The sequence below is a fragment of the Streptomyces sp. DSM 120436 genome (assembly GCF_055778765.1).
Map to the genome: position 1 here is coordinate 2,087,913 of NZ_JBSKBS010000001.1, position 56,880 is coordinate 2,144,792.

The window sequence follows — 56,880 nt, forward strand, 5'->3', positions numbered from 1 at the left end:
TGATCGACCCGTACCACCGGCTGTACGGGCACCCCGGCATCACGGTCGTCGACGGGTCGGCGGTCTCCGCCAACCTCGGCGTGAACCCCTCGCTGACCATCACCGCGCAGGCGGAACGGGCGATGTCGTTCTGGCCCAACAAGGGCGAGGAGGACCCGCGTCCGGCGCAGGGGGAGGCGTACCGGCGGCTGGCGCCGGTGGAACCGAAGTCACCGGCCGTGCCGGCGAACGCGTTCGGCGCGCTGAAGCTGCCGTTCCTGGGGATCCCGGCGGTGCCGCCGAAGAAGTAGCGCACGCGCGCGGGAGAAGGACGCGAGAGGAACAAGAGGAGCAGGGGGAGCAGGGAGGGCGGAGGAAAAGGGGGAAAGGGGAAGGGACCTGTGCCCCCCTCCGAGCTCAGGTCCCTTCCCTTGTTCCGGGGGCCGCCGCGCGGGCGGCCGGTGTCACGCCTCGGTGCCGGCCTTACGGCGGCGGACGACGAACAGCGCACCCGCGCCGGCCACCACGGCCACGCCGCCGACCAGGCCGATCATGGGCAGGGCGGAGCTGGAGCCGGTCTCGGCGAGGCTGCCGGTGACCGTCACCTCGCTGACCTTCTCGAGCTCCTTGACGCCGCCGGTCTGCGGCTTGGCGTCGTCCGGCTCACCGGCGTCGGAGCCGGCCGCCAGGATGTCGAAGAAGTAGATCCAGCCGTTCGGGTCGTCGGCGATCCAGCAGCCCTCGGTGTCCGAGTACTCGGCGAAACCGCCGGTGAGGCCGAGCGCGTCCGGCACCGTGCCGCTGACGGAGAGCCGCAGCTGGTACGAGACGGACTGGCCGGCGCCCAGCGAGAACGCGGCGAACGCGGCACCCTCGCCCGCGGCGTTCGCGAGCGTGCTCCACCTGCCGGTCGCCTTGTCGTACACCTGGACCGTGATCCGGCCGGAGTAGTCGCGGACGTCCTTCCAGCCGACCGCGGCGACGCCGATCAGCGGCTTGATGTTCTCGATGTCCTCGTCGCCGCGGTTGGAGACGTCGAAGGAGAACGTGGTCCAGCCGCTGCCCGCGACGATCGTCTCGGGCAGGCCGGAGAGACCGCTGCGCAGGTCCTCGCTGAGTCCGGCCGTGTTCTCGCCGTTCTCGTCGAGGCAGAGCTGCGGGTCCTCCTCGGCCGGGGCGCTCGCGCTGGGGCTCGGAGCGGGGGCGGTGGGCGACGCCGGGGTGGTGGCGGACGGGGAGGACGAGACGGCGCCGTCGGCGCCGTCGCCGTTCTCGTCGTCCTCGGTCCCGTTCCCGTTCCCGTTCCCGGTCTCGTTCCCGTTCCCGGTCTCGTCGGTGTTCCGCTCCGGCTGTCCGTCCTGCTCGCCGGTGCCGGGCTCCGTGGACTCCGTCTCGGCGGGGTCGGCCGCCGGGGCGGACGGAGTGGTCGTCTCCGTCTCCGTGGACCGGGTCGCGGAGGCGGAGGAGGCGGGGTCGGTCGCGTGGGCGGCCGGGGCCGTGAGGAGGGCGGCCGGGACTATCGCTGCCGTCGCGGCCGCTGCGGCCAGGGCGCGGCGAAGCTTCATGAAGACCTCGGTGAGCTCGGCGTGCCGCGCGGTGGCGGCACGAGTCGAAAGGCGCCTTCGTCCGGGGCGCACGGGGGCTGATCCGTGAGATGTCAGTGAGTTGGATCACCGACGCTCACGGACGGTTGTCCTGGAACTCACAGAATCTTTACGTGATGTGGATCACGTGCGGACGGGGTGATCACCGGCGTAGGCTCGCCACCCACCAAGATCACGCCGGGCGGCATCACGCCGGGCGGCATCACGCCGAGCACCACACCGAGAGAGACCGCCGTCCCGTGGCCGAGAAGCCGTCCGAAGAGTCCCTGCCGCAGCCCGCCGTCCCTCCGGACGACGTGTGGGAGAAGTTCCTCCAGGACAGTCAGGCCGGCATCCCCGCCTCCGCGCCCAAGGAGCCCTCCGCCCGGGCCCGCATGGTGACCGAACGGCTGCGCGCCATGGACGAGGCGCGGGCCGCCGCGGTGAGCGGCCGTCGCGGCCGGTTCGGCAGGAGGAGGCCCGCCGCGCCCGCCCGGCCCGAGGGGTGGCGCACGGGGCCCGCCTGGCAGGAGATCGACGGCCGGGCCGCACGCCGCCGCACGGTGTGGAGCGTCGTCGGCGTGCTGACCGCCGCCGCCCTGGCCGTCGTCGCCGTCAACCCGTCGGCCGCGCTGTCCTGGCTGCCCGGCGGACTCGGCGGCGGGGGCACGGAGGCGTCCGGCGCCGGGCCGTCGCCGCTCGCCCCCGAGACCGCCCGTCCCACCGGCGCGCCGGGCGAGGCTCCCGAAGACGTCCCCACCCGGGAGCGGCCGTTCGCCGGGTCCCCGGCCGCCCGCTGGGAGTCGGGGGCGGACGCCGTCCGGCTGCCGGAGGCGAAGGCCGTGAACGGGGTGCCGGCCGAGCGGATCGAGGACGCGCTGCGCGGCGCCAAGGAGTTCCTGGTCTCCGCCAACCTCGACCCCGCCGTGCTGAAGGGCGCCGAGCCCGAGGAGGCGCTGGCCCTCGTGGACCCGCTGCAGACCGACTACCTCGTGGAGCTGCGGGCCGCGCTGCGGAAACCCAGCGAGGGCAACGACCCGGTGTCGACGATCACGCGCTTCGACCCCGGGAAGACCGACCTGGTGGGCGAGGTGCGGGTGCGCGGCCGGATGACGGTGGCGCCCGACGAGGAGGCCGAGGGGCGGGCGGTGATCACGGCCGACTACACCTTCGTGTACGGGGTGGCCCGCGCCGGCGGGGACGAGACGACCCGGGTGATCGTCCGCCGGGTGCTCCAGGTGGACGCGGCGGACCCCGCCCGCTACCAGGGCACCGAGGGACGCCTGTGGATCCGGGACGTCCGCGGTGAGATAGGCAACGACGACTGCCAGGACGGCGACGGGCTGATCAACCCGTACTTCTCCAGCGACCTGCGGACCGCGCCGCCCTCGCCGACCGGCGAGGCCCGCGACCCGTACGACCGCAGCCGGAGCCTCTCCCGCAGCGGCGACCCGGACGAGTGCGGGGTCGTCACCCGCACCTGAGCGGCACCGGTGCCGCGGACGCGTCGGCCGGCCCCGGGCGTCCCCGGGACCGGCCGATCTCTCGCGTGACCGGGACGGCTGTCCCCTGCCCCCCGGTCACCAGTACCGGAACGAGGTCCCACGACGTACGGCACGATCCGTACGTCTCATCGCTCCGGCGAGCCACGCGTGGTGCTGCTCCGGTCCGCCCCTGGCTGGCGCGGACACCGGTACCAACGACCGGCCCGGCCCGCCGGTCACGCGCCGGACGGGTGAGGGGCGATCCGTACGTCAGTACCGGGAACGCGGATTCACATCGTGCCCCGGCACGGCTCCGGCGGGGTTCAGGCCTTCCCCGGCACGGCTCCGGCGGGGTTCAGGCCTTCCCCGGCACGGCTCCGGCGGGGTTCAGGCCTTCCCCGGCACGGCTCCGGCGGGGTTCAGGCCTTCCCCGGCACGGCTCCGGCGGGGTTCAGATCTTCCCCCGGCACAGCTCCAGCAGGGTCATCGCGAGTGCGGTGCCCGGCCTGCCCAGGGCCTCCCGGTAGGTGGCGAGGATCTCCATCTCGCGGGAGAGGTTCACGCGCCGGCCGCCGGAGGCGATCCGCTCCTGCTGGATCACGGCGGACACCGCCATCCGCTCCTGCACCAGCCCGATGATCCGGTCGTCGAGCGCGTCGATCCGTTCACGGGCGTCGCCGATCAGCGCGGCGGCCTCGGCGGTGCGGGCGCCGGTCTTCTCGGTGGGCTCGGTGGTGGTGGCGGTCATGTCAGGGCTCCTCGGTGAGTGGTGGTGCGGGGCCCGGGGCGACACGGTCGGTGAAACGCCAGGCGCCCCGGACCATGTCGGCCCGGGGCGCCTGGGAAGTCGCTTGTCAGTTGCTCAAGCAGCACGACCATGGCAGCCGGCGGGCCGGGTGCCATAGGTAAAGAGGAAGGTCGGGTGCGTGAGCATGCGGCCAGTATGCCGGGCCGGGCCGGTCCGTCCAACGTCCGGCCCGCATGCTGAGACGGGGCGCGGGACGCCGTGCGGTGCGCGGCCCGGGACGGACCCCGCCGCCGTCTCGGTAGAATCGGGAGGCACAAGACCCCTCCCCACCGCCGGAAGGCACCTCGTGTCATCAGCGACTCCCGCTGCCAACGCGCCCGACACCGTCCTGGTCGTCGACTTCGGCGCGCAGTACGCCCAGCTCATCGCCCGTCGCGTCCGCGAGGCGCGGGTCTACAGCGAGATCGTGCCGAGCACCATGCCGGTCGCGGACATCCTCGCCAAGAACCCCGCGGCGATCATCCTCTCCGGCGGCCCCTCGTCCGTGTACGAGGAAGGCGCCCCCCGCCTCGACCGCGAGCTCTTCGAGGCCGGCGTCCCCGTCTTCGGCATGTGCTACGGCTTCCAGCTCATGGCGCAGACCCTGGGCGGCCAGGTGGACAACACCGGCGCCCGTGAGTACGGCCGCACCGGCCTGCACGTCGCCAAGAACTCCTCCACCCTCTTCGAGGGCACCCCCGAGGAGCAGGCGGTCTGGATGTCGCACGGCGACGCCTGCTCCGCCGCCCCCGAGGGCTTCACCGTCACCGCGTCCACGGACGTCGTGCCGGTCGCCGCCTTCGAGAACGACGAGAAGAAGCTCTACGGCGTCCAGTACCACCCCGAGGTGATGCACTCCACGTACGGGCAGCAGGTGCTGGAGCACTTCCTGTACCGCGGCGCCGGCCTCAAGCCGGACTGGACCACCGGCAACGTCATCGACGAGCAGGTGGCCGCCATCCGTGAGCTGGTCGGCGACAAGCGCGCCATCTGCGGCCTGTCCGGCGGCGTGGACTCCGCCGTCGCCGCCGCCCTGGTGCAGAAGGCCATCGGCTCCCAGCTGACCTGCGTCTACGTCGACCACGGCCTGATGCGCAAGGGCGAGACCGAGCAGGTCGAGAAGGACTTCGTCGCCGCGACCGGCGTCCAGCTGAAGGTCGTCGACGCCGAGGAGCGGTTCCTGAAGGCGCTGGCCGGGGTCTCCGACCCCGAGCAGAAGCGGAAGATCATCGGTCGCGAGTTCATCCGGGTCTTCGAGCAGGCCCAGGCCGAGATCATCGCCGACGAGGGTCCCGCGGTGGAGTTCCTGGTGCAGGGCACCCTCTACCCGGACGTCGTCGAGTCCGGCGGCGGCACCGGCACCGCCAACATCAAGTCCCACCACAACGTGGGCGGGCTGCCCGAGGACCTCGAGTTCAAGCTCATCGAGCCGCTGCGCCAGCTGTTCAAGGACGAGGTCCGGATGGTCGGCCAGGAGCTCGGCCTGCCCGAGGAGATCGTCCACCGCCAGCCCTTCCCCGGTCCCGGCCTCGGCATCCGCATCGTCGGCGAGGTCACCAAGGAGCGGCTCGACCTGCTCCGCGAGGCCGACGCCATCGCCCGCGAGGAACTGACCGCGGCCGGCCTCGACCGGGACATCTGGCAGTGCCCCGTGGTGCTGCTCGCCGACGTCCGGTCGGTCGGCGTCCAGGGCGACGGCCGCACCTACGGTCACCCGATCGTGCTGCGCCCGGTCTCCAGCGAGGACGCCATGACCGCCGACTGGTCGCGGCTGCCGTACGACGTCCTCGCGAAGATCTCCACCCGCATCACCAACGAGGTCCGCGACGTCAACCGGGTCGTGCTGGACGTGACGTCCAAGCCGCCGGGGACCATCGAGTGGGAGTAGTCCCCGAGTACTCCCGCGGTCAGGTCCGCTTGCGCGTGCGCACCGGCGCTCCGGGCCTCCAGACCTGCACGACGAGATACGTCTCGTCCTCCACGTAGGTCCGCACGACCTCCGTGACCTCGGTGCGGAAGAGGTGGAACGGCTCCGGCGGTTCCACCTCTTCGGCGTACCGGGCCCGGGTCTCCGTGTCCTCCTCCGGCACCTCGACCGCCCGCCCGGCGATCCGTACGTCACCGCCGCCCATGGTCGTGCCCTCGCCCGGGTTGGCCTGGAGCGCGAAGCGGGGGTCGCGGCGCAGGTCCAGCGCCTTCATCGACCCCGGCATCATGCCGAACCACAGCTCGCCGTTCAGGAAGCGCACCTCCAGACCCGTGGTGCGCGGCGAGCCGTCCCTGCGCAGGGTCGCGAGGACGTGGTGCGTGTGGGCGGCGAAGCGCTCCTCGACGGTCCGCGCCAGGTCCGGCTCGGCCGCGGCGAAGTCCCCCCAACCGACGGCTTCTTTCTCCGTGCGCCTGTCGTCCGTGGCGTTCACACTGTCCTTGATCGTGCTCATGGAGCGAGTGTGACGTGGATACCCGACATCCTCTGTCGGGTATTCGGGTGTTCCACCGGGTATCCGGCGGGTGTCCGGCGTTACGGAACAGAGCTGTCGTACGGCGCGGCCCACCGGTACCTTCCGCCCCGTACGCGAACCCCCCGCGGGAGGACTCATGCACGGGCCCACTCCGCCCCTGCCGGTGCCCACCGACAAACTGCAGTTCGCCATGCCGCCCATGCACGAGTCCGTCGAGGACGAGCGCAGGCACCGCAAGGAGCGGCTGGCGGGCGCGCTGCGGCTGTTCGGGCGGCTCGGCTACGAGGACGGTGTCTCCGGGCACATCACCGCACGCGACCCCGAGTTCAGCGACTGCTTCTGGGTCAACCCGTTCGGCATGCCGTTCCGGCACGTCACGGTCAGCGACCTGGTGCTCGCCAACCAGGACGGCCAGGTCGTCGAGGGCGGACACCACGTCAACCAGGCCGCCTTCACCGTGCACGCCCAGGTGCACGCGGCCCGGCCCGACGTCGTCGCCGTCGCCCACTGTCACTCGGTGCACGGCCGCGCCCTCGCCGCCCTCGGCGAGCTGCTCGACCCGATCACCCAGGAGAGCTGCGCCTTCTACGAGGACCACGCCCTCTACGACGCCTACACCTCCGTCACCGTCGACCCCGAGGAGGGCCGCCGGATCGCCGCCACCCTCGGCTCCCGCAAGGCGCTGGTGCTGCGCAACCACGGGCTGCTGACCGTGGGCGACTCGGTGGACGCGGCGGCCTGGTGGTTCGTGACCATGGAGCGCTCCTGTCAGGTGCAGCTCACCGCGCGGGCGGCCGGCCGTCCCGTGCTGATCGGCCACCGGCAGGCGGTGGCCACGCGGGAGCAGCTCGGTGGGGACCTGGTGGCGTGGATCAACTACCAGCCGATGTGGCGGGAGATCACGCGGAGCGAGCCGGATCTGCTGGACTGAGCGCGGGTCGTTCGTGCCACTCGTTCGTGCCACTCGGGCGTGTCAGCCGTGCGTGTCGGTCGTGCGTGCCGGTCATGCGTGCCGCCGGGGGCGCGTGCGTCAATCCGGCGCCTCGAAGTTCACCCACAACGACCGGGCCCGGAGGTCGGGGCGGGCGTGGCGTAGGGCACAATTCGCTCTCGATGCGGGGGAGTTGTCCGATGGCCGCCGACGGCGGTCGTGGTGTGCCGGGATGGGTCAGCAGTGGGGAAGGCGGCTTCGGGCGTGGCGGTGCAGGAGGCGAGACGGGGCGGAGCGGGCCCGGCTGCCCACGAGGGCGGTTGCACCTGCGGGGACTGTCCGCACGGGGCGCGTGAGGGGCATCGGCGCGCGGTCGCCGCGTTCCTGGTGAAGCGGGACGAGTACGCCGCCGGCCAGGGACTCCCGGCCGCGGTGGCCCACTCCGCCTCCGCCTCCCGGCAGTGGGTCTCCGAGGAACTCGCCCAGGCCGCCGAGGCGGTGGCCGAACGCGGCCGGGCCGAGGGCGCCGCCTGGCTGGCCCGCCTGTGGCAGCGGACCGCGGCCGTGGTCTGGGCCGGGGTCCTCGCGCTGCTGCTCGTGCAGGCGCTCACCGCGATCGGCGCGGGCTGGACCTCCGCACGCACCGCCGGGCTGCTGTCCGCGGTGCTGGTGGCGGGGGCGCTCACCGCGGCGTCCTGGTTCCACCGGGCGCGCGGCGGCGCGCTGGCCCCGGTCATCGGCGAGGACAACCGGCTCTCCACGTCGCGCGCGGTGGCCGGCGCCTGGGTGCTGTTCCTCGCCTTCGCGGTGCTCGTGCTGGTGGGACGGCTGGCGGCCGCCTCCGGGCCCCGGGAGCGGGACGCGCTGATCGACGGACTGGAACTCGCCCGCGGCGCCGGCGTGGTGACCGTCCTGGCCGTGGTCTGCGGGATCGCGGTGCTGGTGCGCCGGGTGGTCGGGCTCCGGGTGCAGGGGCAGCGGCTGCAGAAGGTGCGCGCCCACCGGCCCCGGGCGGCCGATCTGCTCACCGACGACTCGGGCCGGGGCAGCTTCGCCGACATCCAGTACGTCGTGATCAACGGCGTCGCCCTCGCCTTCGCGGCCGTGCGGCTCGCCCGCCGCCCGGACCAGCTCCCGGACCTGCCGTGGGGGCTGGCCGTGGTGGTGCTGGTGTCGGCGGGCACCTACCTCGCCGGAAAGTACGCCGAGGGCGGGCGCCCGGTGATCCTGTCCGTGGTACGGGCCCGGGAGGCCGGTGACCTGGACGCGCCGATCCGGACCGGCGACGACATCGAGATCCGCGGCACCGGGTTCGTGCCGGCCGGGGCGCAGGGCGCGGACCGGCTGGCGCGCATGGTGGTACGCGTCGGCGCGGTGAACGTCCACGTCCCGCTGGTGCCGGTGGTGGGCGGCTTCGACAACCCGACCGACGACCTGCTGACCGTGCCCGTGCCGGCGGAGGTGGAGCCCGGCCGGGTCGACGTGCAGGTGGTCACCGCGGCCGGCGTGGAGACCAACCGCTACACCATCGACGTCACGGAGTGACGGGGTGCCGGGGCGCCGGGGCGCCGGGGCGCGGAGTCAGGGGCGGCGCGTACGGGGTGCGGTCGGCCCGCACCCCGCACGCGGTGTCGTAGCTGGTGAGTCGCTGTCGCTTCCCTGAGAAAACGCTGTCGGCCGGGTCCAACCGGCGCCGAGTGCCGTACGTTCGATCTGTCCAGGTGGGACCGGAGTCGAGAGGCAGCGGACGAATGACGCACGGCATGCGCGCAGACACCTACACCCCCCGTCCCGACGGTGACGGAGGGCTGTGGGACACCGCCGCCCGCTACGCCCTGCTGCCGCTGCGGATCTTCCTCGGCGTCACCTTCGTCTACGCCGGCCTCGACAAGCTCACCGACAGTGCCTTCCTCAAGGACTCCGGGGCCGGATCGATCGGCGACATGATGCGCGCCGTCCGCGACTCCTCCGCCCTCCCCGGACTGGTCGACGTGGCGCTGGAGAGCCCCGTCGGCTTCGGCTACGCCATGGCCTTCGGCGAGCTGGCCGTCGGCATCGGCACCCTGCTCGGGCTGCTCACCCGGATCGCCGCCCTCGGCGGAGCGCTGATCTCGCTCAGCCTGTGGCTGACCGTGAGCTGGGCCGCCGAGCCCTACTACTACGGCAACGACCTGCCGTACATGTTTTGCTGGGTACCCCTCGTACTGGCTGGCGCGCCCTTCTGGTCACTGGATGCCCTGATCAGGAACCGGCGTGGCCGAGGGCGCCACTAGGGGTGTGACCAGCGGAAACGGGCATGAAGAAGGCCCCTGGCCAACGGGTCAGGAGCCTGTCTGGGGGAGCTGTCAGCTAGGAGAGGTGACGGTAGAGCGTCGCCCTGGAGACTCCCAGGGCCTTGGCTATGACCGTAACGCTCTCCCCCTTGACCTGCCGACCGTGGCCGTGTGGTCATTACTATCTCATAATTGATCGTTTGTGAGACGGCGCTCAGAGGGACACTGGAGGGCTCAGGGCCTATTGATGAGAAACTCATGGGGTTCTCGTCCAGGGTGTAACGGACGTGTGGGCTGCCGAAGTAGCCGCGGACGATGTGCGGCTGGCGTTGGCGTATGCGGAAGAGCTGGCGCGTTCCGACGGTGAGTTCGGCCTGCTTCCGGGCCCGGTGCTGTCTGGGCAGGCTGTGCTTGAGGTCGGGGTTGACCAGTTCGTCGGGGTTGAGCTCGGGCGGGGACGGCGGCAGAAAGTGCAGCTCGACATCCTCGGCGCGGGCGGTCGGTCTCCGGTTGGTCCCGTGGCTTGCTGCGGTTCTGTGCGGCTTGGCCCCAGCCGTTCTGGAAGGGTCTCTCGCCGGATGAGGGGTGTGAGGCTTTCTCGCGGGTGCGCAGAAGGGCCCAGGCGAGGGTAATGGCGCAGGTGGTGTACCAGGGCAGAGGCCACACTGCGTCCCACCACGGTGACCGAGGTGCGAGAAGCAGGTCGGTGGCGGCGGTGGTCATGCCGGCGGCGAGGCTCCAGCACAGCAGGCGTCCAGCCCGTTGCGCGGAGCGCGTGAGCCGAGGCGCGGAGACGCGGTGGTGACGGGTGGGGTGGGGGCAGGGCGTGCGTCCGCCCGGTGTGCTCATCGGAGGGATGTCCTTCACGACGGGGGTGGTTGCCGCGAGCTGGGGGACCACGCATGCAGGACGGGCCCAGTGTGCATTTGGTGGAGCGGGGCCGCAGATGCCTTCCGTGGGCACCGCGTCCTCTGAGCCAACTTCTCCGCCCGGTGCTTTCACGCCGTGACCGGCAGGGACACTCGATGAGTGCTGCTCGGCAGCGAAGCGGACAGGTTTGAACATGGCCGAAAGAATGCGGTCGCTGACCTCGACTTCCATGAGGAAACCGCGGGTCAGCAGGTCTCGGTCAAGACGGCCCCCGGAGCCAGTAACGGAATTATCAATTCCACCCTTCCCTCATGGTGGTTGAGGTATTGAAGTCCCGTTTTGTTCCGCCGAAGCGGTGGGGCTGGTTCCGGCCCGCATACAGAGGACCTCCGAGGGCACGGTGCGTCGCTTTGTGTGTGCCTTGTGACAGCTTGTGAGGCGCCGGTGACCGTGTCGGGTCACCGGGTTTGACCGTCTGTCTGGCGCACTTCTGACTTCCTGTGGGGGGAAGCCGATGCATCCGCGCGTTGCGCACACGCCGTTCCGGCGTGCCCGGAGAACACACCGAACCGCTCTCGTCTCCGCGATCACCACGGCCGCCGTGGTGATCGCCGCCGCTCCCGGTCTGGCGGCGACTGCGAAGCCGCAACTACCCGAGCCGGAGAGCCCGTGGACGAAGCCGACGAAGGTCGAGGCTCCCGCCACGCCGGCCGGACCGACCCGGGCCCCCGGCTCACAGGCGGAAGCCGAGCCGTCGGCCGAGGTCGCAGCCTGGCGAGAAGACCAGAAGGCCCGCACCACCGGTGCGGAACCCGCCAAGGGTTCGACGTCCCGTTCTGCGGCTGCCGCGGGCGTCGCTGCGTCCGGCCATCTGCCCGAGGGGCAGGGCGAGGTGCCCTGGCACCAGATCGTCGACACCCGCCTGAACGACGCCCTGGTGGCGCGGGTGAACGTCTCCAACGGCAACCTGATGCTGGCGGCCACGGACTTCGACATCGCCGGCGTCGGCCAGAAACTCCAGCTCACCCGCACCTACAACTCCCTGGAAGCCCCGTGGGGGAAGGTCTCCCAGCGCTGGTGGCAGGGATACGAGCGCTACCTGCAGATCAACGACGGAGAAGTCGACGTCTTCGACGCCACCGGCGAGCTGCTGCGCTTCACCGCCAACGCGGACGGCACGTACACCACGCCGGCCGGCTACTCGAAGGACCTGAAGAAGAACGCGGACGGCACCTACACCCTCACCGACCGCAAGTCCGGCACCAAGGACACCTACAACGAGCACGGCACCCTCACGAGGGTGACGGACAGGAACGACGGCACGATCACCGTCGACCAGCACGACGAGGGCGCCGAGCACAAGGGCTTCAAGCTCACCGAGGCCCGCTCCGGCCGCTGGATCGACCTGGTCAAGACCTACCCGAACCAGTGGCAGGCCAAGGACCACACCGGCCGCACCGCCGTCCTCGACCTCGACGGATCCGGCAACCTGACCAAGGTGGCAGACACGGCGGGCAGGGCCACCACCTACGCGTACGATGCCTCCCGCCGCCTGACGAAGGTGACCACCCCCGAGGGCACCGTCACCCTCTTCACCTACGACAGCCACAACCGCGTCACCTCCATGCAGCGCGCCACCCAGTCGTCGTCGAGCGGGCACACGGGCCCGACCTGGCGCTACGACTACACCGCCCCCACCCCGCAGGACGCGGGCACCACCACGGTCACCGACCCCGACGGCGACGCCACGAAGTACGTCCACAACGCCGACGGCGAGGTCACCAAGGTCACCGACCCACTCGGCCACTCCCGCCACGCCACGTACAAGAACCACCTGACCCAGACCGCGACCGACGCGATGGGCACGGGTGCGGACGGCACGGGCGGCAACACGACCACGTACGGCTGGGACGGCCGCAACAACCCCGTCTCCCAGAAGCTTCCGATGGGCGCCACCGCCCAGGTCTCCCAGTACCAGACGATCGCCGGCACCGACCTGCCCAGCGACATGACCGGCGCCGACGGCCGCAAGGACACCTTCACGTACGACACCAACGGCAACACGCTGTCGGTCACCACCACGGGCACCGCCGGCGCCACCCGCGAGTACACCTACAACAAGGACACCCCCACCTGCGGCGGGTTCGAGGGCCAGCGCTGCACCGCCAAGGACGGCAACGGCAAGGTCACCTCCTTCACCTACGACGGCAAGGGCAACCTGATCAAGGTCAAGCCCCCGGCGCCGCTGGGCGAGACGACCTACACCCATGACGCGCTGGGCCGGGTGGAGACGGTCACCGACGGCCGCGGCATCACCACCGTCTACGCCTACGACACCCGCGACCGCGTCACCAAGGTGTCCTCCACCAACGCCACCGTCACCTTCTCCTACGACGGCGACGGCAACGTCAAGTCCCGCACGGACGCCTCGGGCACCACCGAGTGGGACTACGACGAGCTCAACCGCGAGAGCGTGCGCACCCTGCAGAACGGCGCGCAGACGGCGCTGGCCTACACCCCGGGCGGTGACGTCGACTTCTACACCGACCCGACCGGGAAGACGGACTACACCTGGGACAAGGCCGGCCGCCTGGACCACCTGACCGCGCCGGACGGCAAGAGGACCGACTTCGACTACGACAACAACGGCAAGCGCACCAAGACCGTCTACCCCGGCGGCACCACCCAGACCGTCACCCTCGACGACAACGGCCGCCCCCAGCGGATCAAGACCACCTCCGGCACGCAGACCTTCGTCGACCTGACCTACAGCTACGCCAGCGCGGGCAAGGACACCACCAAGATCCGCACCCGCACCGACCACCTCACCAACTACAAGACCACCTACACCTACGACTCCCAGGACCGCCTCACCTACGCCCTGGAAGCCGACGCGGCGGGTGCGCGGAAGGCGTCGTGGCTGTACTGCTGGGACAAGGCGGGCAACCTCACCAGCCAGGACGGCAGCAAGAACGCCTGCCCTGGCGGCACGACCTACACCTACAACGACCCCAGCGAACTGACCGGCAAGAACGGCTCCACCACCGGCTGGTCCTACGACAAGCTCGGCCATGAGACCGCCGCGGCCAGCGGCACCGCCCGCACGAACGGGACCTGGACCGACTACAGCCAGCTCTCCGGCATCACCGCGGGTGGCACGACCTACGACCTGGTCCACGCCGGCACCAGCAACTACGAGCGCACCAAGCTCGGCTCGACCTGGTTCCACCACACGGCCCTCGGTCTCGCGTCCACGAGCACGAACGGCGTCGACACCGGATTCATCCGCGAACCGGCGGGCACGCTGAACTCCATGACGACTGGGGGGAAGTCCTACTACTACCTCACCGACGCCACCGGCAACGTCCTCGGCCTCGCCGACGACACCGGCAAGCGCACCCACACCTACGCCTACGGTCCCACCGGCCTGCCCCGCGGCACCACAACCGAGGCCGTCCCCCAGCCCTACCGCTACGCGGGCGCCTACCTGGACCCGACCGGCCTGTACAAGATGGGCCACCGCTACTACGACCCGTCACTCGGCCGCTTCACCCAGCCCGACCCCTCCGGCCAGGAAACCAACCCCTACCTGTACGCCGCCGGCGACCCCGTCAACAACGCCGATCCCACCGGATTGTTGAGCTTCTCTGATGTCCTCGACGCGGGAGAAACGATCTTCAGCGCCGCCACTGGCTGCCTGGCTGGGATCGGCGCTGCAGCCGAGACCGGCGTCATTCAGGCAGCGACCGGCTTCTTCGGAACGGCGGGCACCGTGGCATCGGGCGCTCTGGCCTGTGGAGTCGGAGCAGGAGCAGGCCTGATGAACGCAGACATCATTTCCTACGGATGACCCGGGGGACGCCACCCCCGTATCAGCGAAGCCAATGAAGCCCCTGGTGACGACTGCTCCAGTCGTCACCAGGGGACAACCCCGAGGTGAAACCATGGCCAGCAATCCCGCGACAAAGCTCACGCTCTTCGTAGTACTGGGAACCGCTTTCGGAGTGCTCTGCATCATCCTGGGCGTCAGCAACGAAAACTACGCCCTCCTGGGGGCTGGGGTGCTCGCGGCCGTGGGCGGTCTGACCTTGACCGGGCTGGCGATCGCTCGCCAAAGGTCAGGAAGGTGACCTGGACGCACATGTCGTCCCTCAGCGGCCCCGCCGCTGAGGGATTTCGCGCGCTGGCGCCCGCTATTGATCCGAAACGGTTCGGGTTCCGGGTCGTTGGTGGGGTGTGAGCGATCTGGTGGGGGACGCACGGCATTTGTCGCCGTCGGTGCAGGAGGCCCTGCGGCTGCGGGCGGTGGCCGCGTTGGTGGCGGGGCGGGAGCGTGAGGACGTGGCGGCGGTCTTCGGGGTGTCGCTGAAGGCGGTCGACAAGTGGTGGGCGAAGTGGCAGGCGGGCGGCCGTGGTGCGCTGGTCATGGGGCCGCGGGGCAAGCCGGTCGGCGTGCACCAGGTGCTCGGGGAGGCCGAGCAGGCCGCCGTGCGGCAGGCGATCCTCGACCACCGGCCCTGTGACGTGGGGTTGAGTGGACAATGGTGGACGCGTCGGCTGGTCGGCGAGCTGGTCGCGAAGCTGTACCGGGTGTGGCTGGCCGAGCCCGGAGTGGGCACGTACCAGGCGATGGGGGCTGTCCTTCCAGCGTCCGGACAAGCGGGCTGTGGAACAGGACCCGGAGGCCGTGCGCCGCTGGCACGAGGAGACATGGCCGGCGATCCGGGCGAAGGCGAAGAGGGGCGGCGGCGAGATTCTGTTCGCCGACCAGGTCGGCATCCGCTCCGACCAGCTCACCGGCCGCACCTGGGGCGAGAAAGGCAGGACACCCGTGGTGCGGCGGAGCGGGAACCGGTTCTCGGTGAACGCGATGTCTGCGATCAGCACCAAGGCCCGGATGCACTTCATGGTCTTCACCGAGCACTTCACCGCCGAGGTGATGTGCCGCTTCCTGGACCGGCTCGCCGGCCACTTCGACCACAAGATTCACCTTGTGGTCGACGGGCACTCCGCGCACCGCTCGAAAAAGGTTCGGGACTGGCTCGCCACCCACCCCGACGACGTCGAGCTGTACTTCCTGCCCCCGTATTCGCCCGAGCTCAACCCTGACGAGTTGGTCAACGCCGACCTCAAGCACAGCCTGCCCAAGCAGCACCGGGCCCGGGACCAGGCCGAACTCGCCGCAGAGAGCCGCCGCTTCTTCCGCAGACGCCAGCGACAACCGCACATCGTCCGCGGCTACTTCGGCAGCCCACACGTCCGTTACACCCTGGACGAGAACCCCATGAGTTTCTCATCAATAGCCGCGAATAGATCGATGATGACGTGCCGAAAAGGGCCGAGCGTATCGAGTACCGATTCCTTGACGGAAACCAGAGACTTGCCGCCATGTGCAGTCGCCCATTTGATCATGTCCTGCATGTCAACGAATTTGCGGACGAACCTGTCCATCTTCCAGAAAAGCAGGAGATCAAATTCAGGTGCTCTGTTGTTCAGCCACTCTCCGAGTTCCGGTCTCTCGAACGGATGAGATTTGGTAGCGGAGATGTGGGCGTCCTTGGCCACTCCTACGACCTGCCACTCAAGGTGTCGCCTCTCGTGGACGTAGGCCATGCAGTCCCGCAACTGCCGTTCCAGAGAGGTGGACGAGTCGGTCTCATTGCTGATCCGGAGGGCGATCAGTACCCGCACTGTCTTCATGAGGGGACCCTGTAACAGCAGTAGGCCAGTAACCTGCCGTACCTCATGGCCTGGACCCCGCTGATCCTGGCCGGGGCCCCGCTGCTGTCCCTGGACGCCGCCCTCCGCGGCTGCTGTCCCTGGACGCCGCCCCCGCGCGCGCCGCCGACGCGAGACCTCCTAGCCTCCCGTCAGCCGTCAGCCGTCAGTCGCCTCCGCTCCTCTCGGGTGCAGGCGGGCGCGGCGGTGGCGCACCCGCCCGGTCACGAAGCCCACCGTCCCGGCCAGGCACAGGCCGCCCACGACGAGCGGGATCACCACGAACCAGGGTGTCTCCCAGGCCCCTCCCGCGTCCCCGCCGTAGACCACCGCGGTCGCGACGAGGGCGGTGCCGGCGATCAGCCGGCCGGGCCGGAACTCATGACGCAGCACGGCTCACCTCCGCCTGTCCGGCGCCGACCCTGAGGTCCAGCCGCAGCGTGCCCGCCTTTCCGGCGCCTGCGGGCGGCTTCAGGGTTGCTTCCTTGTACTTGCCCGGTGCCACGTCCACGTCCTTCCGTCCGTCGCCCGGCAGCTGGATGTCACCGAGCCCCACCTCGACGCGCAGCCGCACGGTCACGTCCCGGGGGACGATCACATGGATCCGGCCCAGTCCCACCTCGACCTCGGTGGAGACCGTGTCGCCCTCGGGAACGCGGACCGTCGACAGGTCCAACCGGCCCTCGCCGGCGCCCAGGTCGTACACCGGGTGTATCTGGGCGACCGAGGCGGGCTGCCAGCCGGTGCGGTGCCAGTCGGTGCCGATGTCGTCGGGCATCGCGGTCGATCCGGCGAGCAGGCCCGCCGTGAGGATCGCGAGGACGATGGACCCGGCTCCCGTGCGGCCCAGGAAGGCGCTGACGGCGATGCCGAGGCCGGTGACGCCGAGGGCGCACGCCAGGCCCGTCTGGAGGCTGGTGCCGAGGGACTGCGTCTCCCAGGTGAGGCCTGTGCCCAGACCGGCCGCGAGCAGGGCCAACAGGAACACCCAGCCGCCGATCCCGCGCGGCCCCCTGGGTTTCGGCGGGCGGGCCTGTGGCGGGCGCCACGTGTCCTTGGCTCCGCCGCCGGTCCCGGAGCGGACGCCGACACCGACCGCGGTGGCGATGTCCAGGTCCCGGGAGTCCTCGGGGCCCCACAGATAGCCCGTGCCCCCGACGTAGGTGCCGTCCTTGACGATGGGCTCGCGCCACCACGACGGGTACGCGGCCGGGGCGGGCGGGGCCTGCGGCTCCGGCGGGGCGTCCGCGGCGGCCTGCGCGGCTATCGGGTCCGGGCTCGGCGTACCACGTTGCTTCGACCAGTAGGCGGCGCCCGCGAGCAGCAGGGACAGTATGACGGCGAAGCTCAGCACCCCGTCGTTGCTCAGCATGGAGAGGAAGACACCGCAGCCGACCAGCGCGAACAGCACCGCCGCCAGGGTGTGGCCGTCGACCCGGCCGGTGAGCAGCCGGCGGACCTGGTTCTCCTCCTCGTCGTCGTACGGGACGAACAGCCAGGCGAAGCCGTAGAAGATCAGGCCGATGCCGCCGGTCGCGGACAGCACCGCCAGCGTGATCCGGAAGATCACCGGGTCCATGTCGTACTGCCGGGCGAGACCGGAGCAGACCCCGCCGAACATCTGGTGCCGCCGGTCGCGGCGGAAGTGCCGGCCGGGGCCCGCCGGCTCCGCTCCGGCCGTGGTCCCGGCCGGTGCTCCGGCCGTCCCCTCCTTCCCCGCGTCCGTGCGCCCGCCCGCGCCCGCGGAGTCCGCGGCGGGCGCGCCGGGACCGGATCCGGGACGCGGGCCCGAGCCCGGTCCCGGATCCCCCGCGGCATGCTGGTGATCCGTCATGGGTCCATGGTGACGGGCGAGCCGCCCCGGCGGCAGTCGGAACGACCCTGGCCGGACCCTGATATCCGTCCCTGAGCCGGGCCCGGGACGTCCGGGACGCGGGCAGCGGGCAGCGGGCAGCGGGACGCTCGGCCCGGAGCCGGGGGTCCCGCGAACGGGGCTGGCCGTCTCTCGGTCCGGTGCCGGGGGTCCGTGGCCGAAGTTGGTCGCCTCTCGGTCCGGTGTCGGAGCACTGCGGCCGGAGCCGGTCGCCTCTCGGCCTGGCTCCGGTCGCCCTCGGCCCGAGGCCGACTGCTCCTCGGCCCGAGTCGGCCGCCCACGGGCCGAGATCAGGGGCGTCTCCGGGGCGGACCCTGATGTCCCGGCTTGCGCGGCGTGTGACCATCGTTGCCATGTCGGAAGCCGCAGCAGCGTCCCCCACCGAACCGCGGCCGCCGCGCAAGCTCTACCGCAGCAGTGACGGACGCTGGCTCGGTGGGGTGGCGCGGGGGCTCGCCGGGCATCTCGGCCTGCCCGTGATCTGGGTGCGCCTCGCGTTCGTCGCCCTGTTCATGGCCGACGGTCTCGGGGCCCTGCTGTACGCCGCGTTCTGGTTCTTCGTGCCGCTCGGGGTGGGCGGCGTCGACGCCCAGAGGCCGCCCTCGCCCGTCACCACCGAGACGGCCCCGGACGGCCGCCGCAGACTCGTCACGCGGAAACCGGACAAGGGGCAGATCGTCGCCCTGCTTCTCATGGTCGTGGTGGCCATGATCTTCGTGGGCAGCGTGGACCTGACCAACGGCGCGCGGGCCTACCTCTGGCCGACCGTCCTGGTCGGGGCGGGCGTGGCCCTGGTGTGGCGACAGGCGGACAACGCGCGCCGGGCCCGCTGGATGGAGGTCGGCCGCCGCCGGCGCACGGTCACGCTGCTGCGGGCGGTGGCCGGTGTGCTGCTGGTGACGGCGGGAGCCTCCGGCATCTTCGTCCTGCGCGGCTCCGGCAGCCACCTCGGCGCGGTGCTGCAGGCCGCCCTCGCGGTCCTCGTCGGCATCACGCTCCTCGCCGGCCCCTACCTCGTGCGCATGACCCAGGACCTCTCCGAGGAGCGCCTGATGCGCATCCGCGCCCAGGAGCGGGCCGAGGTCGCCGCCCACGTCCACGACTCCGTGCTGCACACGCTCACGCTGATCCAGCGCAACGCGGACAACCCGGGCGAGGTGCGCCGCCTGGCCCGCGCCCAGGAGCGCGACCTGCGCGCCTGGCTCTACAAGCCGGAGGGGAACGGCAAGGACGAGGACGAGGAGCCCACCACCCTCGCCGAGGCGGTGAAGCGCAACGCCGCCGAGGTCGAGGACAAGCACGGCGTCCCCCTCGAGGTCGTCGTCGTGGGCGACTGCCCCCTCGACGAGAGGATCGGCGCGCAGATGCAGGCCGCGAGGGAAGCGATGGTCAACGCCGCCAAGTACGGTGGCGAGGGAGGCGCGGTCCAGGTCTACGCGGAGGTCGAGGGGAGGACGGTGTTCGTGTCCGTCCGGGACCGAGGTCCCGGGTTCGACCTCGACTCGATACCCGCCGACCGCATGGGCGTCAGAGAATCGATCATCGGCCGCATGGAACGCAACGGCGGCACGGCGCGGCTGCGCGCGGTGCCCGACGGCGGCACGGAGGTCGAGCTGGAGATGGAGAGGGCGGAGAAGACGTCATGAGCGAGCCGACCGAGGCGAACGCAGCGGCGGAAGCGGCACCGGGGGACGGGCCCGCGGAGCCGGCCGGCGGCACCGGGGGGCGTCGTGTGCGCGTGGTCCTCGTCGACGACCACCGCATGTTCCGCACGGGGGTCCAGGCGGAGATCGGACAGACCGAGCAGACGGGTGTGGAGGTGGTCGGCGAGGCCGCCGACGTCGACCAGGCGGTCACGGTCATCACCGCGACCCGGCCCGAGGTGGTGCTGCTCGACGTGCACCTGCCCGGAGGCGGCGGCGTCGAAGTGCTGCGGCGCTGCGCCTCGTTGATGGGGGACGCGGAGCGGCCGGTGCGTTTCCTCGCGCTGTCCGTGTCGGACGCGGCGGAGGACGTCATCGGTGTCATCCGGGGCGGCGCGCGCGGTTACGTCACCAAGACGATCACCGGCGCCGATCTGATCGACTCGGTCTTCCGGGTGCAGGAGGGGGACGCGGTCTTCTCGCCGCGGCTGGCCGGGTTCGTCCTGGACGCCTTCGCGTCGACCGACGCCCCGCCGGTGGACGAGGACCTCGACCGTCTCACCCAGCGCGAGCGGGAGGTGCTGCGGCTGATCGCCCGCGGCTACGCGTACAAGGAGATCGCCAAGCAGCTGTTCATCTCGGTGAAGACGGTGGAGTCGCACGTCTCCGCGGTGCTCCGCAAGCTGCAGCTGTCCAACCGCCACGAGCTGACCCGCTGGGCGACGGCGCGGCGCCTGGTGTGACCGTCCGGTAGGCGTATCCGCCTGGAGGACGGAGTCCGCTGGCCGTCCGGTTTCGAGCTGGGCGACCGGCGGGTCGAGACGGAGCGGCTCCATGTCTGCCCGAAGGGGCGCCCACAGGTCCGGGAGGCTGGCTGAGGTGAAGGCCGGGCTGGTTGACGACTTATTGCAGGGTGCGTGTCGCATCGGCTACAAGTCGGCTGGCTCAAGGGCCACCTCGAACCACACTTCCTTACCGATGCCGCACCCCCTCCTCTGTGCGCCCCAGTCAGCCGCCAGGGCTGCCACCAGTGCGAGACCTCGGCCCGACTCGTCGTCCGGGCAAGCCGCACTCGGCGTCGGGAGCGTGTCGTCGGCGTCCGTGACCGTGATGCGGAGGCGGTCGTCGGTGAGGGCGCAGCGGGCCCGGATCTCGCGGCCGGCCGGGGTCTTCGCGTGGCGGTGGGCGTTGGCCACCAGCTCGCTCAGAAGGAGTTCCGCCGTGTCCGTCACGTCCTGAGGGATGCTCCAGGACGCCGCCTGCTCGCGGAACAGGGCGCGTGCGCGGCCGGCGCTGCGGGCGTGACGGGGGAGACGCCACTCGATGTCCTTCGGGGCGGTCGTGGGCAGCGGAAGCCGCGGGGTCTGCATGTGCCTGTTCATCCCTTGCGCTGATGTTTCGCGGTTGGCGAGAACACCGTCCCGGCTCGCACGTAGCGTCGCGAGTGACGGAGTGGGTACGGTGCGTGTCCGTACCCTGCGTGGACCTGCGGGGGTGTGTATGGCGACCGACGTGAACTCCCAGCCGCCGATCGCGTGGCGGTACTGCGGCAGCCAGATCAAGATGTGGCGGGCGGAGGCCGGTGTCAGCCGGGACGCGCTGGCCAAAGAGGCCGGGTACGACTACGAGTACGTCAAGTCGATGGAGAACGGCCGCCGTCGGCCCACGTTGCGGTTCCTGCAGATCGCGGACCAGCTGTGTGGGGCGGGCGGGAAGCTCGTTGCGGCACAGGAGTACCTGAAGCCGGAGCCGTTTCCTGCTTTCTCGCAGGATTTCATTCGGTATGAGTCAGAGGCCATCTCGCTCAGCACCTATGAGCCGCTGCTCATCCCTGGGCTTCTGCAAACCGAGGAGACGGCTCGGTCGTTGCTCAAGGCCCACTGGCCGCCGCTCGATGACGAGACCGTTGAAGAGCGCGTGGCGGCGCGACTCAAGCGGCAGGAGCTACTGACGAAGCAGACCAGGTCCTTCAGCTTCGTGATCGGCGAGTCTGCGCTGCGCAACAAGGTCGGAGGAGCCGAAGTGCACTGTCGCCAGCTTCTCCACCTGTTGACGGTGGCAGAACAGCGGAACGTCACAGTGCAAGTGCTCCCCATCGTCGGTGCGCATCCCGGTCTCAACGGGCCGCTCGTCTTGCTTGAGACCCCGGAGCACGAGCATGTTGGGTATGAGGAGGGACAAACGGCCGGCGTCCTGTACTCGGATCCCGATCGCGTCAGTATCGCCACGCAGCGCCATGCGATGATCCTTCGGCTGGCGTTGAGTCTTTCGGAGTCCGCGCGATTCATCGGCAAGGTGGCGGAGGAGCAATGAACACGGACCTGCGGTGGTTCAAGTCCACGTACAGCGGCACCGAGGGCGGCAACTGTCTCGAAGTAGCCCTGGACTGGCGCAAGTCCAGCCACAGCGACAGCCAAGGCGGGGCATGCCTCGAAGTAGCCCCCTGCCCCCATACCGTCCACGTCCGGGACTCGAAGCTCGGGTCCCGGAGCCCTCGGTTCGCCGTCGCCGGGGGCGCCTGGACGGCATTCGTCGCGTACGCCCGTACCGGCGCTTGAGCTTCGAGGGGCGAGCCTCGGGATCCGAGCGGCGTTTGTGAGGAATGGGTGGTGGGGTTTGATCCCACCACCCACCCTCCCGGCGGCAACCGGCCGCTCTGCCAGCCGGGATGACTATTCGTGATCAGGTTGCGACGCGCCGTCGCCGCCCTCTAGCGTGCGCAGCAACAAACAACCCCGGTCGAGTGTTCGCAGCACTCGCCGGGGTCTGACCCCAAGATCGCAAACCCTAGGAACGATCTCGTGGCTTACGAAGACTCTAACGCCGCCCTGCCCGCACCCGCAGCTCATCCCATGGCCAATCCCGGTTACGGGAAACGCACCGTCCCCGCCGAACCCGGCGCAGCCTCCGCGCCCCTCGACTTCTCGCACCTCCCCGCCCGCGAGGCCTACATCGCCGCCTACGTGCACCGGCTCCCCGAGGGTGCCGCGATGGACGTCAAGAGCCTCGCCAAGGCGCTCCCCCTCTACGGCCAGCAAGCCGTCCGCAGCGCGCTCAACCTCCTCTCCCGCGCCGGGCATCTCCACCGCGTCCGGGGTCTCGCCACGACCGGTGACGGCGGCACGCGCTGGGTGTTCCGCACGTTCTGGTCCGGCACCGCGCGGGACAGCTCCTGGTGGGCCCGCTTTCTGGGCGGCGACCCCACCGTGGAGGCCACGACGCCAGCCGGTGACACACCCGAGGTCACCCCACCGAGTGAGCCCGCGCCCGCGCCCGTGCCCACCACCCCCGACACGCACCGCGTCACCGCCTACCGCGCCCTCGCCCGTCTCGGCCGTGTCGAGCCCCGCCTCGCCCTCTCCGACGCCGACTGCCACGCCCTCACCGACCTGGCCGTGCCCTGGTTCGAACGAGGGGCCGATCCCGTCTCCCTGATGAAGGCCCTCACGGCCGGCCTGCCCGACGACGTTCACTCCCCGCGTGGGTTCGTCGCCCGCCGCCTGCGGGACAAACTGCCCCCCGTGCCCCTGCCGTCCGCGCGGCCCGACGCCCCCGAACCCCGTCTCCTCGGCCGTCTCATGCCGGAGTGCACCGAGTGCGGCGTCCCGGGCCGCCCGGCCGCCTTCGTCGGCGGCCTGTGCCAGGGCTGTCGTACCGCCGCGCCGGGCCACGGCACGCAGGGCGCCGTGCGCCACGCCGTACGCCAGGTACCGGTCCCCGCTGCCGCCCTCGCCCGCGAAGCCGTACGCGCCGCCCGCGACCACCGGAATCCGGCCAACTACCACCGGGATACAGCCCTGCATCCGTAGCCGCTCAGCCGAGGACGACGGTGGCGCCCGCCGGGGCCGGGCGTCTGCCTGGCGGTGGTGTCCGGCCGCTGCTCCTGCCCCGACCGGCAGATGACCGTAAGTGACTGTCGTGCCGCGCACGACGCTTCGTCTTCACGCAGGGTGATGGCCGATGGGGTGAAGGCGGGGAGGGCGAGGGCGGCGGAATGCCGGAGGACGCCCGTGGCTAGGCTCCGGCCTCATGGACGTACTCATCCACCTCTTCGTCGGTCTGCACATCATCGGCATCGCGGCGCTGCTCGGCGGCTTCCTCACCCAGATGAAGGCGATGGGCGCGGGCACCGCCCGCTTCGTCCCCGCGATGCTGCACGGCGCGCTGACGATGCTGGTCACCGGTATCGCGCTGGTGGGTCTCAACGAGGCCCAGGACTACTCCGTCGACCACATCAAGATCGGCGTGAAGCTCGCCGTGCTGATCGTGATCCTCGGCCTCGTCTACGTGAAGCGGGACGAGGAGAAGGTGGACAAGGGGGTCTTCGGCCTGGTCGGCCTGCTGACCGTGGCGAACATCTTCATCGCGGTCCTCTGGACCTGAGCGCTCCGCCCCGGCCGGCCCTCCGCCCCGGCCCGCCGGGCCCCGCCGTCGACCGCCGGCCGAGCCGTCACCGGCCCGGTCGGCGGTTTTCGTGCCGGCGCTCCGCAGGGCGCCCGTCAGGCCGGGCGGACGACGCTGTGGATCGAGGACTCGCCGTCGTAGTAGACGGACTCCTCGCGGACGTACGTGCCCGGCTTGGGGGCGTGGATCATCATGCCGTTGCCGATGTAGATGCCCACGTGGGTGACGTCGTCGTAGAAGAAGACCAGGTCGCCGGGGAGGGCCTGGGAGACCGGGACGGTGGTGCCGGCGTCCACCTGGTCGTAGGTGGTGCGCGGGAGGGAGACTCCGGCGGCCTTCCAGGCGGCCTGGGTGAGCCCGGAGCAGTCGTAGGAGCCGGGACCGGTGGCGCCCCAGACGTACGGCTTGCCGATCTGCGCGCGGGCGAAGGCGAGGGCCTTCTCGGCCTTGGTGGTGTACGAGGAGCCGGCCGGCGGGGCATCGGTCGAGCCGGTCGAGCCGGTGGACCCGGAGCCCTCCGAGGCGCCGCCGCCCTGCCGCACGGCCTCCTCACGGGCCCTCTCCTGCTCCGCCTGCTGCCGGGCCAGTTCCGCCGCCTTGCGGGCGGCCTCGTCCTGCTTGCGCTTCTCGATCGCGGCGAGCCGCGCCTTCTCCTCGGCGGTCAGTTGTGACAGCAGTTCGCGCGCGTCGGCGAGCTTCTTCTGGACGGTCGCCTTCGCCGTCTTCAGGTCGCCCTGCGTCTCGGTGAGCGTCCGGAGGCTCTCGGCGGCCTCCTGGCGCTTCTTCATCGTCGCGGACTGCTGGGTGACGTAGTCGTCGACCGCCGCCTTCTGGCGGCCGGTCATCCGGTCCAGCACCTGACGCTGGTCGAAGACGTCCTGCGGGGTCTTCGCGAGCAGGAACATCGCCGTGTCGGGCATGCCGGCGCCGGTGCGGTACTGGGCGGCGGCGTAGGAGCCCAGCTCCGCGCGCGCCTCGTTCAGCTTCTGTGCGCGCTTCGCCACGTCGTCGAGGAGGGTGTCGACGCGCGTGCGCTGCTCGGTGGTCTTCTCCTTGGCCGCGTTGTACTTCTCGGTCGCCGCCTCGGCCTGCCGGTAGAGGTCGTCGACCTTCTTCTGGACCTCCTCCAGGCTCGGCCGGTCGTCATCCGTGGGAGCGGCGTGGGCGGTCTGGGAGAGCAGGGCCACGGAGGTGAGCGCGGCCGTGGCCAGGGCCGGGGTGCGTATGCCTGCCACGAGCGTGCCAGGGGTGCGCGACTTGCGGTGCGACGCCAAGGGAGGCGACTCCTTCCAGTGCTCCGCCTACCGGGGTGGCGGTGGGGGCGCCCCCAGGCCGTTCGGGCGCGGGGGGAGGGTCCGGGCGGGTGGGTCGGAAGGGTTGCCCTGCGGCCGCTCCGGGCGGAGTGGGCCGATTCACCCCATGTCTCGGTGGGTCCCCGGCTCCGGCTGTCACGGCGGACAGTGACGGACTCGGCGGGGCCGCGCGGCCCGGCGAGGTTCGCCGGCGGGGGACGAGCGGCCCGGACCGCACCGTAGCCAACGGGTGTGGCGCTTGTGAAGGTTGACGGGTGATATGCCCGATACATTTTCGTGACCTTGTCCGCGGTGTCACGCAGGGTGAGGCGGTGACCGTGGAGGGTGCCCGCCGCGACTTCCCCGGGGGGACCGCGGATGTTTCCGGGGCGGCCCCGGGTTGTCGGCGGAGCGGCCTAGACTCGGAGAGCGATGAGCAGCCTCTTTGACGACAGCTTCCTGGCGGACCTCCAGGCCCAGCGCGGCCCGGAGGACGAGCCCCCGCCGCCACCCGAGGACGAGCACGCGCCGGAACCCCTTCCGGACGACCTGTTCGGCGGGAAGTTCGACGTGCCCCCGGAGCGATGGGGGGCCTCCGGTTCGAGCGGGGACGAGAGCGTGGGAGGTTACTACCGCGACGGCGCCCCCCGCCCGGTGCTCGACCCCGCCGCACTGCTGGAAGGGCTGAACGACAACCAGCGCGCCGCGGTCGTGCACTCCGGCTCCCCCCTGCTCATCGTGGCCGGAGCCGGGTCCGGCAAGACCCGTGTGCTCACCCACCGCATCGCCCACCTGCTCGCCGAGCGGAACGTCCACCCGGGCCAGATCCTCGCGATCACCTTCACCAACAAGGCCGCGGGCGAGATGAAGGAGCGCGTCGAGCAGCTCGTCGGCCCCCGGGCGAACGCCATGTGGGTCATGACCTTCCACAGCGCGTGCGTCCGCATCCTGCGCCGCGAGTCCAAGAAGCTCGGCTTCACGTCGTCCTTCTCGATCTACGACGCCGCCGACTCCAAGCGCCTGATGGCCCTGGTCTGCCGGGACCTGGACCTCGATCCCAAGCGCTTCCCGCCGAAGTCCTTCAGCGCGAAGATCAGCAACCTGAAGAACGAGCTGATCGACGAGGAGGACTTCGCCGCCCGGGCGAGCGACGGATTCGAGAAGACCCTCGCCCAGGCCTACGCGCTCTACCAGTCCCGCCTGCGCGAGGCGAACGCGCTGGACTTCGACGACCTGATCATGACCACGGTCAACCTGCTCCGCGCCTTCCCCGACGTCGCCGAGCACTACCGCCGCCGCTTCCGGCACGTCATGGTCGACGAGTACCAGGACACCAACCACGCCCAGTACGCCCTGGTGCGCGAACTGGTCGGAGGCGCCGACGGACGTCCCGCCGACGCGCGGCCGGAGGCCGAGGTGCCGCCCGCCGAGCTGTGCGTGGTGGGCGACGCCGACCAGTCCATCTACGCCTTCCGCGGCGCGACGATCCGCAACATCCTCCAGTTCGAGGAGGACTACCCGGACGCGACGACGATCCTGCTGGAGCAGAACTACCGTTCCACGCAGACGATCCTGTCCGCCGCCAACGCCGTCATCGAGCGCAACGAGTCCCGCCGTCCGAAGAACCTGTGGACCAACGCCGGCGCCGGCGCGCTCATCACCGGCTACGTCGCCGACACCGAGCACGACGAGGCCCAGTTCGTCGCCGACGAGATAGACCGCCTCACGGACACGGGCGAGGCCAGGGCGGGCGACGTCGCCGTCTTCTACCGCACCAACGCCCAGTCCCGTGTCTTCGAGGAGATCTTCATCCGCGTCGGCCTGCCCTACAAGGTCGTCGGCGGCGTGCGCTTCTACGAGCGCAAGGAGGTCCGGGACGTCCTGGCCTACCTGCGGGTGCTGGCCAACCCCGAGGACTCGGTGCCGCTGCGCCGCATCCTCAACGTCCCCAAGCGGGGCATCGGCGACCGTGCCGAGGCCATGATCGACGCGCTCGCCCAGCGGGAGAGGATCAGCTTCCCGCAGGCGCTGCGCCGCGTCGACGAGGCGTACGGCATGGCCGCCCGGTCGGTGAACGCGGTCAAGCGGTTCAACACGCTGATGGAGGACCTGCGCACGGTCGTCGAGTCGGGAGCCGGACCGGCGACGGTCCTGGAGGCCATCCTGGAGCGCACCGGCTACCTCGCCGAGCTGCAGGCCTCCACCGACCCGCAGGACGAGACCCGCATCGAGAACCTCCAGGAACTCGCGGCCGTCGCCCTGGAGTTCGAGCAGGAGCGCGGTGAGGGCGAGACCGGCACGCTGGCCGACTTCCTCGAGCAGGTCGCCCTGGTCGCCGACTCCGACCAGATCCCCGACGAGGAGGACGGCGACGGCGTCATCACGCTGATGACCCTGCACACCGCCAAGGGCCTGGAGTTCCCGGTCGTCTTCCTCACCGGCATGGAGGACGGCGTCTTCCCGCACATGCGCGCCCTCGGCCAGACCAAGGAGCTGGAGGAGGAGCGCCGCCTGGCGTACGTCGGCATCACGCGCGCCCGGGAGCGGCTCTACCTCACCCGGTCGACGATGCGCAGCGCCTGGGGCCAGCCGTCGTACAACCCGCCCTCGCGGTTCCTGGAGGAGATCCCTTCCACGCATGTGAAGTGGAAGCGGACCGGGGCGAGCGCGCCGGTGTCCTCCGGACCCGCGTCCGGGGTGGCGGCGTCGCTGTCGTCCTCCCGTTCCCGCTCGTCCGCGTCGGGCGCGTCCGGCTTCGCCACCCGGCGCACGTCGGAGAAGCCCGTGGTGGCGCTGGCGGCCGGGGACCGGGTCACGCACGACCAGTTCGGCCTGGGCACGGTCGTCGCGGTGAAGGGCACGGGGGCGAACGCGGAGGCGACGATCGACTTCGGGGGCGGCAAGCCCAAGCGCCTGCTGCTGCGGTACGCGCCGGTGGAGAAGCTCTAGCCGTCGAGGCGGGACCCGTCGTGGGGCCGGAGCACGCTCCGGGGCCACGACGGGGCGCGTGCGGGTACGGGTCGAGCGCCGCGACGGACCCGAGTGCTACGTCGGCTCGAGGCCGTGGCTGCGGAACCAGGCGAGCGGGTCGATCGACGAGCCGCCGCCGGGGCGCACCTCGAAGTGCAGGTGCGGGCCGGTCGAGTTGCCCGAGTTCCCGGAGAACGCGATCTGGTCGCCGGCTTTGACGGTCGAACCGGAGGGCACCTGATAGGTGGAGAGGTGGCAGTACCACGTCTCCGTGCCGTCCATCGCCGTCACGATCATCATGTTGCCGTAGGCGGAGTTGTACTGGGTGCGCACCGTGCCGTCGGTCGCGGCCAGCACGGGCGTGCCGTACGAGACGGGGAAGTCGATGCCGGTGTGGAGGGACATCCAGTTGATGCCGGACTGGCCGTAGTAGGCGCTGAGTCCGTGCTGCGCCACCGGGAGCGCGAACTTCGGGCGGAGCCGCTCCAAGCGGGCCGCCTCCTGGGCCGCCCGCTTGCGCTCGAGCTCCTGCTCGGCCTCGAGGTCGATGCGGCCCTGGGCGCGGCTGGCCCGGTCGGCGAAGTCGTCGGCGCCGGCGGCGAGGCTCTCGAGCTGGGTGTCCAGCTTGCCGTTGGCGACGGAGGGCTGGACCGGCTGGGCGTCCGCGGCGGTCGTCCGGGCGTCCGGGCCGCCTTCCTCGCCCAGATCGCCCACCGAGGCGGCGGCGATGCCGGCCACCCCCATCACGCAGGCGGAGGGCACGGCGACGGTCAGCAGCGCGGAGCGCTTGGGCGGGGTGCGGCGGCGGGAGCGGGACGCGGAACGGGAGGCGCGCGGAGCGGGGACGACCTCCTCCTGCCCGTCGAGCAGGGAGACGGCGGGCAGTTCGCCGGTGTCGGCCGGTTCACCGGCCCCGCGTTCGTCCGGGCCGGGCTCCCCGCGGTACGCGTCCTGCGCGTACGGCTGGTCGTGAGCGTCCTGGTCGTAGGACTCCTGCGCGGCGTTCCCCTGCTCGTACGGCTCCCCGCCGTACTGCTCCCCGCCGTACTGCTCCGGCGGGTACGTCTCCGTGTCGTAGGCGTCGGCGTCGTAGGCATCGGCGTCGGGAGCGGACGTGTGCGCGGGGGTCTCGCCACCGTCGGAGTTCCACTGGGTGGCGTCGTAGACGCCGCTGTCGAAGGTCTGCGTGCCCCAGTCCCACTGCTGTGTCGAGTCCGCCGGCTGCTCGGCCCGGTCGGGCTGGAGCCAGGCGTTCGCGTCCCACTGGCCGGTCTCGGGGGATCCGCCCTGCGGGGGGATCACCGCCATCGGCTGCGGGCCGGTGGTCCAGGCGGTCGCGTCGTGCCCGCCGGTGTCGTACGCGGCCTGCTGGAACGCGTAGGCGTCGTAGTGCCCGGTGTCCTGCGTGCCCACCTGCCAGTGGCCGGTGGTGCAGGAGGCCTGCGCGGGGTCGTCGCCCGGCATGTTCCCGAAGAGGGGGTCGGCGGCGAAGGCGCCGGTGCCGTAGTACGTGGCGTCGTAGCCGCCGTACGAGGTGACGTCGCCGTACGGGGCCTCCTGGCTGCCGTACGGCGCATAGGGCGCCGAGGCGTCATCGGAAGCCGCGGCCGGGGTCATGGTCCCCGACGGGTGACGGTCGTTCACCAACTTCTCTTTCGCCTCGACAACAGGGGCTGGCAGAGCAGTGCGGCGACTGTACCCGGCGGTATGCGGGCGCGACAATCTTCCCCAGGTTTCGCGGCCGCAGGAAACGGGCATTCGGTTCGGTTTTGGCGGTCGGCGGGCGAGGTCTTGGCTCTTTGTTCGACAGCCGTTCGAAATTGTGGCGCGCGGCCGTCGGCAAGTCGGCCGTCTCCGACCGATGTTGTTCGCTTGTGGGCGTGAAGGATCGCTCCCCCCGGAGGGAGGGCATCGGGCGTGTCGTGCGCCCCGCGCCTCAGGCCACCGTCAGGCCGTTCGCCCGTCCACCGGACGGTTCACCCGGGTGCGCCGTGTCCAGCGCCTGCCGGATGCCCGTCGCCACCGCCGGGTGCACGGGCAGCGCCAGGTGCCCCACACCGCTCACCCGCACGTTGACCGCGCTCAGGTCCGGGTGCTCGATGCACGCAGCCTCCAGCGGATCCATGATGTGGTCGAGGTCGCTCCAGAACGCCACGAAGTGCGTACGGCAGCCGGGGGCGGGCTGGGCCAGCTCCTCCAGCACCGGGGAGCCCGGACGCATCTGCCGCACGATCGGGTGGGCGTTGGCCAGCGGCGCCACGCGGGTGCCGGAGTGCGGGGTGCCGAGCGTGACCAGCGTCCGCACCCTGCGGTCACCGCCCAGCCGCTGCACGTAGTACCGCGCGATCAGCCCGCCCAGGCTGTGCCCCACCACGTCCACCCGGTCGCTGCCCGTGCGCTCGCAGACCTGCTCGACATGACGGCCGAACAGCTCGGCCGCCGTGCGGATGTCGCACGTCAGCGGAGAGTAGTTGAGCGACTCGATCGGCTGCCGGCCGTGCTGCGCCAGGCTGCGGCGCAGCAGGACGAAGACCGACCGGTTGTCGATGAAGCCGTGCAGCAGCACGACCGGCGGCCTGGCCTCCGCCGGCAGCCGCGCCGTCCCCTCCGGGGCGGGCAGCGCGGAACGGTCGGGCCCGCGCCGCTCCTGGACGATGCCGGCGGGATACAGGAGGGCGTGACCCGCCAGGATCGCCAGCTCCAGGGCGGTCGCCTTCAACAGGCTCACGGAGAGATCCGCCAGCCGGGCCGGCAGGAGGCGCCGGCAGAGGGGCAGGAACGGAAGAGCTGCCTGGGTGACCTTCATGGCCGACCTCCTGTCGGCACGCGAGGGGACCGCCTCGTCCCCCGTGTGCCCTCGTGGAACGGCGCTCCGAGAACGGTCGACGGTGCGCGCCGGTGACGCGTGGACGGTGCGCGGTGGCGGGTCGACCTCGAGGCGCATCCCTTATGCGCATGTTCCCACTGGTGTCCCTGTGTCGCACGGGCACCCGGTCCCGGGCCGGGCCCGGGAAACGCTGCGCGACGGACGTGTCCCACCGTGTGATTTCCCCCTCCCTGCGCACCGTGAAACTGCCGGTTGCGGGATGCTGGGGATAACGTTCGTTCACTTCCACGGCCGGTTCGGGCCGGGGTGTCCGTGCGCTGTGTGCGGTACTGGTCGATACGGATGGATGTAGTCGCTTCATGGAGGCAGTGATGGGTGTGGCAGCCGGTCCGATCCGCGTGGTGGTGGCCAAGCCGGGGCTCGACGGCCACGATCGCGGGGCCAAGGTCATCGCGCGGGCCCTGCGCGACGCCGGTATGGAGGTGATCTACACCGGGCTCCACCAGACCCCCGAGCAGATCGTCGACACCGCGATCCAGGAGGACGCCGACGCGATCGGCCTGTCCATCCTCTCGGGCGCGCACAACACGCTGTTCGCCGCCGTCATCGACCTGCTGAAGGAGCGGGACGCGGAGGACATCCTCGTCTTCGGCGGCGGCATCATCCCGGAGGCGGACATCCCTCCGCTGAAGGAGAAGGGCGTCGCGGAGATCTTCACGCCGGGTGCGACCACGGCGTCCATCGTGGACTGGGTGCGGGAGAACGTGCGCCAGCCGGCGGAGGCGTAGGAACCCGGCCGTCGCGGTGACCGGCCGGGGGCGCACCGCCGGGGCGGGTGCATCGGCCTCGGTGAGAAGTGCCGAGGGCGCCGGGGCGGTCGGTGCCGGGTCCGTGACGGGCACGGGGGCCGGCGCCGGGAGAGCCGCGGGGGCCGGTGCCGGCGGCGTGAGAGCCGCTGCCATCGGTGTGGCGGCGGGCGGCGGGACGCCGGTCTCCGGAGGCCGGTGCTGCGGGCGTCCGCCGGCAGGGGAGCCGCCCCGCCCGGTGCGGACGGCGGGCCGTGGCATGACGAGGCCGGCCGGTCCGGTCAGGGAGCCGGCTCCTCCGGAGCCAGTTCGGCCAGCATCGCGCCGCGCAGGCGCAACGTGGTCACCAGGCGCTGGAACGCCTCGGACCAGTAGCCCCCGGCGCCGGGCGCCGCGTCCTCCGGCTCGTCCGGTGTCGCCAGCAGCGCGTCCAGACGACTCGCCTCGGACGGGTCGAGACAGCGCTCGGCCAGGCCCATGACTCCGCTGAAACTCCATGGATAACTCCCTGCGTCCCGCGCGATGTCGAGCGCGTCGACCACGGCCCGCCCGAGCGGCGGGGCCCAGGGCACCGCACACACCCCGAGCAGCTGGAACGCCTCGGACAGGCCGTGCGTCTCGATGAACCCGGCCACCCACGCCGCCCGTTCGCCGGCGTCCAGGGTGGCCAGCAGCCTGGCGCGCTCGGCCAGGGACACCGCCCCCGGGCCGCCCGCCTCCGGCGCGGAGGGCTCCCCGAGCAGCGCCCGGGACCAGGCCGCGTCCCGCTGCCGTACCGCCGCCCGGCACCAGGCCGCGTGCAGTTCGTCCCGCCAGCCGTCCGCGACCGGCAGCGCCACGATCTCCTGAGGGGTACGCCCGCCGAGCCGCCGCGACCAGGTGCCGAGGGGCGCCGACTCCACCAACTGGCCCAGCCACCACGACCGTTCGCCGCGTCCGGCGGGCGCCTTGGCCATCACGCCGTCGCGCTCCATCGCCGCGTCGCACTCGGCCGGCGCCTCCACGACGACCGTCGGCACGTCACGGGTGCGGTCCACGGCCACGCACGCGGCGGCGCGCACCGCCATCCGCGCGGCCAGCGCGGACGCGGGCAGCGCCGACAGCAACTCCGCCGCCGTCGCCCGTACGTTGCGGCTGCGGTCGGCCAGGGCGCTCTCCAGGAACGCCTCGTCGTCCGGGCCGAGGCCGGCGCGCAGGGAGTCCAGGAACATCAGCCGGTCCTCGGCCCGCTCGGTCGCCCAGGTCTCCTCCAGCAGGGCGCGCGCGGCGGACGGGTCGCGGGAGCGCAGGGCGGTGAGCAGGGTGACCCGCTCGGCGAAGAGGCCCTCCCGCCAGAGCCGTCGTACGCCCTGCGGGTCACGGACGTCGGGCGCCGAGGGGCCGCCACCGGAAGCCGCGCGCAGGGCGAACCGCCAGTCCGGGTTGAGCCGGGCCAGCCACAGCGCACGCGGGCCCGCGAACCGCAGCGCCGCCGGGCGCAGGTCGGTGCGGCCCCGCGCGGCGTCGAGCAGGGCGGGCAGCGCCTGCGGGGGTGCCGCGTAGCCGTGGGCGTTCGCCGCCTGGAGCCACTGCGGCAGCAGCTCCCTCAGATCCGGCGCCGCGCCCCGGCGGCCGCCGCCGGAGGCGCCGGGGCGGTCGGCGAGCAACGACGCCAGCCGGCGCGCGGCGGCGGGCGGCAGCGGACGGCGCGGGTCCGCGGGGGCCGGACGGAGCCGCTCGGCGGGCCGCGCGGGGCGCAGCCCCGCCCGGCGCCGCACGGTCGCCGCGGCGGCCGCGTCGAGCAGGGCCGACGGCGCCCGCGGGCCGGGCGCCAGGCCCGGCGGGGTGCGCCGGTCGGTGCCCAGCAGAGCCGCGGTCACCAGCTCCTCCCAGTGGTCCGGGAGGGACGCGGCCACGGGGGCGGTCGTCCTGCTCATGAGCTTCCTTTCCGACGGGCGTCCCGGTGCGGTCGAAGACTCACGCGCACCGAGTGTCCAGCGATGTCCGAAAGATGCATGGGGCCGCCGGGTCCGGTGGGGGTGGAGGGGCCGACGGGGCCGGTCAGCACAGGGGGACCGCCTCTCCACGGCCCCGCGGCCAGGCCGCCAGGGGAGTGAAACCCCGCGGGCCGCACTCGCCGAAGACCCGGACCGGAGCGCCACCGGACAGGGCGACCAGGCGCCACAGCCCCGGGCGGGACCGGGCCGCCGCGCCGATCGGCAGGGCGTGGTCCTCGTCGGCGTCCGCCAGCTGCCAGCCGTCACCGTCCGGGACCGGCACGACACCGTCCAGCGTCACCGGGACCGACTCCCGCCACGGGTCGTCGCGCAGCGCGGCGCCGTAGCGGGCGAGCGCCCCGGACGTCGTCGTGCCCGGCGGGCGCACCGTCGTCGGCGCGGGCGGCGCGAACTGCTCGGTCAGCGCCATCCGCGGCTGCCCGGCGCCCGGATACGCGGTCAGCTCCGCGTCGACGGCCAGCCCCGCCGGCAGCGCGAGGCCGGGGACGCGGCCGGCCGGCCCGTAGGAGAGGAGCAGCGCCGTGCGCCCGGACGCCGCGCCGTACAGCCATGTGCGACGGGTGGTCAGGCGGCTGTCGGAGGTGTCGTACCGGGCCAGGACGAGCCAGTCGTCGCGGATCGCGGGACCGACCGGCGACGCGGTCAGGCCGACGCGGGAACGGACCGTCGCGGCCAGCGGCTCCGGCAACCGCTCCCGGCGCAGCCAGGCCCGGGCGAGGAGATGGAGCAGCGCGCACTCCTCCAGCAGCCGTACGGGAGCGTCCGCCCCGACGGCCGCGAGCTCCCCCAACTCCCGCACGCGGTTGGCCAGTCCCTGGGCCTGCGCGTCGACCATGCGGGCCGCGGTCTCCTCCCACAGGGCGGGGCCGGACTGCACGGCCGGCACCAGGCCGCCGCGCAGCAGATCCGCCAGACGCCGCTCCAGCTCGGTCACGCCCGCCGTGATCCGCTCGGCCCGGCGCTCCGCCCGCGCCCGCACCGCCGGGGACACCGGCGAGGCGGACGCGGCGAGTCCGGCCCCCGCCCCGCCGGACACGGACTCGCCACTCCCGTCGGGCGGAGACTCGTCCGCCCCGCCGGACACGGACTCGCACCGCCCGTCCGACGTGGCGTCGGACGCCTGTGCCGGACCCTGGCCGACGGTCCGGCGCACCCCCTGATCAGTCATGCCGTCGACCGTAGGTCCCGCCACTGACAGTCGGGGTGCGGTGGATGTATGCGCAGGTCGGGGCCGATTGTCAGTGGCGTGGTGCACGGTGGGTGACAGATCCGAACCGGCCGAGCTGGAGGGGGGACCCAGCCATGTCTGTGTCCGCAGAACCGACGTCCGTCGACCCGCGGCGCGACGGCTCCGCGCCCGCCGACACCGGGCTCGCGGGAGCGGACACCCTGCGTCCGCACGCCGAGGACGCCTTCGCGGACGAACTGGCCGCGCTGGCCGCCCAGGACGACCGCCCGCGTCCGGCCCGCTGGCGCCTGTCGCCCTGGGCCGTCGCCACCTACCTGCTCGGCGGCACGCTGCCGGACGGCACGGTGATCACCCCCAAGTACGTGGGCCCGCGCCGGGTCGTGGAGGTCGCGGTGACCACCCTCGCCACCGACCGCGCCCTGCTGCTGCTCGGCGTGCCCGGAACGGCCAAGACCTGGGTCTCCGAGCACCTGGCCGCCGCCGTCAGCGGCGACTCCACCCTGCTGGTGCAGGGCACGGCCGGCACCCCGGAGGAGGCCATCCGCTACGGCTGGAACTACGCCCGGCTGCTGGCTCACGGCCCCAGCCGCGACGCCCTCGTCCCCAGCCCCGTGATGCGGGCCATGGCGGAGGGCAGGACGGCCCGCGTCGAGGAGCTGACCCGGATCCCGGCCGACGTCCAGGACTCCCTGATCACGATCCTGTCCGAGAAGACCCTGCCGATACCGGAGCTCGGGCAGGAGGTGCAGGCGGTCCGCGGCTTCAACCTGATCGCCACGGCCAATGACCGCGACCGCGGGGTCAACGAGCTGTCCAGCGCCCTGCGCCGCAGGTTCAACACGGTGGTGCTGCCGCTGCCGGAGACTCCGGAGGCGGAGGTCGACATCGTCACGCGCCGCGTGCGGCAGATCGGCCGGTCGCTGGACCTGCCGGAGGCGCCCGAGGGCATCGACGAGATCCGCCGGGTCGTCACCGTCTTCCGCGAACTGCGCGACGGGGTGACCACCGACGGCCGGACGAAGCTGAAGTCACCCAGCGGCACGCTGTCGACCGCCGAGGCGATCTCCGTCGTCACGGGCGGACTGGCGCTCGCCGCCCACTTCGGCGACGGCGTGCTGCGGGCCGGCGACGTCGCCGCGGGCGTTCTCGGTGCTGTCGTCCGCGACCCGGCGGCGGACCGTGTCGCCTGGCAGGAGTACCTGGAGACCGTCGTCCGCGAGCGCGACGGCTGGTCGGACTTCTACCGGGCCTGCCGCGAGGCCGGCGCGTGAACGGCGGCCGGGCACCGGCCGCCGGGCAGCCGCTGCTGCTCGGGGTGCGGCACCACGGCCCCGGGTCGGCGCGGGCCGTGCGGGCCGCGCTGGAGGCGGTCCGGCCGCGCGTCGTGCTGATCGAGGGCCCGCCCGAGGCCGACCCGCTCGTCCCGCTGGCCGCGGACGAGGCCATGCGTCCACCGGTCGCCCTGCTCGCCCACGCCGTGGACGAGCCCGGCCGGTCGGCGTTCTGGCCGCTGGCCGCCTTCTCCCCGGAGTGGGTCGCGCTCCGCTGGGCCCTGCGGCACGGCGTGCCCGCCCGCTTCATCGACCTGCCGGCCGGTCACACCCTGGCCTGGGGACGGGACGAGGACGAGCGGGACGGCGGCGCGGAGGCCGGGGCGGAACGGGGCGCCGTGGACGACGACGTGCGGATCGATCCCCTGGGGGTGCTCGCCGGCACCGCCGGGTACGACGACGCCGAGCGCTGGTGGGAGGACGTCGTCGAACACCGGGGCGCGGGCGAGGGGGACGCGCTCGCGCCGTTCACCGCCCTCGAGGAGGCCATGACGGCCCTGCGGGAGACGTACGGCAGCGGCGGGCACCGGCGGGACCTGATCCGGGAGGCCCACATGCGGCTGCGGATCCGGGAGGCGCAGCGGGAGGCCGGGGACGGCGTGGCCGTGGTGTGCGGGGCCTGGCACGTGCCGGCGCTGCGGCGGCGCACGGGCGTGACCGCCGACCGGGCGCTGCTCAAGGGCCTGCCGAGGGTCAAGACGGACGTGACCTGGGTGCCCTGGACCCACCGCAGGCTGTCCCGGGCCGGCGGCTACGGTGCGGGCATCGACTCCCCGGGCTGGTACGCGCACCTGTTCGCCGCCCCGGACCGGCCGGTCGAGCGGTGGCTGACCAAGGTCGCGGGGCTGCTGCGGGCCGAGGACCGGACCGTGTCGCCCGGCCACGTCATCGAGGCGGTGCGGCTCGCGGAGACCCTCGCCGCGCTCCGCGGACGGCCGCTGCCCGGCCTGGGCGAGGCCACCGACGCCGTGCGGGCGGTGATGTGCGAGGGGTCCGACGTGCCGCTGGCGCTGGTGCACGACCGGCTGGTCGTCGGCGACGTGCTGGGGGACGTGCCGGATTCGGTGCCCGCGGTGCCGCTGCAGCGGGACCTGGAGCGGACGCAGCGCCGGCTGCGGCTGAAACCGGAGGCGGCCGAGCGGGAGCTGGACCTCGACCTGCGCAAGGAGACCGACGCGGGCCGCAGCCGGCTGCTGCACCGGCTGCGGCTCCTCGGCGTCGCCTGGGGCCGGCCGGCCGCCTCGCGGGGCGGCACCGGCACCTTCCGGGAGACCTGGCGGCTGCGCTGGGAGCCGGAGCTGGCCGTGCGCACGGCGGAGGCGGGAGTGTGGGGGACGACCGTGCCCGCCGCCGCGACCGCCAAGGCGGAGGCGGACGCGGTCGCCGCGCGCGGCCTCGCCGACGTCACCGGCCTCGCGGAGCACTGCCTGCTGGCCGCCCTGCCCGGGGCGCTGCCGACGGTGATGCGGGTCCTCGCCGACCGGGCGGCCCTCGACACCGACGTCGCCCACCTGGCGCAGGCGCTCCCCGCCCTGGTCCGCTCGCTGCGCTACGGCGACGTCCGGGGCACCGACACCGCCGCGCTCGCCGACGTCGCCGCGGGCCTCGCCGAGCGGGTCTTCGTCGGACTGCCCCCCGCCTGCGCCGGCCTGGACGCCGGCGCGGCCGAGGAGATGCGGCGCCACGTCGACGCGGTGCACGGCGCGCTGGGCCTGCTCGGCGACGCCCCCGCGGCGCGCGACGGGAGACTGCGCGCACGCTGGCGCTCCGTGCTGCGGACGCTGTCCGCGCGGGACACCGTGCCGGGGGTGCTGCGCGGCCGGGCCGTGCGGCTGCTGCTGGACGAGGGGGAACTGGCGCAGGACGAGGCGGCGCGGCTCATGGGGCTCGTGCTGTCGCCCGGCACACCCCCGGCGGACGCGGCCGCGTGGATCGAGGGGTTCGTCGGAGGCTCCGGCGGCGGGCTGCTCCTGGTGCACGACGAGCGGCTGTTCGGCCTGGTCGACCGGTGGCTGACGGCCGTCCCGGCGGAGGCGTTCACCGATGTGCTGCCGCTGCTGCGGCGGACGTTCTCCGCCTACGAGCCGGGGGTGCGGCGCACGCTCGGGGAACTGGTGCGCCGCGGGCCGGGCGGATCCGGCCGCACGGACGCCGCCACGGCCGGCGCGCCCGGTTTCGGGCCGGGTCTGGACGCGGCGCGGGCGGACGCCGTCCTGCCGGTGCTGCGGCTGCTGCTGGGGCCGGACGCCGACGAGGAGACACGCGGGGAACGAGCGGAGGCGCGGCGATGACGGAGGACGCGGCGGGGGAGCGGCTGCGCCGGTGGCGGCTCGTGCTCGGCGGGGACACGGCCGACGGCACCGGACACGCGCTGTCCGGACGGGACGCCGCGGTCGACGACGCGCTCACCGCCCTCTACGGCAAGGACGACACGCCCGGGGCGGGGCGCGACCGGGCGGGAGGGCTCGGGGCGTCGGCGCCCTCGGTGGCGCGCTGGCTCGGGGACATCCGCACGTACTTCCCCACCTCCGTCGTCCAGGTCATGCAGCGCGACGCCGTCGACCGGCTCGGCCTGGGCACGCTGCTGCTGGAGCCGGAGCTGCTGGAGGCGGTCGAGGCCGACGTGCACCTCGTCGGCACGCTGCTCTCCCTCGCCAAGGCGATGCCGGAGACGACGCGGGAGACGGCCCGGGAGGTCGTGCGCAAGGTCGTCGAGGACCTGGAGCGGCGGCTCGCCACCCGCACCCGGGCCACCCTCACCGGCGCCCTCGACCGCGGCGCCCGCGTCCGCAGGCCCCGCCACCACGACATCGACTGGAACCGCACCGTCGCGGCCAACCTCCGGCACTACCTCCCCGACCACGGCACGGTCGTGCCCGAGCGGCTCGTCGGCTACGGGCGCGCCTCGCGGTCGGTGAAGAAGGAGGTCGTGCTCTGCGTGGACCAGTCCGGGTCGATGGCGTCGTCGGTCGTGTACGCCTCGGTGTTCGGGGCGGTCCTCGCGTCCATGCGGGCGGTGACCACCCGGCTCGTCGTCTTCGACACCGAGGTGGCCGACCTGACCGAGCGTCTCGACGACCCGGTGGACGTGCTCTTCGCCACCCGGCTCGGCGGCGGCACGGACATCAACCGGGCGCTCGCCTACTGCCAGTCGCGCATCACCCGCCCCGCCGACACGGTCGTCGTGCTGATCAGCGACCTCTACGAAGGGGGGATACGCGACGAGATGCTCAAGCGGGTGGCGGCCGTCAAGGCGTCGGGCGCGCAGTTCGTGACGCTGCTCGCCCTGTCCGACGAAGGGGCGCCCGCCTACGACAGGGAGCACGCGGCGGCCCTCGCGGCGCTGGGCGCGCCGGCGTTCGCCTGCACCCCCGATCTGTTCCCGGAGGTGATGGCGGCGGCGATCGAGAAGCGGCCGCTGCCGATACCGGACGCGGGGGCCGGACCGGGCTCCCCGCGCTGAGACGGACCTGAGCGCCCGTCGGCGACGCGGGGCTTGCGGGCGCGCGGGCGCCGCGTGCGAGACCGGGGCCGTTCCCGTGTGTCACCGGCCCGTGCGCCGGCCCGTGCCCGGCGCCACGGCGTGCGCCGAGCCCCGGGGGGCGCGGGAGCACAGCCGGGACGTCCACGTCCCGCCCGCCCAGGCCGTACGGCACGCCCTCCCGCACAGGCGCGCGGCACCCGTACGGACACACCCCCCGTCCCGGCCGGAACCGCCATGAACCACCCCTCCCCATGTGCTCCGGAGCGCACCCGCCTGCAGCCCGTTCCTGACTCACGGGTAACAAAGGACTCCGCGAGGCATCAGGACCCCGGACAGCCGAAAGCCGTCGGTTCGTCCGGCCGCGACCTCGCGTAGGGACGGACGGCCCTCATCGGGGAAGGGAGGCCGGCCGCCCCGCAACCCGGACCACGGGCGTGCCACACCCCCGTCCGGGTTGTCCGGCAGGGCCTCACCGGGCCGACCCCAGCCCGGTGAGGCCCCTCACGCACGGCACGGCGTGCCGGAGAAGGCGACATCATGTGACAGGTATCACCGCTCACGTGTGACTCGCGATTTAGAACCTCCCCCTGTGCGGCGATAGCCTGCGAGACGGACATGCCGCGCGCTCGGACACCGTGTGCGCCTCCCTTGTGACAGAGCGGACGTCACGTTGCCCTTCGCGGCACGCCCACGCATCCAACGAACCGCGAGATCACTGATAGGGACGGAAGCGCGTGGACCTGTTCGAGTACCAGGCGAGGGACCTCTTCGCCAAGCACGATGTACCGGTGCTGGCCGGTGAAGTCATCGACACGCCTGAGGCGGCCCGCGCAGCCACGGAGCGTCTCGGTGGCAAGTCCGTCGTCAAGGCCCAGGTGAAGGTCGGCGGCCGTGGCAAGGCCGGCGGCGTCAAGCTCGCCGCGACCCCGGACGAGGCCGTCGCCCGCGCGACGGACATCCTCGGCATGGACATCAAGGGCCACACGGTCCACAAGGTGATGATCGCCGAGACGGCCCCGGAGATCCTGGAGGAGTACTACGTCTCCTTCCTCCTCGACCGTGCCAACCGCACCTTCCTCTCCATCGCGTCCGTCGAGGGCGGCGTGGAGATCGAGGAGGTGGCGGCCACCCGTCCGGAGGCCGTCGCCAAGATCGCGATTGACGCCATCGACGGTGTGGACGAGGCCAAGGCCCGCGAGATCGTCGAGGCCGCCAAGTTCCCGGCCGAGGTCGCGGACAAGGTCGCGAACGTCCTGATCAAGCTGTGGGACACCTTCATCAAGTCGGACGCCCTCCTCGTCGAGGTCAACCCGCTGGCGAAGGTCGCCTCCGGTGACGTCATCGCCCTGGACGGCAAGGTGTCGCTCGACGACAACGCCGAGTTCCGTCACCCCGAGTACGAGGAGCTCCAGGACAAGGCCGCGGCGAACCCGCTCGAGGCCGCCGCCAAGGAGAAGAACCTCAACTACGTCAAGCTCGACGGCGAGGTCGGCATCATCGGCAACGGCGCGGGTCTCGTCATGAGCACCCTGGACGTCGTCGCGTACGCCGGTGAGAAGCACGGCAACGTCAAGCCGGCCAACTTCCTGGACATCGGCGGTGGCGCCTCCGCCCAGGTCATGGCCAACGGCCTCGAGATCATCCTCGGCGACCCGGACGTCAAGTCCGTCTTCGTCAACGTCTTCGGCGGCATCACCGCCTGCGACGAGGTCGCCAACGGCATCGTCCAGGCCCTGAAGCTGCTGGAGGAGCGCGGCGAGAAGGTCGAGAAGCCGCTCGTCGTCCGTCTCGACGGCAACAACGCCGAGCTCGGCCGGCAGATCCTCACCGACGCCGACCACCCGCTGGTGCAGCGCGTCGACACCATGGACGGCGCGGCCGACAAGGCCGCCGAGCTGGCCCACGCCGCCAAGTAAGCACTCAGGACGAGGACACCAACACACCATGGCTATCTGGCTCAACAAGGACAGCAAGGTCATCGTCCAGGGCATGACCGGCGCCACGGGCATGAAGCACACCAAGCTCATGCTCGGTGACGGCACGAACGTCGTGGGCGGCGTGAACCCGCGCAAGGCGGGTCAGACCGTGGACTTCGACGGCACCGAGGTACCCGTCTTCGGGACCGTCAAGGAGGCCATCGAGAAGACCGGCGCCAACGTCTCCGTCATCTTCGTGCCGGAGAAGTTCACCAAGGACGCGGTCGTCGAGGCCATCGACGCCGAGATCCCGCTGGCCGTCGTGATCACCGAGGGCATCGCCGTGCACGACACGGCCGCCTTCTGGGCGTACGCCGGCAAGAAGGGCAACAAGACCCGGATCATCGGCCCGAACTGCCCCGGCATCATCACCCCGGGCCAGTCGAACGTCGGCATCATCCCGGGCGACATCACCAAGCCGGGCCGCATCGGCCTGGTCTCGAAGTCCGGCACGCTGACGTACCAGATGATGTACGAGCTGCGTGACATCGGCTTCTCGACCGCCGTCGGCATCGGTGGCGACCCGATCATCGGCACCACGCACATCGACGCGCTCGCCGCGTTCGAGGCCGACCCCGAGACCGACCTCATCGTGATGATCGGTGAGATCGGCGGTGACGCCGAGGAGCGTGCCGCGGCGTTCATCAAGGACAACGTGACCAAGCCGGTCGTCGGCTACGTCGCGGGCTTCACCGCGCCGGAGGGCAAGACCATGGGTCACGCCGGCGCCATCGTCTCCGGTTCCTCCGGCACCGCGCAGGCGAAGAAGGAGGCCCTCGAGGCCGCCGGCGTCAAGGTCGGCAAGACGCCGACCGAGACCGCCAAGCTGGCGCGCGCCATCCTCGCCGGCTGACCCGCCGGCGCGACAGCGCATCGTACGGGTGGGCCCGTTCCCCGCGCCGGGGACGGGCCCACCCGTCTTCGCGCGCCGCCCCCGCCCCGTCCGGCGGGGTCAGCGGGCCTGGGGCGTCAGGCGTTCGGGGCCGTCGAGCAGGGCCTCGCGCAGCCGGGCGCGCAGCTCGCGCCGCTCGTCCGAGAGCGGGCCGGGCGCCGCCCGGGGCGGCACGCCCCGCACCGTCTCGCCCGGCGGCACGGGCGGCACGTAGTGCGTGGGCGCCGTGTGCAGGGTCATCGCCGTGCTGCCGATCAGGACGACGGTGACGGCCACCACCGTCCGCGTCCACCCACGTGCCCGGCGCTCACCGCCGCCGCGCACCGCCGCCGGCTCCGCCGCCCGCGTCCGTCCGGTGGACGCCAGCTCCGCCAGCCGGTCGTGCAGTTCCCCCGGATCGGCCAGCTCCGGCAGCCGCTCCGCGAGGACCTCCCGCGCGTGCATCAGCCGCCCGGCCGCCGCCCGGGTGCTGGCCTCCGTCTCCGCCGCCGTCTCGGGCAGGTCCAGGCCGACGCCGTCGTACAGCACGAGCGTGCGGCGGTACGGCGGCGGCAGGATCAGCAGCGCGTCCAGCAGTGCGCGGTCCTCCTCCTCGGGCGGCGGCGGCCCGGGGCGCCGGTGGCGGCGGCGGAGGCCGTGCCAGGGGGAGAGGGCCCAGTCGTGCGCGGCCGCGCGCACCCAGCCGGCCGGGTCCGGGTCGCGCGCCACCTCAGGCCAGTGGTCCCACGCCCGCTGGAAGGCCCGCTCCACGGACTCGTGCGCGAGGTCGCGCCGCCCGGTGAGCAGGTACGCCTGCCGGACGAGGGCGGGCGCGCAGTACGCGTACAGCGCGTCGAAGGCCTGAGCGGGCGTCAGGTACGGAAACGCCTCCCGCGGGGCGGGGGCGGTCACCGGCGCACGGCCCCTGCCCGCCGGTCGCCCACCCCGCCCCGGCAACAACGCCCGCGCCCGGGACGGCCCCCTCCGCCCCTGCCTCCGTGACCCGGTGCCGGACGAGCGGCCGCGGCTCGAACCCGACTCGTCCTTCGGCCCCGGCTCGTCCTTCGGCCCCGGCTCGTCCTTCGGCCCCGGCTCGTCCTTCGGCCCCGGCTCGTCCTTCGACCCCGGCTCGTCCTTCGACCCCGGCTCGTCCTTCGACCCCGGCTCGTCCTGCGCCCCCGGCTCGTCCTCCGGCTCGGCTCCGCCTGCCGAACCCGGTCCGTCTTCCGACGCGCATCCGCTTTCCGACGCGCATCCGCTTTCCGGCTCGGCTCTGTCCTCCGGCATCGGTCCGTCTTCCGGCATCGGTCCGTCTTCCGGCATCGGTCCGTCTTCCGGCATCGGTCCGTCTTCCGGCTCGGGTGCGCTCCCGGACTTGGGTGCGCTCCCGGACTCGGCTGCGCTCCCGGACTCGGCTGCGCTCTGCGACCTGGACCCGTCTGCCGACTCCGGTCCGTCTTTCGACACCGGCCCGCTCTCCCGCTCCCGGCCGCTCTCCGGCTCCGGTCCGCCTCCCGACGGGGGTGCGCCCTCCGGCTGAGGTCCACCTTCCGTCCGGGGTGCGTCCTCCGGCTTCGGTCCGCTCCCCGGCATCGGTTCGTCCACCGACGTCGGCCCGCTCTCCGACTCGGCCGCGCCTTTCGTCTCCCGGCCACCGCCCGACCCCCGTTCCGCTTCTCGCGCCGGTCCGGTTCCAGGCTCCCGCGTGCCCGCCGATTCCCGTTCGGCGTCCCGCTTCGCCTCGGCCTCCGGCACCGGTTCGCCGTGCGGCGCGAGTTCGTCCTCGGGTACTGGTCCGCTTCCCGGCGTCGGTCCGTTCGCCGACTCCGGTGCATCCCCCTCGGTCTCCGGCCGCGGGCCGTCGGCAGGGCACGGTCGAGCCTCCGGCGCCGGAGGTGACGGTGTGTCCGCTTCCGTCGGAGAGGCCGTCACCGTGAGCCCGAACGCCGGTGCCAGGACGAACGCGGCGGGGTCGGTGGGTGTGCCCCGGGCAGAGCCGTCACCGCTTCCGGCCGCCACCACACGGATCGTCACCACAGCGGGCCGATCGGTCGGCCGGCTCTCCGTCGCGAGGGCGGTCAGCAGGTCCGCGTACGCCTTGCGGTTCCGGCCGCGTGGCGTGCTGCGGCCGGACTCCCACGCCCGCACCGTTTCGGGGCGTACACCGAGCCGGCCCGCGAGCTGAGCGCGCGTCAGCGAGCCGGCCTCACGCAGGCGTCGGCGTTCCTTGGGCGGGGGGAGCGGGATGGCGGGGCTCCGTGTCACTGGGTGTCCCTCAGTACAGAAAAGTACATAAGCGTATTTTTAGCGACACAACCGATCTTCGCTCGTTACGCCGGAAAAGCGCGTGTCGTTGGGAGCATGGCGGGCGTGATCCAGACGACCGTACGCCGATCGACACCGGCCTCCCTGCTCCTCCGGCGGCGCCGCCGCTCGCCCGGACTGGCCTCCGGCCTTGCCGGTGGCGCCCTCGCGGCCGGGCTGGGCCTCGCGGCGTTCACCGTGCTCGTGATGCTGCTGTGGGTCAGCTCGCCGTACCCGGACAGCGGACCCGGCGGCGCCCTGCATGTCGCGGCGGCCCTCTGGCTGCTGGCGCACGGCGCCGAACTGGTCCGCGTCGACACCCTCTCCGGCGCCCCCGCCCCGATGGGCGTGCCCCCGATGCTGCTCCTCGCGGTGCCGCTGTGGCTGCTGCACCGGGCGGCGCGGGACACCGCCGAGGGCGGCGTCCGCGACGACGCCCCGCTGGTGCCCGGCCGTACCGCGTGGGCGGGCGTCGTCCTCGGCTACCTCGCCGTCGGCGCCCCCGCCGCCCTCCACGCCGCCGGCGGTGTGCTGCGGCCCGCGTGGGCGTCGACGGCGGTGTGCGTGCCGCTGGTCGCGGTGGTGGCCGCCGGGGCGGGGGTGTGGACCGCGTACGGACGGCCCAGCGGACCGCTGGAGCAGCTGCTGGGCGCGGTACTGCCCCGGGGCGCGCGCCACCTGGTGCTGGGCCCGGACGGCCGCCCCGGTGTGGCGGTGCGCGCGTCGGCGGCGGGGGCGACGGTGCTGGTCGCGGGCGGGGCGGTGCTGCTGGCGGCGTCGCTGGGCCGGCACGCCGGCGAGACGCGCGGGGCGTTCGGGCGGCTGGCCGAGGGCTGGTCGGGGTGGGTGGCGGTGGCGCTCCTCTGCGTCACGCTGCTGCCGAACGCGGCGGTGTGGGCGGCTGCCTACGCCCTCGGCCCCGGCTTCCTGCTCGGCGCCGGGGTCTCGGTGACGCCGTTCGGTTCGCGGGCCGCGCCGCTTCTGCCGTCGTTCCCGTTGCTGGCGGCGGTGCCGGAGCCGGGTGCGGGCACGGCGCTGCACGGGGCGGTCGTGGCGGTGCCGCTGACGGCGGGGATGGTGGTCGGCTGGTTCGTCGGCCGGGGGGCCGTGACGGGCGGGGGACGGCTCGGCGCCTGGACGGTGGGCCGGACCGCGGGTGCGGCGGTGCTCGCGGCGGCGCTGTGCGGGATGCTGCTGGCGCTGCTCGCCGGGCTGGCGGGCGGCCCGCTGGGCGCGGCCGCGCTGGCCCGGTTCGGCCCGGTGTGGTGGCAGGTGGGCGCGGCGACGGCGGTGTGGCTCGGGCTGACGGCGGTCCCGGCGGCCCTGGCCGTACGGGCCTGGCGTCGCCGGCGGTCCTACGGGCGGGACGGGGACGACGGCCGTCCGGGCCGTCCGGGCCGTCCGGGCCATGGGGCCGCGGCCCGCCACCGGCCGGTCGTTCCACGTCCGGCCGGAGGGGCGCGGCGCTCCCGCCACCGCTGATTCACCCGGAACCACGGGTAGGGCGTCCCGTGGCCGGCCTCGCCGCCGCCCAGGACGAGCCCCGCCTGCTCCTCGACCACGGCAGCGACGGGGACGACGGCAGCGACGGGGACGACGGCAGCGACGGGGACGACGGCAGCGACAGGGACGACGGCAACGACGGCAGCGACAGGGACGACGGCGGTGACACCTTCGACGTACGCCCGTGGCGTTCGGCCCCGAAAACGCCGGACCCCGTCCGCCCGCGTGAGCGGGCGGACGGGGGCCGGCGGACTCCCCGCGTGCCTCCCGTCAGCCTTCCTCGTCCAGCAGACCGCGCAGCTGCTCCGGCAGATGGTCGCCGCAGGACTGGCGCGCCTGCTGCGTGAGGGCGTCGCCGGCGCACTCGTAGTAGTCGCTGTAGACCAGGCGGGCGCCGAAGACCCCGGCCACCAGGAGCAGCGCCAGGGAGCCCAGGACCAGGCCGCTGATCGCCGCCGTGGTCTGCGGGCGGGCCTTCTGCTCGGACGCCGGGGTGTCCGGGTCCTGCCCGTGGGGCTTGGCACGCAGGGCGCTGATGCCCCAGTACAGGGCGAGAGCGCCCAGCAGCAGCGCCAGGTACGGCCAGTTGAAGAGGGCGAAGAAGAAGGCCCACATGCCGCCCAGCAGGGCGTAGCGCGCGCGGCGCTGGGCCGGGTCCGTGGGGTCCCAGCGCATGCCCGGACCCTGCTGGCCGCCGCCCTGCCCCTCCGGACCGCGCGGGCGCTCGCCGAAGCCGCCGGGGGAGCGGCCGGGCTGCCGGTCGCTCCAGTTGCGGCCCCAGGGGGAGCGGCCGCCCCCGTCCTCGCCGCCCGAGGGGTGGCGGGGCTGCCAGGGGCGGTCGGGCGCGCCCTCCGGCGGGGGCGCGAACGGGTTGTCGTCCTGGCCGCCCCGGGAGCCCTGGCCCCGGGCGTCGCGGCGGTCGTCGCCGGCCTCGCCCTGGGAGGCGTCGGGGGACGAGGACGGGCGCTCCCGCAGCAGCACGGCGCCACGCTCCCCTCCCTGGGCCGACTGCTGGGGGAACGTGAGGAGTCGCAGGCTGCGGTCCGGCATCAAGTGAGCGTCTTCCCCTTTGTGAAGCACGGCGTGGGTGCGGTGTGACCGCCTCGCACGACGTATCGACTACGAGTGAGCTGTGAGCTGGTGCGTTCCCGTCAGCTCCGTGCGGCCCGGGTCCGTCGCCCTGTGAACGATCGGTGCGCGGTCCACGTTCCCGTGCGCCCCGGCGTCCAGGACTCGCGTACCCCGGCCGGCTCGCACCAGACGCTACCTTCCGGCCGCGCCCCCGTCCCGTGGGGGCCCGTCGGGGTGCCGGTATCGTTGCTGCCGGTCGGCCGCTTCGTAGGCTTCCCCGTATCAGGGGGCGCGAAGCATTCGGAGGAATGTACAAAGCGCTGTGCCGCCGACCGTACAGACGCTCCCCGAGAAAGGGCCCCACCGTGGCCGCCAAGCCCGTGGCCGAGCGCGCCAGGCGTCTCGTCGTGCTGGTCTCCGGATCCGGCACCAACCTGCAGGCGCTCCTCGACGAGATCGCCGCCGTCGGAGCGGAGGCCTACGGGGCCGAGGTCGTCGCCGTCGGCGCGGACCGCGAGGGCATCGAGGGGCTGGCCCGGGCCGGGCGCGCCGGGCTGCCGACCTTCGTGTGCAAGGTCAAGGACCACGCGACCCGTGAGGAGTGGGACGCGGCGCTCGCCGAGGCCGTCGCCGCGTACGAGCCGGACCTCGTGGTGTCCGCCGGGTTCATGAGGATCGTGGGGAAGGAGTTCCTCGCGCGCTTCGGCGGGCGGTTCGTCAACACCCACCCCGCCCTGCTGCCCAGTTTCCCGGGAGCCCACGGCGTACGGGACGCGCTCGCGTACGGCGCCAAGGTCACCGGCTGCACCGTCCACTTCGTCGACGACGGCGTCGACACCGGCCCGATCATCGCGCAGGGCGTGGTGGAGGTCCGGGACGAGGACGACGAGAGCGCTCTGCACGAGCGCATCAAGGAAGTCGAGCGAAGGCTGCTCGTCGAGGTCGTGGGGCGCCTCGCCCGCAACGGCTATCGCATCGAGGGACGAAAGGTAGTTATCCAGTGACCGCCGAGAGCAACAAGCGGGCCATTCGACGGGCGCTCGTCAGCGTCTACGACAAGACCGGCCTCGAGGATCTCGCGCGCGGCCTGCACGAGGCCGGGGTGGAGCTGGTCTCCACCGGGTCCACCGCCGCGAAGATCGCCACCGCGGGCGTCCCCGTGACCAAGGTCGAGGAGCTGACCGGCTTCCCCGAGTGCCTGGACGGCCGGGTCAAGACCCTGCACCCGAAGGTGCACGCCGGCATCCTCGCCGACCTGCGCCTCGCCGACCACGAGCAGCAGCTCGAGGACCTCGGTGTGGAGCCGTTCGACCTGGTGGTCGTGAACCTCTACCCGTTCCGCGAGACCGTCGCCTCCGGGGCCACGCCCGACGAGTGCGTGGAGCAGATCGACATCGGCGGCCCCTCGATGGTCCGCGCCGCCGCCAAGAACCACCCGTCGGTCGCCGTCGTCACCAGCCCCGCCCGCTACGGCGACGTCCTCGCCGCGGTCCGGGACGGCGGCTTCGACCTCGCCACCCGCAAGCGGCTCGCCGCCGAGGCCTTCCAGCACACGGCCGCCTACGACGTGGCGGTGGCCTCCTGGTTCGCCTCCGAGTACGCCCCGGTGGACGACTCGCAGTTCCCCGACTTCCTCGGCGCCACCTGGGAGCGCAAGAACACCCTCCGCTACGGCGAGAACCCGCACCAGCCCGCCGCCCTCTACGTGTCCGGGACGGGCGGTCTCGCCGAGGCCGAGCAGCTGCACGGCAAGGAGATGTCGTACAACAACTACACGGACACGGACGCCGCGCTCCGTGCCGCGTACGACCACGACGCCCCGGCCGTCGCGATCATCAAGCACGCCAACCCGTGCGGCATCGCGGTCGGCGCGGACGTCGCCGAGGCGCACCGCAAGGCGCACGCCTGCGACCCGCTGTCCGCGTTCGGCGGTGTGATCGCGGTCAACCGACCGGTGTCGAAGGAGATGGCCGAGCAGGTCGCGGAGATCTTCACCGAGGTCATCGTCGCGCCGGACTACGAGGACGGCGCGCTCGAGGCCCTCACCAAGAAGAAGAACATCCGCGTGCTGCGCGCCCCGCAGGCGCCGTCCGCCCCGGTCGAGGTCAAGCCGATCGACGGCGGCGCGCTGCTCCAGGTCACCGACCGGCTCCAGGCCGAGGGCGACGACCCGGCCACCTGGACGCTGGCCACCGGCGAGGCCCTGTCCGAGGCCGAGCTGGCCGACCTGGCCTTCGCCTGGAAGGCCTGCCGCGCGGTGAAGTCCAACGCGATCCTGCTCGCCAAGGACGGCGCCTCCGTCGGCGTCGGCATGGGCCAGGTCAACCGCGTCGACTCCGCGAAGCTGGCGGTCGAGCGGGCCGGCGCCGAACGCGCCCGCGGCTCCTTCGCCGCCTCCGACGCGTTCTTCCCGTTCCCCGACGGCCTGGAGATCCTCACCGAGGCCGGCGTGAAGGCCGTCGTCCAGCCCGGCGGCTCGGTCCGTGACGAACTGGTCGTGGAGGCCGCCGAGAAGGCGGGCGTGACGATGTACTTCACGGGGACGCGGCACTTCTTCCACTGATCCCGCCGATCCCGCGCACGACGGGGGTGGCCCCGGTCCCCGAGGAGGGACCGGGGCCACCCCCGTCACACCCGCCGCGTCAGCAGGGGCGCAGGTACCAGACCGGGTCCCAGGTGGCCGTGCCCGACTCGTACGCCGTGGACGTCCAGCGGACGCTGCCGTCCTGGTTGTAGAAGCGGGCGACCGTGCCCGGCGTCTGGTTGTTGACGAACGGACCGTCGCCGGTCCAGTTGCTCAGCTTCCACGTCCGGCACGTGTAGAAGTCGAACTTCGTGCCGTTGACGACCATGCACAGGTGCCCGTAGCCGCAGGACAGGGCCTTGGTGGACGCCTCGCCCCGGGGCGCGGCCGTGACGGTCAGGCCGTCGTAGCGGACCGCGTCGGCGGTCACCTCCCGCGGCTTCGCGTCGCGGCCCACCACCCGCTCGGCCGCCTTCTGGAGCGCGGTGACGCGGGTGCCGTCCTTCCCCTCCCGCACGGAGGTGACCCGGGTGCCGTCGGGGCCGGGGGCGGCGGTGGCCGCGACCGAGCCGCCGGCGACGAGTGCGGTGGCCGCGACGAGCAGCGCGGCGGACCTGAACGTGTTCACTGTTTCCCTCATGACTGTCTCCCCCATGAACGAACGGGTGGGTGGCACCGCCGAGGCGGTGTGCCCACACCGTGCCGGGGGATCCCCCCGCCCGGTACCTCACAGCTGCGAGGGTCATCTCCCGCCCGGCGGGGTGTACTCCTCGAGGTAGTGGGCGACGCGGTCGGCGTAGGCGCGGTGTTCGGCGGGGACGCCCCCCGCGTCGTTCACCCGGCGCCACGACGTGCGGTAGGCGGCGGCGATCAGCACCCGCCGGTCCTCCCGCAGCCCCTCGTCCAGCCGCGGCGCGATCCAGCACAGGTAGCGGCCCATCGCGGGCACCGACTCGGCGGGCGGGAACGGCGGTTCGGGCACGTTCTCGGCGGGCGTGCCGTCCTCGTTCATCCACCACCGCAGCACCTTCGGGGTCCAGCGCGCGATGCCGTACTCGTCGGCGGCCGGGTCGGCCAGGTCGGGGTCGAAGTCGCTCTCCACCTTCAGCATCGCCGCGATCAGCGGGGCGGAGACGTCCTCGCTCGGGCAGTCGTGCGCCGTCTCCACGATCAGCAGCCGGTAGGCGGCCGGCACGCCCCGGCCGGTGCGCAGCACGTCGGCGCCGTACGTGGCGGCGGCGTCCGTGCGCGCGCTCGGCTCGCCGCCGGACACGGCCCACCGGTCGACGCCGTACCCGAGGACGGCCGCCGTGGCGGTGGCGAGGGCCGCGGAGACGGCGACCGCCCGCCGGGAGCGGCGCCGGGCGGGCAGCAGCCGGTGCAGCGGGAACGGGCGCCCCGCGCCGGCCGCCTCCCGCACCCGCCGCAGCAGGTCCGCCACGCCGATCCGCTCCTCGTGGGTGCGGGCCAGACAGGCCCGGACGATGTCCCGCCAGGCGTCCGGCAGCTCGGGGGAGAGCCGCAGCTCGTCCGTGCCGGAGGCGTACGCGGCGGCGGCCGCGCGGCGGGCCGCGGGCGTGGCGCCGGGCAGCGGGAAGGCGCCGGTGAGGACCAGATGGGCGAGCACCCCGAACGCCCACACGTCGGCGGACGCGCGGATCCGGCGGCCCCGCTCGCCGATCTCGGACCACAGCAGCTCGGGCGGGGTGTAGTCGGGCGTGGAGAACGCGGACGTGTAGGCGTGCGTGCCCTCCAGCTCGGCGGCCATGTTGAAGTCGGCGAGGCGGACCGAACCGTCCGCCATCAGCAGCACGTTGGCCGGCTTCAGGTCACCGTGCACCCAGCCCGCCCGGTGCAGCTGGGCCAGCCCCTCGCAGGTCTGGGCGAGCAGGCCGGGGCCGGCGCCGGGGCGGGGCGAGGCGGCCAGCAGCGCCGACAGGGAGCCCTCCGCCTTCTCCAGCACCAGCACGGTGGCGCCGTCCAGCTCGGGGTGGCCGGGGTCGTCGACGGTGAGCGCCTCGTACATGCGGATCAGGCGCGGCTGCTTCAGCCGGCGCAGCACGTCCACCTCCCGCTCGGCCAGTTCGCGCAGGTGGCGCAGCTGGCGCGGGGTGCGGGTGCCGGTGGGCAGGAACTTCAGCGCGACCGTGCGCGGCCCGTCCGCGCCGCCCTCGGCGCGGCGGCCGGCGTACACGCTGCCGAACGCGCCCGTCGCGAGCGGCTCGCGCACCTCCCACGCGCCCACCCGGTACCCCTTGGGCACCGGCACGGCGTACGTCCCGGTCACCGGCCCCCCTGGCGGGGCGGGGCCGCCAGGACCGCCAGGTCGTCCTCGCGGACCAGGTCGAAACGGAGCGCCAGGGAGACCAGCGACTCCTTCTTGCCGTTCAGCCGCGGTCCCGGCTCCGCGGTCTCCGGGCCGGGTTTGAGGCGCAGCTTCACCGCCAGGTAGTCGATGTTCCACTGCACCGAGGCACGGGAGGCGGCCGGCCACAGCGGGCGCAGCCGCTCCACCGCCTGCTCGACCGTGGGCAGCGGGGCGTGCGGCTCGCCGCGCAGCCGGGGCTCGCACAGCGCGGCCAGCACGGCGAAGTAGCGCTTGGAGCGGTCCAGGGAGAAGGCGGGCGCGGTGGCGGCGCCGTCGTCACCGGCGTCGTGGCGGACGTGTTCGTGGCACGGCGCCCACACCTCCAGCGGCAGCAGGTCGCCGCAGGCCGGCAGCACGATCCGGGAGAACTCGAACGGCACCGGCGCGTCCAGGCGGCCCGGCCCGACCTTGATGTGCTCGCCCGCGCCCTCCGGGTTCTCCACGACGTACGTCTGCTCCCGGCTGAGGTTGCTCAGCAGCCAGAAGGCGCCCTGCGCGGTGATCTCACCCGCTCTGCGGGACACGCCGTCGTGGGCGATGCGCAGGCCGTCGCCCTGCGGGGCGCGGCCGAAGGAGAGGCGCTCGCCGGGAGCCAGACGGTACTGGTCGCGGCGGCCGGGGTCCTCCGGCGCGGTCGCCGGAGGTACGACGATGAGGCTGTACACGGTGCGTCCCCCCATGCCTGACGGCTACTCGGCCAGGGTAGGGGGACGCCCCGCCGCCGGACCTCCCCCGATCGGGTGCGACACGGGTGTGCGGCGGGCCCGGCGCGCACCGGGCGGTGCGTACGACGGGGCCGTGTCCCCCTCGCCCCGGAGGGGGACACGGCCCCGTGAGGTGTGCCGCGGCGCGCGGACCGGGACGGCTCAGTACTGCGGCGGCCGGGTGAACCAGTAGCTGCCGTTCCTGTTGGCGCAGAACACGATGATCAGGATGCCGAGCACCAGGCTGACCAGCGCGAAGACGTTGGCGCCCAGCAGGCTGATCACGCTGAACAGGGTGACGACCGAGGCGTAGATGATCGCGGAGACGCGTGTTCCGCCACGGCCCGTCCCGAACTTGGCGGCCGTGAGGATCCCCCAGGCGGCGAACGCCAGCACGAGCACTCCGAGCACGATCATGACGCCCGCGCCGACGCTCGACACGTTGTCCACGTCCTCCGCGGTGAAGGCCGGGTCGTCGGACATGAGGTCTTCCAGCTGCTCGGCGAACCAGCCGCTCACGACCACCATGAGGAGGCCGCCGAGCGCCTGGAGGCCGCCGAGCACGAAGAGCATCACGCGCGCGGCCTTGACGCTGCCGGGCATCGGCACCGGCCCGCCGGGGTGGCCGTAGGGCTGGACCGGCGGGGCGGAGGGGTACCCGTAACCGGGCTGGCCGGGCTGCTGGGGGTAGCCGTAACCGGGCGGCTGGCCCTGCGGAGCCCCGTAGGGGTTGTTCGGGTCGCCGAAACTCATGGCGGTTCTTCCTCCGTTGCGCTTCTGGTGCGGGGACGGCGCGGGGCGCGGCGCGGAGGAGGTGCTACAGATGCGGTCCGTCCCCCCGGTTCTGCCCGCGGCACTGCGTGTTCATCGTTCTTGACCGTTCCTTTCCTTGTCCAGCGGTACGACATATGTGTTGTGCAAGTGCAACATCGCGATCTTGCTCGTATTGATACCGGTCGTGATCGAATGCCCGGTGCGGGTGTGCGGGCGTCCCGGCCGGCCGGAATGCGGGCTGATTGGAACAGCGGCCCGGTCATCCGCGAGGATGGGGTCATGACCGCCCAGATTCTCGATGGCAAGGCCACCGCAGCCGAGATCAAGTCCGATCTGACCGCCCGCGTGGCGGCGCTGAAGGAGAAGGGCGTCACGCCCGGCCTCGGCACGATCCTCGTGGGGGACGACCCCGGCAGCCAGAAGTACGTCGCCGGCAAGCACCGCGACTGCGCCCAGGTGGGCATCGCCTCCATCCAGCGCGAACTGCCCGCCACCGCCACGCAGGAGGAGATCGAGGCGGTCGTCCGCGAGCTGAACGACGACCCGTCCTGCACCGGTTACATCGTCCAGCTCCCGCTCCCCAAGGGGATCGACGAGAACCGCATCCTCGAGCTGATGGACCCCGGGAAGGACGCCGACGGCCTCCACCCGATGAACCTCGGCCGTCTCGTCCTCAACGAGCCCGCCCCGCTGCCCTGCACGCCGAACGGCATCATCACCCTGCTGCGCCGCCACGGCGTGGAGATCAAGGGCGCCGAGGTCGTGGTCGTCGGGCGCGGCGTCACCATCGGCCGTCCCATGCCGCTGCTGCTGACCCGGCGCAGCGAGAACGCCACCGTGACCCAGTGCCACACCGGCACCCGCGACCTCTCCGCCCACCTCAAGCGGGCGGACATCATCGTCGCCGCGGCCGGCAGCGCCCACCTGATCCGTCCCGAGGACGTCAAGCCGGGCGCGGCCGTCCTGGACGTCGGCGTCTCGCGCAGCGCCGAGGGCAAGATCGTCGGCGACGTCCACCCGGGCGTGGCCGAGGTGGCCGGCTGGGTCGCCCCGAACCCCGGCGGCGTCGGCCCGATGACCCGGGCGCAGCTGCTGGTCAACGTGGTCGAGGCGGCGGAGCGCAGTGTCGGCTGAGCGGAAGGCGCCGGACGCCTCCGAGGCCCCCGCGGCGGCGGGGGCCTCGGAGGAGCTCACGGTCCGCGACCCGGTCAGCGCGCCCGACGCCGAGGGCGTCCCGCGCCGGGCCACTCGCAGGTTCCCGCTGTTCACCCGGGACACCGCGCGGCCCGAGGGCGGCGGCCGGGCGGCCCCCGGCGACGCCCCCGCGCCCGCCCGGCAGTGGCCGATCCTGGCCGTGCTGCTCACCGTGGGGCTGGGGCTGCTGCTGACCGCGGTGGACGTGTTCCGGGTCGGGCTGCTGCTGATCGGCGCGGCGCTGGTCGTCGGGGCGGTCCTGCGGTGGGCGGTGCCGCACGTCGGGATGCTCGCCGTGCGCTCCCGCTTCACCGACATCGTCACCTACGGCGGCCTGGGGCTGGTGATCGTGCTGCTGGCGCTGATGGTGCAGCCGGACCCGCTGCTGCGGATCCCGTTCCTGCAGGACATGCTGCACTTCACGGTCGACGGCTGAGCCGCCGGCGCGGAGAGCGGCGGCCCGTCCGCACCCCCGTGGGCGGACGGGCCGCGCACCACGTTCCCGCACGGCGGACGGCCCGTTCAACGGCGGCCCGGCCGCTGTGGCACGGGAGTGACCGTTCCGCTACGTGCCCCGGAAGCCCCCTACACCCTTGTGACGGCTCCGGCACGTGTGCGCGGCAGGGAGCTCCGCCCAGGGGTGATGTGGTCACGGACACCTCCGCGCGGGGGCGCCGGGGTGGTAGGACAGGAAGACGGTGGGACGGCCGTACCGGTCCGGTTCACCCGGTCCGTGGGTTCCGGGGTTCCGTTCGGCCGGGGGGCCGACCGGTGGGACACTGATGCACAAGCGACTGGGCGTGCAATGCCGCACGCGCCCTGTCGCTCCCGTGCGCCCCCACCCCGGGAACTGAGGCCCGTCCCGGCGGCATCCCTGTGGGCAGCCGGGCGGGGCGTGGCAGAGGGCACCATGCGCGAGGGAAACACCAGCACGAACCGGGGGGAAGAGGGGAAGAGCAATGCCTCGTTGGAAGGCTTTGCCGGATGAGCTCGATCCGCAGATCAGAGAGTTCACCAGCCAGCTCAGGCGGCTGGTGGACCGCAGCGGCCTGAGCGTCGCGTCGGTCGCCGACCGCACGGGCTACAGCAAGACGTCCTGGGAGCGCTATCTGAACGGCCGGCTGCTCGCGCCGAAGGGCGCGGTCGTGGCGCTGGCCGAGGTCACCAAGACCAACCCGGTGCACCTGACCACCATGTGGGAGCTCGCCGAGCGCGCCTGGAGCCGCTCGGAGATGCGGCACGACATGACCATGGAGGCGATCCGGATCTCGCAGGCGCGCGCCGCGCTGAGCGAGCCGGCCGGGCCGCCGTCCGGCGGGGGCGGACGCCGGGGCGGCGGGGCCCGTACGGGGGTCGCCGGTCCGGCCGGGGTGTCGCCGAGCGTGCCGGCCCAGCCGACCGCCACCGACGTCCGCGACGCGTCGGGCAGCGGCAACTCCTGGGGGGTCGCCGACCGGGAGGCCGGTCACCCGGGGGCGTACGGCCCCGGCGCGCCCGCGGCGGGCGGGTACGGTCCGCCGTCCGCGGCCCCGTCGGGTCCCGGTGGCGGCCCCGGCCGTCCCGAGGGCAAGCGGCGCACGGCGATGTTCCTGGTCGGCGCGCTGGGCGCGCTGGTGGTGGTCGCCGCCGGGCTGTACGTCACCGAGACGCAGGGCGACACGACGAAGGCGAAGCCCTCCCCGTCGCCC

The 56,880-nt window shown here is 73.0% G+C and carries 46 protein-coding genes and 3 pseudogenes (2 of these 49 running past the window's edge); 29 read left to right on the forward strand and 20 right to left on the reverse strand.

Translation table 11 applies throughout. The annotated features are described in order from the left end of the window. Positions 1-290: the 3' end of a GMC oxidoreductase gene (locus ACWH4W_RS09660; protein ID WP_473075354.1), read on the forward strand. It extends 1,528 nt beyond the left edge of the window; only the last 290 of its 1,818 coding nucleotides appear in the window; its start codon lies off the left edge, out of view; its stop codon occupies positions 288-290. A gap of 153 nt (positions 291-443) precedes the next feature. Here the strand turns inward: ACWH4W_RS09660 and ACWH4W_RS09665 are convergent, their stop codons facing one another. Continuing rightward, positions 444-1,544, reverse strand: a complete 1,101-nt coding sequence (locus tag ACWH4W_RS09665) for an LAETG motif-containing sortase-dependent surface protein (protein WP_473075355.1) — start codon at positions 1,542-1,544, stop codon at positions 444-446. Positions 1,545-1,822: 278 nt separating this feature from the next. Here ACWH4W_RS09665 and ACWH4W_RS09670 point away from each other — a divergent pair, with 278 nt between their 5' ends. Further along, positions 1,823-3,046: a hypothetical protein gene (locus ACWH4W_RS09670; protein WP_473075356.1), complete on the forward strand. Its 1,224-nt coding sequence runs from the start codon at positions 1,823-1,825 to the stop codon at positions 3,044-3,046. 451 nt (positions 3,047-3,497) lie between these two features. Here the strand turns inward: ACWH4W_RS09670 and ACWH4W_RS09675 are convergent, their stop codons facing one another. Continuing rightward, positions 3,498-3,794 carry a chorismate mutase gene (locus ACWH4W_RS09675; protein WP_473075357.1) on the reverse strand — a complete coding sequence of 99 codons (297 nt, stop codon included), beginning with the start codon at positions 3,792-3,794 and terminating at the stop codon, positions 3,498-3,500. Positions 3,795-4,140: 346 nt separating this feature from the next. On the opposite strand from ACWH4W_RS09675, the gene guaA reads away from it, so the two are divergent. Continuing rightward, positions 4,141-5,721, forward strand: a complete 1,581-nt coding sequence (guaA, locus tag ACWH4W_RS09680) for a glutamine-hydrolyzing GMP synthase (protein ID WP_473075358.1) — start codon at positions 4,141-4,143, stop codon at positions 5,719-5,721. Positions 5,722-5,740: 19 nt separating this feature from the next. Here the strand turns inward: guaA and ACWH4W_RS09685 are convergent, their stop codons facing one another. Then, entirely contained in the window at positions 5,741-6,274 is a 534-nt protein-coding gene (locus ACWH4W_RS09685; RefSeq protein WP_473075359.1) for a pyridoxamine 5'-phosphate oxidase family protein, read from the reverse strand. A gap of 157 nt (positions 6,275-6,431) precedes the next feature. Here ACWH4W_RS09685 and ACWH4W_RS09690 point away from each other — a divergent pair, with 157 nt between their 5' ends. The 3 genes from ACWH4W_RS09690 (at position 6,432) to ACWH4W_RS09700 (ending at position 9,499) form a co-directional block, all read left to right on the forward strand. Then, complete coding sequence (locus tag ACWH4W_RS09690; protein ID WP_473075360.1) at positions 6,432-7,226, forward strand: class II aldolase/adducin family protein; 795 nt, start codon at positions 6,432-6,434, stop codon at positions 7,224-7,226. Positions 7,227-7,490: 264 nt separating this feature from the next. Then, positions 7,491-8,771 (forward strand): hypothetical protein, encoded by a 1,281-nt coding sequence (locus ACWH4W_RS09695; protein WP_473075361.1) that lies wholly within the window; start codon positions 7,491-7,493, stop codon positions 8,769-8,771. Positions 8,772-8,977: 206 nt separating this feature from the next. Then, complete coding sequence (locus ACWH4W_RS09700; protein WP_473075362.1) at positions 8,978-9,499, forward strand: DoxX family protein; 522 nt, start codon at positions 8,978-8,980, stop codon at positions 9,497-9,499. A gap of 76 nt (positions 9,500-9,575) precedes the next feature. On the opposite strand, the pseudogene ACWH4W_RS09705 reads toward ACWH4W_RS09700, so the two are convergent. Beyond that, a pseudogene (locus ACWH4W_RS09705) lies at positions 9,576-9,644 on the reverse strand (helix-turn-helix domain-containing protein); the annotation flags it as partial. A gap of 884 nt (positions 9,645-10,528) precedes the next feature. Here ACWH4W_RS09705 and ACWH4W_RS09710 point away from each other — a divergent pair. From ACWH4W_RS09710 to ACWH4W_RS09725, 4 genes and pseudogenes are all read left to right on the forward strand, one after another. Beyond that, positions 10,529-10,699, forward strand: coding sequence for a hypothetical protein (locus ACWH4W_RS09710; protein ID WP_473075363.1), 171 nt, complete (start codon positions 10,529-10,531; stop codon positions 10,697-10,699). A gap of 271 nt (positions 10,700-10,970) precedes the next feature. Next, positions 10,971-14,219: an RHS repeat-associated core domain-containing protein gene (locus tag ACWH4W_RS09715; protein ID WP_473075364.1), complete on the forward strand. Its 3,249-nt coding sequence runs from the start codon at positions 10,971-10,973 to the stop codon at positions 14,217-14,219. A gap of 94 nt (positions 14,220-14,313) precedes the next feature. Then, on the forward strand, positions 14,314-14,499 hold the full coding sequence (locus tag ACWH4W_RS09720) for a hypothetical protein (RefSeq protein WP_473075365.1): 186 nt from the start codon (positions 14,314-14,316) through the stop codon (positions 14,497-14,499). 404 nt (positions 14,500-14,903) lie between these two features. Then, positions 14,904-15,521, forward strand: a pseudogene (locus ACWH4W_RS09725) (IS630 family transposase); the annotation flags it as partial. Between the two features lie 110 nt (positions 15,522-15,631). On the opposite strand, the gene ACWH4W_RS09730 reads toward ACWH4W_RS09725, so the two are convergent. The 3 genes from ACWH4W_RS09730 to ACWH4W_RS09740 all read right to left on the reverse strand — a co-directional run bounded on the left by ACWH4W_RS09730 (position 15,632) and on the right by ACWH4W_RS09740 (position 17,921). Then, positions 15,632-16,069: a recombinase family protein gene (locus ACWH4W_RS09730; protein ID WP_473075366.1), complete on the reverse strand. Its 438-nt coding sequence runs from the start codon at positions 16,067-16,069 to the stop codon at positions 15,632-15,634. 177 nt (positions 16,070-16,246) lie between these two features. Continuing rightward, positions 16,247-16,480 (reverse strand): hypothetical protein, encoded by a 234-nt coding sequence (locus tag ACWH4W_RS09735; protein ID WP_473075367.1) that lies wholly within the window; start codon positions 16,478-16,480, stop codon positions 16,247-16,249. Further along, entirely contained in the window at positions 16,467-17,921 is a 1,455-nt protein-coding gene (locus ACWH4W_RS09740; RefSeq protein ID WP_473075368.1) for a PspC domain-containing protein, read from the reverse strand. The genes ACWH4W_RS09735 and ACWH4W_RS09740 overlap by 14 nt, the downstream gene beginning before the upstream one ends. Positions 17,922-18,313: 392 nt before the next feature. On the opposite strand from ACWH4W_RS09740, the gene ACWH4W_RS09745 reads away from it, so the two are divergent. Then, a complete protein-coding gene (locus ACWH4W_RS09745) occupies positions 18,314-19,606 on the forward strand; it encodes a PspC domain-containing protein (protein ID WP_473075369.1) in 1,293 nt (430 codons plus the stop codon). Next, positions 19,603-20,346 (forward strand): LuxR C-terminal-related transcriptional regulator, encoded by a 744-nt coding sequence (locus ACWH4W_RS09750; protein ID WP_473075370.1) that lies wholly within the window; start codon positions 19,603-19,605, stop codon positions 20,344-20,346. Before ACWH4W_RS09745 ends, ACWH4W_RS09750 begins: the two co-directional genes overlap by 4 nt. Before the next feature lie 186 nt (positions 20,347-20,532). Here ACWH4W_RS09750 and ACWH4W_RS09755 read toward each other — a convergent pair whose 3' ends face one another. Continuing rightward, positions 20,533-20,973 carry an ATP-binding protein gene (locus tag ACWH4W_RS09755; RefSeq protein ID WP_473075371.1) on the reverse strand — a complete coding sequence of 147 codons (441 nt, stop codon included), beginning with the start codon at positions 20,971-20,973 and terminating at the stop codon, positions 20,533-20,535. Positions 20,974-21,103: 130 nt separating this feature from the next. On the opposite strand from ACWH4W_RS09755, the gene ACWH4W_RS09760 reads away from it, so the two are divergent. The 4 genes from ACWH4W_RS09760 to ACWH4W_RS09775 all read left to right on the forward strand — a co-directional run bounded on the left by ACWH4W_RS09760 (position 21,104) and on the right by ACWH4W_RS09775 (position 23,986). Next, entirely contained in the window at positions 21,104-21,916 is an 813-nt protein-coding gene (locus tag ACWH4W_RS09760; protein WP_473075372.1) for a helix-turn-helix domain-containing protein, read from the forward strand. Then, a complete protein-coding gene (locus ACWH4W_RS09765; RefSeq protein ID WP_473075373.1) occupies positions 21,913-22,161 on the forward strand; it encodes a DUF397 domain-containing protein in 249 nt (82 codons plus the stop codon). The genes ACWH4W_RS09760 and ACWH4W_RS09765 overlap by 4 nt, the downstream gene beginning before the upstream one ends. 294 nt (positions 22,162-22,455) lie before the next feature. Continuing rightward, on the forward strand, positions 22,456-23,412 hold the full coding sequence (locus tag ACWH4W_RS09770) for a MarR family transcriptional regulator (protein ID WP_473075374.1): 957 nt from the start codon (positions 22,456-22,458) through the stop codon (positions 23,410-23,412). 220 nt (positions 23,413-23,632) lie between these two features. Beyond that, complete coding sequence (locus tag ACWH4W_RS09775) at positions 23,633-23,986, forward strand: hypothetical protein (RefSeq protein ID WP_473075375.1); 354 nt, start codon at positions 23,633-23,635, stop codon at positions 23,984-23,986. A gap of 116 nt (positions 23,987-24,102) precedes the next feature. Here ACWH4W_RS09775 and ACWH4W_RS09780 read toward each other — a convergent pair whose 3' ends face one another. After that, entirely contained in the window at positions 24,103-25,281 is a 1,179-nt protein-coding gene (locus tag ACWH4W_RS09780) for a C40 family peptidase (RefSeq protein WP_473075376.1), read from the reverse strand. A 450-nt stretch (positions 25,282-25,731) separates the two neighbouring features. On the opposite strand from ACWH4W_RS09780, the gene pcrA reads away from it, so the two are divergent. Continuing rightward, on the forward strand, positions 25,732-28,248 hold the full coding sequence (gene pcrA, locus ACWH4W_RS09785) for a DNA helicase PcrA (protein ID WP_473075377.1): 2,517 nt from the start codon (positions 25,732-25,734) through the stop codon (positions 28,246-28,248). Between the two features lie 96 nt (positions 28,249-28,344). On the opposite strand, the gene ACWH4W_RS09790 is transcribed toward pcrA, so the two are convergent. After that, positions 28,345-29,913, reverse strand: coding sequence for a M23 family metallopeptidase (locus ACWH4W_RS09790; RefSeq protein WP_473075378.1), 1,569 nt, complete (start codon positions 29,911-29,913; stop codon positions 28,345-28,347). Positions 29,914-30,205: 292 nt separating this feature from the next. After that, positions 30,206-31,075, reverse strand: a complete 870-nt coding sequence (locus ACWH4W_RS09795) for an esterase/lipase family protein (protein WP_473075379.1) — start codon at positions 31,073-31,075, stop codon at positions 30,206-30,208. Between the two features lie 392 nt (positions 31,076-31,467). On the opposite strand from ACWH4W_RS09795, the gene ACWH4W_RS09800 reads away from it, so the two are divergent. After that, complete coding sequence (locus ACWH4W_RS09800) at positions 31,468-31,884, forward strand: coenzyme B12-dependent isobutyryl CoA mutase small subunit (protein WP_106412827.1); 417 nt, start codon at positions 31,468-31,470, stop codon at positions 31,882-31,884. A 299-nt stretch (positions 31,885-32,183) separates the two neighbouring features. Here ACWH4W_RS09800 and ACWH4W_RS09805 read toward each other — a convergent pair whose 3' ends face one another. Continuing rightward, the gene (locus tag ACWH4W_RS09805; RefSeq protein ID WP_473075380.1) at positions 32,184-33,818 is read right to left on the reverse strand and encodes a DUF5691 domain-containing protein; all 1,635 of its coding nucleotides are present in this window, start codon (positions 33,816-33,818) and stop codon (positions 32,184-32,186) included. 124 nt (positions 33,819-33,942) lie between these two features. Beyond that, positions 33,943-35,067, reverse strand: a complete 1,125-nt coding sequence (locus tag ACWH4W_RS09810) for a hypothetical protein (protein ID WP_473075381.1) — start codon at positions 35,065-35,067, stop codon at positions 33,943-33,945. Between the two features lie 134 nt (positions 35,068-35,201). Between ACWH4W_RS09810 and ACWH4W_RS09815 the strand changes: the two genes are divergently transcribed. The 5 genes from ACWH4W_RS09815 to sucD all read left to right on the forward strand — a co-directional run bounded on the left by ACWH4W_RS09815 (position 35,202) and on the right by sucD (position 42,732). Next, positions 35,202-36,359: an ATP-binding protein gene (locus ACWH4W_RS09815; RefSeq protein ID WP_290009908.1), complete on the forward strand. Its 1,158-nt coding sequence runs from the start codon at positions 35,202-35,204 to the stop codon at positions 36,357-36,359. Further along, complete coding sequence (locus ACWH4W_RS09820; protein WP_473075382.1) at positions 36,356-38,710, forward strand: DUF5682 family protein; 2,355 nt, start codon at positions 36,356-36,358, stop codon at positions 38,708-38,710. Before ACWH4W_RS09815 ends, ACWH4W_RS09820 begins: the two co-directional genes overlap by 4 nt. Continuing rightward, positions 38,707-39,882, forward strand: a complete 1,176-nt coding sequence (locus ACWH4W_RS09825) for a VWA domain-containing protein (RefSeq protein ID WP_473075383.1) — start codon at positions 38,707-38,709, stop codon at positions 39,880-39,882. The genes ACWH4W_RS09820 and ACWH4W_RS09825 overlap by 4 nt, the downstream gene beginning before the upstream one ends. A gap of 755 nt (positions 39,883-40,637) precedes the next feature. Next, complete coding sequence (gene sucC, locus ACWH4W_RS09830; protein WP_473075384.1) at positions 40,638-41,819, forward strand: ADP-forming succinate--CoA ligase subunit beta; 1,182 nt, start codon at positions 40,638-40,640, stop codon at positions 41,817-41,819. Positions 41,820-41,847: 28 nt separating this feature from the next. After that, entirely contained in the window at positions 41,848-42,732 is an 885-nt protein-coding gene (gene sucD, locus ACWH4W_RS09835) for a succinate--CoA ligase subunit alpha (protein WP_473075385.1), read from the forward strand. Positions 42,733-42,831: 99 nt separating this feature from the next. Here the strand turns inward: sucD and ACWH4W_RS09840 are convergent, their stop codons facing one another. Both ACWH4W_RS09840 and ACWH4W_RS09845 read right to left on the reverse strand, forming a co-directional pair. Next, positions 42,832-44,091, reverse strand: a complete 1,260-nt coding sequence (locus ACWH4W_RS09840; RefSeq protein ID WP_473077456.1) for an RNA polymerase sigma factor — start codon at positions 44,089-44,091, stop codon at positions 42,832-42,834. A gap of 801 nt (positions 44,092-44,892) precedes the next feature. Then, a pseudogene (locus ACWH4W_RS09845) lies at positions 44,893-45,015 on the reverse strand (RNA polymerase subunit sigma-24); the annotation flags it as partial. A 96-nt stretch (positions 45,016-45,111) separates the two neighbouring features. On the opposite strand from ACWH4W_RS09845, the gene ACWH4W_RS09850 reads away from it, so the two are divergent. Beyond that, entirely contained in the window at positions 45,112-46,536 is a 1,425-nt protein-coding gene (locus ACWH4W_RS09850; protein WP_473075386.1) for a cell division protein PerM, read from the forward strand. 291 nt (positions 46,537-46,827) lie between these two features. Here ACWH4W_RS09850 and ACWH4W_RS09855 read toward each other — a convergent pair whose 3' ends face one another. Beyond that, the gene (locus ACWH4W_RS09855; RefSeq protein WP_473075387.1) at positions 46,828-47,607 is read right to left on the reverse strand and encodes a hypothetical protein; all 780 of its coding nucleotides are present in this window, start codon (positions 47,605-47,607) and stop codon (positions 46,828-46,830) included. Between the two features lie 386 nt (positions 47,608-47,993). Here ACWH4W_RS09855 and purN point away from each other — a divergent pair, with 386 nt between their 5' ends. Together purN and purH are read left to right on the forward strand one after the other, a co-directional pair. Next, positions 47,994-48,632 (forward strand): phosphoribosylglycinamide formyltransferase, encoded by a 639-nt coding sequence (gene purN, locus ACWH4W_RS09860; RefSeq protein ID WP_473075388.1) that lies wholly within the window; start codon positions 47,994-47,996, stop codon positions 48,630-48,632. After that, positions 48,629-50,191 carry a bifunctional phosphoribosylaminoimidazolecarboxamide formyltransferase/IMP cyclohydrolase gene (gene purH / locus ACWH4W_RS09865; protein ID WP_473075389.1) on the forward strand — a complete coding sequence of 521 codons (1,563 nt, stop codon included), beginning with the start codon at positions 48,629-48,631 and terminating at the stop codon, positions 50,189-50,191. Before purN ends, purH begins: the two co-directional genes overlap by 4 nt. A gap of 79 nt (positions 50,192-50,270) precedes the next feature. Here purH and ACWH4W_RS09870 read toward each other — a convergent pair whose 3' ends face one another. The 4 genes from ACWH4W_RS09870 to ACWH4W_RS09885 all read right to left on the reverse strand — a co-directional run bounded on the left by ACWH4W_RS09870 (position 50,271) and on the right by ACWH4W_RS09885 (position 53,977). Then, the gene (locus ACWH4W_RS09870; RefSeq protein ID WP_473075390.1) at positions 50,271-50,792 is read right to left on the reverse strand and encodes a hypothetical protein; all 522 of its coding nucleotides are present in this window, start codon (positions 50,790-50,792) and stop codon (positions 50,271-50,273) included. 102 nt (positions 50,793-50,894) lie between these two features. Continuing rightward, positions 50,895-52,439, reverse strand: a complete 1,545-nt coding sequence (locus ACWH4W_RS09875; protein WP_473075391.1) for a protein kinase domain-containing protein — start codon at positions 52,437-52,439, stop codon at positions 50,895-50,897. Then, the gene (locus ACWH4W_RS09880) at positions 52,436-53,185 is read right to left on the reverse strand and encodes an FHA domain-containing protein (RefSeq protein WP_473077457.1); all 750 of its coding nucleotides are present in this window, start codon (positions 53,183-53,185) and stop codon (positions 52,436-52,438) included. Before ACWH4W_RS09880 ends, ACWH4W_RS09875 begins: the two co-directional genes overlap by 4 nt. Positions 53,186-53,386: 201 nt before the next feature. After that, on the reverse strand, positions 53,387-53,977 hold the full coding sequence (locus ACWH4W_RS09885; protein ID WP_473075392.1) for a hypothetical protein: 591 nt from the start codon (positions 53,975-53,977) through the stop codon (positions 53,387-53,389). Positions 53,978-54,277: 300 nt separating this feature from the next. Here ACWH4W_RS09885 and ACWH4W_RS09890 point away from each other — a divergent pair, with 300 nt between their 5' ends. The 3 genes from ACWH4W_RS09890 to ACWH4W_RS09900 form a co-directional block, all read left to right on the forward strand. After that, entirely contained in the window at positions 54,278-55,132 is an 855-nt protein-coding gene (locus ACWH4W_RS09890) for a bifunctional methylenetetrahydrofolate dehydrogenase/methenyltetrahydrofolate cyclohydrolase (RefSeq protein ID WP_473075393.1), read from the forward strand. Beyond that, on the forward strand, positions 55,122-55,628 hold the full coding sequence (locus tag ACWH4W_RS09895) for a DUF3017 domain-containing protein (protein ID WP_473075394.1): 507 nt from the start codon (positions 55,122-55,124) through the stop codon (positions 55,626-55,628). Before ACWH4W_RS09890 ends, ACWH4W_RS09895 begins: the two co-directional genes overlap by 11 nt. A 523-nt stretch (positions 55,629-56,151) precedes the next feature. Beyond that, positions 56,152-56,880, forward strand: partial view of a helix-turn-helix domain-containing protein gene (locus ACWH4W_RS09900; RefSeq protein WP_473075395.1) — the 5' portion only. Its footprint extends 366 nt past the window's final position; 729 of the gene's 1,095 nt are visible here — the first part of the coding sequence; its start codon is at positions 56,152-56,154; the stop codon falls past the right edge of the window.

What these genes read in the sequence shown, in the direction of transcription:
- ACWH4W_RS09665 (WP_473075355.1), bottom strand. Translation starts at nt 1,544, where the DNA reads ATGAAGCTTCGCCGCGCCCTGGCCGCAGCGGCCGCGACGGCAGCGATA.
- ACWH4W_RS09675 (WP_473075357.1), bottom strand. Translation starts at nt 3,794, where the DNA reads ATGACCGCCACCACCACCGAGCCCACCGAGAAGACCGGCGCCCGCACC.
- ACWH4W_RS09685 (WP_473075359.1), bottom strand. Translation starts at nt 6,274, where the DNA reads ATGAGCACGATCAAGGACAGTGTGAACGCCACGGACGACAGGCGCACG.
- ACWH4W_RS09690 (WP_473075360.1), top strand. Translation starts at nt 6,432, where the DNA reads ATGCACGGGCCCACTCCGCCCCTGCCGGTGCCCACCGACAAACTGCAG.
- ACWH4W_RS09700 (WP_473075362.1), top strand. Translation starts at nt 8,978, where the DNA reads ATGACGCACGGCATGCGCGCAGACACCTACACCCCCCGTCCCGACGGT.
- ACWH4W_RS09720 (WP_473075365.1), top strand. Translation starts at nt 14,314, where the DNA reads ATGGCCAGCAATCCCGCGACAAAGCTCACGCTCTTCGTAGTACTGGGA.
- ACWH4W_RS09730 (WP_473075366.1), bottom strand. Translation starts at nt 16,069, where the DNA reads ATGAAGACAGTGCGGGTACTGATCGCCCTCCGGATCAGCAATGAGACC.
- ACWH4W_RS09740 (WP_473075368.1), bottom strand. Translation starts at nt 17,921, where the DNA reads ATGACGGATCACCAGCATGCCGCGGGGGATCCGGGACCGGGCTCGGGC.
- ACWH4W_RS09745 (WP_473075369.1), top strand. Translation starts at nt 18,314, where the DNA reads ATGTCGGAAGCCGCAGCAGCGTCCCCCACCGAACCGCGGCCGCCGCGC.
- ACWH4W_RS09750 (WP_473075370.1), top strand. Translation starts at nt 19,603, where the DNA reads ATGAGCGAGCCGACCGAGGCGAACGCAGCGGCGGAAGCGGCACCGGGG.
- ACWH4W_RS09755 (WP_473075371.1), bottom strand. Translation starts at nt 20,973, where the DNA reads ATGCAGACCCCGCGGCTTCCGCTGCCCACGACCGCCCCGAAGGACATC.
- ACWH4W_RS09760 (WP_473075372.1), top strand. Translation starts at nt 21,104, where the DNA reads ATGGCGACCGACGTGAACTCCCAGCCGCCGATCGCGTGGCGGTACTGC.
- ACWH4W_RS09765 (WP_473075373.1), top strand. Translation starts at nt 21,913, where the DNA reads ATGAACACGGACCTGCGGTGGTTCAAGTCCACGTACAGCGGCACCGAG.
- ACWH4W_RS09770 (WP_473075374.1), top strand. Translation starts at nt 22,456, where the DNA reads ATGGCCAATCCCGGTTACGGGAAACGCACCGTCCCCGCCGAACCCGGC.
- ACWH4W_RS09775 (WP_473075375.1), top strand. Translation starts at nt 23,633, where the DNA reads ATGGACGTACTCATCCACCTCTTCGTCGGTCTGCACATCATCGGCATC.
- pcrA (WP_473075377.1), top strand. Translation starts at nt 25,732, where the DNA reads ATGAGCAGCCTCTTTGACGACAGCTTCCTGGCGGACCTCCAGGCCCAG.
- ACWH4W_RS09795 (WP_473075379.1), bottom strand. Translation starts at nt 31,075, where the DNA reads ATGAAGGTCACCCAGGCAGCTCTTCCGTTCCTGCCCCTCTGCCGGCGC.
- ACWH4W_RS09800 (WP_106412827.1), top strand. Translation starts at nt 31,468, where the DNA reads ATGGGTGTGGCAGCCGGTCCGATCCGCGTGGTGGTGGCCAAGCCGGGG.
- ACWH4W_RS09805 (WP_473075380.1), bottom strand. Translation starts at nt 33,818, where the DNA reads ATGAGCAGGACGACCGCCCCCGTGGCCGCGTCCCTCCCGGACCACTGG.
- ACWH4W_RS09810 (WP_473075381.1), bottom strand. Translation starts at nt 35,067, where the DNA reads ATGACTGATCAGGGGGTGCGCCGGACCGTCGGCCAGGGTCCGGCACAG.
- ACWH4W_RS09815 (WP_290009908.1), top strand. Translation starts at nt 35,202, where the DNA reads ATGTCTGTGTCCGCAGAACCGACGTCCGTCGACCCGCGGCGCGACGGC.
- ACWH4W_RS09825 (WP_473075383.1), top strand. Translation starts at nt 38,707, where the DNA reads ATGACGGAGGACGCGGCGGGGGAGCGGCTGCGCCGGTGGCGGCTCGTG.
- sucD (WP_473075385.1), top strand. Translation starts at nt 41,848, where the DNA reads ATGGCTATCTGGCTCAACAAGGACAGCAAGGTCATCGTCCAGGGCATG.
- ACWH4W_RS09840 (WP_473077456.1), bottom strand. Translation starts at nt 44,091, where the DNA reads ATGCCGGAAGACGGACCGATGCCGGAAGACGGACCGATGCCGGAAGAC.
- ACWH4W_RS09850 (WP_473075386.1), top strand. Translation starts at nt 45,112, where the DNA reads ATGGCGGGCGTGATCCAGACGACCGTACGCCGATCGACACCGGCCTCC.
- ACWH4W_RS09855 (WP_473075387.1), bottom strand. Translation starts at nt 47,607, where the DNA reads ATGCCGGACCGCAGCCTGCGACTCCTCACGTTCCCCCAGCAGTCGGCC.
- ACWH4W_RS09870 (WP_473075390.1), bottom strand. Translation starts at nt 50,792, where the DNA reads ATGAGGGAAACAGTGAACACGTTCAGGTCCGCCGCGCTGCTCGTCGCG.
- ACWH4W_RS09885 (WP_473075392.1), bottom strand. Translation starts at nt 53,977, where the DNA reads ATGAGTTTCGGCGACCCGAACAACCCCTACGGGGCTCCGCAGGGCCAG.
- ACWH4W_RS09890 (WP_473075393.1), top strand. Translation starts at nt 54,278, where the DNA reads ATGACCGCCCAGATTCTCGATGGCAAGGCCACCGCAGCCGAGATCAAG.